Here is a 42833-nt window from a genome sequence, read left to right as displayed (position 1 = left end):
CCTTGTTGACATGGTAGAGGAAGTCTTTAAAGCCCCGCCTGCTCCCGGGAACGGTCTTTTTAAGTCTCTCGGAAAGCTGGACGCTGTAGTCCTCGTGGCGCATGAGGTAATCGTAGAAATTGAGGACCGTGGAAATGACGGTGTTCACAGTGGCCGGCCCGCGGGGAGACGTTACAGGTGTCACCGGGATTACTTTCAGGTTCCCGTAGGGGTTTTGGAGCCAGCGCATGAAGGCGGCCATGTCGTCTATGCTGATTTTACGGTAATCCAGGCCCTCCTGCGCAAGGAACTCGAAAAAGAGTTTCAGGTGCTGGCAGTAGGCGCGGAGGCTGCTCCGGGCGGCCCCGCTGTTGTCCTTGAACTTGATGAACCGCATGACGGGGAGGACGGGTTCACCGTCCGAATCAACCAGCAGGTACCGGGTTTTCCCGTTGGGAGTTGTAACTGTTTCTACCCTCACTGGAACGCACCACCATTGGAAGCAATGCTTTCTATACTATACTACAGATACTATCTTATTGTAATATATTTAACTAATTTTTTAAGAATAAAAACAGGGATAAACCCTTTCTTAGAATACTATAAGGTCTATCCCTTACCTTAGTGCATTTAAGTCACCACCGGGGACTTTTTGTTTGCAGCTCATCGCTTCGAGCAAGAAAAATTAGGATAACAATTTTTTGCGGTGTCATTATACAAGGGAATAACATACTTTACTTGTAAGATTTTCATCTAGTACCACTTAAAGGAGGATTGTTGGAATGACCACTCCCGAAAATATGCCAGAGCTGGAAGTAAAAGTAGCCGCTGCAGACGCTCCCCCGGTCGCCCATACTTCCGGCTTTTATCCCCCGCTCCGGTTGGCCCAGGCCTATGTACCCCCCCAGCGTTACGGCAGAACATACAGCCCGGCCGAGGCCCTTGAAAAAGGGACCCTTTTCCCGGAACTTTACAGCCCCTACCCCTATTAAATTGGTACTTCTCCGGAAAGGAGGAAAATAAGTGGACTCGAGGCGGTTACAACTGTTGCACGATATTATGGCCCTTGAATTCGTGGCCATAGAGCTGAACCTTTACCTGGACACCCATCCCACGGAGCAGGAGCCTTTAAATGATTACAACCTGGTTACCGAACGCTTGAACCAGCTGAAAGCCCAGTACGAGCGCATGTACGGTCCGCTGGTATCTTATGGCTTTTCGCCCAGCGAATATCCCTGGCGCTGGATTGAAGATCCCTGGCCCTGGGAAATTCAATTTTAAGAAAGGACTGGAGAGGATGTGGATTTACGAAAAAAAGCTGGAATATCCGGTCAGGGTCTATAAGACCGACCTGCGCATGGCCAAATATCTGATGGCCCAGTACGGCGGCCCCGACAGCGAGTTGTCGGCTGCCGTAAGGTATTTGACCCAGCGCTACACCATGCCTACGAATAAAGCTCGAGGCCTGCTCACGGACATTGGCACCGAAGAGCTGGCTCACTGGGAAATTGTGGGTGCCATGATCTACCGCCTGATGAAGGGCGCCACCCCGGAGCAGTTGCGCCGGGAAGATCTGGGTGGTTATTTTGCCGAACACGACCGGGCGGTCTACCCGGTGGATGCCAGCGGGGTCCCCTGGACGGCCGCTTACGTCCAGGCCACGGGAGACCCGGTCACCGACCTGCATGAAAACATGGCGGCGGAGCAGAAGGCCCGGACTACCTATGAGCATTTGATCCGCTTGACCGACGACCCCGGTGTAAAGGATACCCTGCGCTTCTTGCGGGAAAGGGAGGTGGTGCACTTCCAGCGTTTCGGCGAAGCGCTGGTTGATGTTCAGGAGGAGTTGACCAGGAAAAAGGTGTTTTAACCCGGGCAATCCTGGTCTGGAAGGATGCCACAGGCAACAGGCTTTAAGTTCAGCCGGGGGCTTCTCTTTATTTGCCCCCGGCCCCCGGTTCAGCCTGCTGGCCGCCATTGAAATGGCCGGCTTGAGATTTCTGGTAATCTTTGATAGCCTCATGCAGGGTGTTTGCCGCCAGAAAAGCGCAATGCACGCTTTCCTCGGGCAGTCCTCCTAGAGCATCAAGCACGTCACGAGGTGTAATTTGCAAAGCCTCAGGGAGAGCCTTGCCCCTGGCCAGTTCGGTAACCATACTACCGGCGGCAATGGTGGTACCGCAGCCGTCAGTCCAGAAGGTAATTTGACTTATTATGCCATCTTTTACCTTAAGCCAAATTTGAATCGTGTCGCCGCACAAGCCGGTAACACTGGCATACCCGTCTGCTTCTTCAATGCTCCCGATGTTCCTGGGATTGTTGGCATGATCGATAACTACGTCGCTGAATTGTGACCATACTTTTTTCTGGAGTTCCGCAGCTAATTTATCCAGATCGAAACTCATTCGATATTCCCCCTCAAAAATCATTGAACCTATAAAGATTTTGGGAGGGCACAAGCCCTCCTCTCGTTACTTTAATTGCCTTTGCTCCATAAAAAGTCTGCGCACTTCTAACGGCAGGTTGGCCCGTGGTGGCAGTGATTACCGTGACCGTGGCTGTGGTCACATATGACCCCCCGGTTGACCAACTCTCCCCGGGCAAAGGCCCGGGCCACCTCTTCCACGTTACCGCTGGCACCGGTGATCACCTGCAGGCCGTATTGCTGCAGCGCTTGTATGGCACGGGGTCCTACGCCGCCCAGAATTAATACATCAACCCCTTTGTTTTTAAACAGTTCGGCCAGACCTTCATGGTTATGTTGCAGGGTGGCGGTGGACACTGTTTCCCGGCTTTTAATTTCCTGGCCGGACATCTCGAAAATAACAAATTCTTCGCTCCTGCCAAAATGCTGGTTCACCTGACCGCGGTCGTTAGGGAGGGCAATTTTCATGCTCCTTCACGCTCCTTTATTATTTTTCCCCCTAGTGTTTTTTCCAGAACTTTCACTAAGGATTCCATGCCTTGCATTGATGTGCCGTTGTAGTTCTCAATGAGCCCGGCATCACCCAGCTCCGCTAATTCCGGGTCTACAGGAAGGACAGCCAGTAACGGCAGGTTGTTTTTCTGTGCCGCCTCTCCCACGTGGCTTGAACCAAAAAGATGAATTTTCTCGCCACAGTAGGGACAGGGCAGGTAACTCATATTCTCCACCAGACCCAGAATGGGTACGTTGATCATCCGGGCCATTTTTATTGCCTTTTTTACCACCATCATGGACAGGTCCTGGGGTGAAGAAACAACCAGCAATCCGTTAAGCGGCAGTGATTGCATGACCGTGAGCGGTACATCCCCGGTACCCGGAGGCATGTCCACAATCAGGTAATCCAGTTCACCCCAGGCCACGTCGGTCCAGAATTGTTTGACGGCGCTTGACAGGATGGGACCACGCCAGATCACCGGATCGTCCTCCTGGGGCAATAAAAGGTTCAGAGACATCATTCGAATGCCCGTTATTGTTCTCGCAGGTAGAATAAAGTTATTGAATTGTTCCGGCCGGTCGATTACCCCGAAAAGCTTGGGAATACTGGGGCCGGTAATATCCGCATCAAGAATGCCTACCTGATGACCCCTCCGGGCAAGGGCAACGGCCAAAAGAGCACTGACCGAGGATTTGCCCACGCCGCCCTTGCCGCTCATAACCGCAACCACTCGTTTTATATCGCTGGCCTCATTGAGGGGTAAAACAGGGGGTTCTGAACATTTTTCCGGGTTGCATTGTTCGGTGTTCCTATCTTTACAGGTACTGCACTTTGCCTGGTCTTGGGTCACAGTTACTTCACCTCAATTCCAATAGTGTTTTAAGTTTACCCCACAAAGCCAGTATTCCCTTTTTCATGGAACCGGAACATTCCTGAATAACCGGCCGGCCGCTTTTAACCGCCTCCATTACACTTTCGTCGTAGGGCAGGTACCCCACGACCGGAACGGAATGCCGGCTACAGAGCGACTCCAGCGCATGACTATTTTCAGGCTCCAGGTCCCATTTGTTGATGCACACTGCCGCCCGGCATCCGAAATGTTTTGCCAGTTCCAGAACCCGCTCCAGGTCGTGGCTTCCGGAAAAAGTCGGTTCAGCTACCACCAAAACCAGATCCGCTCCCGATAAGCAAGATATTGCCGGACAGCCTATACCGGGTGGACCATCGGTAATGATCAGTTCTTTTTTTTCTTCTTCTGCCAGGCGGCGGGCTTCTTTGCGTACCGCCGCCACCAGCTTCCCCGAATTATCTTCGGCTATGCCCAGCCGGGCGTGTACCAGGTAACCATAACGGGTATCGGACAGGAATAAATGCCCGGCTAAATGCTCTATCATTTCCACTGCCCCGCAGGGACAGGCGTGATAACAAATGGCACATCCCTCACAGAGAACCGGATCCACAACAAAACCGGGGCGAATGGCATCATACCGGCACAAATGCAGGCAGAGATTACAACCCATGCACTTTTCCCGGTTGATGGAGGCTTTTTTCAAGCCGTAAAAGGGGGAAGATGATTTCAACACAGGGTCCAGAAGTAAATACAGGTTCGCCGCGTCCACATCACAGTCCGCCATCACCTTATTAGAAGCCAGTACCGCCAGGTTCCCACAGACGGTGGTTTTACCCGTACCTCCTTTCCCGCTGAGCACCACTAATTCGCGCACCGGGCGTAACCTCCTCTTTCTAAAAAAGCCAGCAAAGCTAAAAAGTGTTCTTTCCATTCAGGGCGCACCTCAATAGCGGGAATGCCCCGGGCATACCCCCTGGCCACTTCCCGGTCCTGGGGCAACTGGAAAAGCAGAGGAATATTATTGTTGTGGCAGAACCGGCGTATGGAGCTGTCATCACCATCTGAACGGTTTACAGCCACTCCACAGGGCACCCCCAGTCCGGTGGCCATCTCATATGCCAGTTCCAGGTCATGAAGCCCGAAAGGCGTGGGTTCGGTAACCAGGAGGCAGAAGTCGGCACCTTTAACTGCCCGGACTACCGGGCAGGAGGTTCCCGGCGGTGCATCGATGATGTTCAATATACCTGGCCGGATTCGCTCCTTAACTGCCTGGATGAGAGGAGGACTGATGGCCTCACCCACATTTAACCGGCCGTGAACAAAACCAATTTTACCGCTTGAACCTTCTTCAACCTGTCCTATTTCCCGCCACCCGGGAGAAATGGCTCCGGCCGGGCAGAAATGCCAGCACCCCCCGCAGCCGTGGCACATGGTGGGTAAAAGCATAACCTCCTGGGGGAGGACAACCAGGGCATGGAAGGCACAAACTTCTGCACACGTGCCACAAAAAGTACATTTTTCCCGGTTGATTTCAGGTACCGGAACTCGCACCGTTTCTTTTTTGTGCCAGTGTGGTTTTAGCATGATGTGACCGTTGGGTTCTTCTACATCACAATCCAGAAACAATACTTCCCTTTTTTCCGCCGCCACCAGGGCCAGGCTGCTGGCCACAGTAGTTTTGCCCGTACCCCCCTTGCCGCTGGCTACTGCAATAATCATAGTTTTTAACCCCTTCCCATACCGCCGTGGCTTGGGGAATTTGCCCGGCTCAGGAGGGACAACCGCCCCTGGCGGTAGGCTTCAACGCTCTGTCTCACCGTACCGCTTATTCCCCCATACACCTGGATCCCTGCTCTACCGAGCACTTCTATGGCATGGGGTCCAATCCTGTCCACCAGTACAACATTGACGCCCCGGTTGACCAGCAATTGTGCCGTTTGAACGCCAGCTCCCCCACTGGACTGTGTTCCTGTGTTCTGCAGACCTTCCCAGTCTCCACTGTTCAGGTCTACCACGACAAAATACGGGCAACGACCGAAGCGCTGGTCTACCCGGGCATCAATGTGGTTATCCTGGGCGCAAACAGCCACCTTCATGGGATTCCCCCCCCTTTTTTAATGAGCTATAGCCCAAAACTATTTTATTCCTATTTTAGACTTATGTCAATAAAAAATAAAAAATCCCGGCCCCTACTATTGGTAGAGCCAGGGTTTTTGGTTACTCTAGGCAGCTCCATCTATGTTAAAGGTCTCTTTAACCGGCCTGTACCCGGAGAGTTGAATTAAGATCACACCGGTTAAAATCAAGCCGCAGCCCAGGATCTGCCAGGGAGTCAAGGTCTCGCCGAGCAAGAGGTAGGCCAGTATGCCAGCGATCACCGGCTCCAGAGTACTGGTCAGATTTGTTTTGACCGGGCTCAAATAATTTAGCCCCTTAAAGTAAAAGCCAAAGGGCAGGATGGAGGCAAACACGGCAATGTAAACAAAAAAAAGCCATTCCTGCCAGGAGTATTGCGCCAGAGTAACCCATGGTAAGCGGTAAAAGCAAAAAACCACGCTTCCCATGGCAAAACCGTATAACAGCAGTGTCCAGGGAGAATAGGTAGCCAGCCCTTTCTTGCCGTACAGGGTATAAAAGGCGAAGGCGGCAGCAGAAGAAAGACCTGACGCAAGACCCGTAATACTTACGGCCAGCCCGGCGCCGGGACTGCCCTTGACCATAAGAAAACCGCCCAGGACGGAAAAAAACAGGGCCAAACCGCTTGGCAGAGCCAATCTTTCCTGCCTGCGCAGGAGCCCGTAACCTAAAACCAGTACCGGGGCCAGATACTGCAAAAAAATGGCCGTGGCCACGTTGGTCAGGCTAATGGCCAGTAGATATGTAGATTGCACGGCGGTAACGCCAAAGGTGCCGAAAATAACCATGTAGCAAATGTGTTTTCGTTCAATAAGGATAAGGGAACGGCGGACAAAAGCCAGATAGAGCAAAAGAAACACAAAGGAAAGAAATAGCCGCATTTGTACCACATCCAGGGGGTTGATTTGCCGGTTAAACAAATATTTGGCCACATTACCGGAAAGCCCCCATAAAAAAGCGGCTAAAACCACGAAAAAAAAGCCCTTCCACTGCTCTTTCAAAAGAGGTCAACTCCTTCATCTTGCAGAACGAACCACACTTAAAAATGTCTCCAGGGAGGTCTATTAACTCAAACATTGATGCACGACTCCTTGTAGGCCAACCACCCCGTGGATCAGCTTTCTTACCCCGGGGGCGCTGGAACTGAAGGTAAAGGCCGAGGCGATTAGCTGCCGCGCTAAGGCCAGATTATCCCGATTGTTTACATGCAAAGTGGCCAGGACATCCCCCGCCTTCACCCGGTGCCCCACCTTCTTGTGCAAAACCACTCCCACCGCCGGGTCGATGGTGTCCTCCTTGGCCTTCCGGCCGGCTCCCAGGAGCATGGCCGCCCGGCCAATTCTTTCGGCATGGATGGCTGCCACATACCCATCTTCCTGCGCCTTCACCTGCTCTTTGTATGAGGCCTCCGGCAACAGATCCGGTTCATTCGCCACCCGCGGATCACCGCCCTGGGCCTTAACCATCTCCCGGAACTTGTCCAATGCCCGCCCCCCTTCAAGCAAGCCGGCCAGCCGGTTCATCCCCTCCTCCACATCCGTTGCCGCACCGGCCAGGACGAGCATGTGGCCACCCAGTACGAGACACAGCTCCCGCAAATCGGATGGACCCTGCCCGGACAGGGTTGCAATAGCCTCCCGCACCTCCAGGGCGTTGCCCACGGCAAAGCCCAGAGGCTGGTCCATATCACTTATCACGGCCACAGTCTTTTTGCCCGCCTGGCGGCCGATGGCTACCAAGGTCCGGGCAAGGGTACGGGCCTCATCAACGGAACGCATAAAAGCTCCGCTACCCGCCTTTACATCCAGAACGATGGCATCGGCTCCGGCGGCGATTTTTTTGCTCATCACGCTGGAAGCAATCAGGGGAATGCTGTCCACCGTGGCCGTCACGTCCCGCAGGGCGTAGAGCTTTTTATCCGCCGGCACCAGGTTACCCGTTTGGGCCACCACCGCCACGCCAACTTCCCTGACCTGGCGTATAAAATCATCCGGAGCAAGATTTACCTTAAAACCGGGGATGGACTCGAGCTTATCCACAGTTCCGCCGGTGTGGCCCAATCCCCGGCCAGACATCTTGGCCACGGGTACCCCGGCGGCAGCTATCAGGGGAGCCAGCACCAGAGTGGTTTTGTCCCCCACCCCGCCGGTGCTGTGCTTGTCCACCTTGCATCCGGGAATCCCGGAGAGATCGACACGGTCCCCTGAACTAGCCATGGCCAGGGTTAGGTCCGCCGTTTCCCGGGAATCAAGTCCTTGAAAGAAAATGGCCATTAATAACGCCGCCGCCTGGTAATCGGGTATTTCCCCAACCGTATATCCACGGACAAAAAAGTTGATTTCTTCCGTGGTGAGCTCGAATCCCTGGCGTTTTTTCAGGATAATATCGTACATGCGCACAATTCTTCACCTCAAAATTTCCGTGGTAAATGTTCAGCGTAAATGTTCAGTGACCCCGCCATGGTGCCGGTGGTAGCGGTTTTACCGGACAATTACTTCCCGGGCAAAACTGGTTCCCCGCGGATAGGAAAGTCCGAAAAGCTCGGCCACGGTAGCGGCCACGTCACTGAAAGTGCTGCGGGTCCCCAAATTTACCCCCGGTTTTACCTTCTGACCGTAAACCAGAAGAGGCACGTACTCCCGGCTGTGATCGGTGCTGCTGGTGGTGGGGTCACACCCGTGATCGGCGGTGATAATCAGCACATCATCGGGTCTGGTGGCATGCAGTATTTCCGGCAGGCGCCGGTCAAAGGCCTCCAGGGCAGCGGCATACCCCAGGGGGTTGTTGCGGTGGCCGTAGAGCATATCAAAATCTACCAGGTTGGTAAAAATCAACCCCCGCTCCAGGCGTCGCATGCAGGTAAGTGTCTGGTCCACTCCGTCCATATTACCTTCAGTATGTACGGCTTCGGTAATACCTTTCCCGGCAAAAATATCTTCAATTTTACCCACGGCCAGGACGGGAAATCCGTTTTCGGAAAGCAAATCTAAAATGGTGGGACCGGGCGGAGGAAGGGAGAAATCCCGCCGCCTGTCCGTACGTTTAAAAGCACCGGGCCGCCCCACAAAGGGCCGGGCTATAACCCGCCCTACGGCGTGGTCACCGGTTAGCAATTCCCTGGCAATACGGCACATCCGGTATAATTCCTCCACGGGGACAATCTCTTCGTGGGCGGCAATTTGAAACACGCTGTCGGCTGAGGTATAAACAATGGGATACCCGGTCCTCATGTGTTCCGGCCCCAATTCCTCAATGATGGCTGTACCGGAAGCCGCCTTGTTGCCCAGAACGGGCCGCCCGATGCGCTCCTCAAAGGGCTTGATTATTTCCGGGGGAAAGCCATGGGGGTAGACCGGGAAGGGCCGTTCCAGCAACAAACCGGCAATTTCCCAGTGGCCGGTGGTGGTATCCTTACCGGCGGAAGCTTCAGCCATCCGTCCGTAAGCGGCCAGGGGCCGGTCTACCGGGGGAACCCCTTCAATGGGAAGGATATTTCCCAGGCCCAGCCGGCCCAGGTGGGGTATATTGAGTCCTCCCACAGCCCGGGCAGTATTGGCCAGGGTGTTGCTGCCCGCATCGCCGTATTGGGCGGCGTCGGGAAGTTCCCCGATACCTACGCTGTCAAGAACAATAAGGGTAAGACGGTTGATGGTTGCGGCCAAGTAAGCTCAACTCCTTTTTATCCATCCAGTTACGCCCGGGGATGGGTGCGGTCGTAAATTTCCCGCAGCCTGGTACGGGTTACATGGGTGTAAATTTGCGTGGTGGCAATATCGGCGTGACCGAGCAATTCCTGAACAGAACGCAGATCGGCACCGTTTTCCAGCAAATGAGTGGCAAAGGAATGGCGCAGGGTATGAGGGGTGATGACCTTGGTAATGCACCCCTGGCGGGCATATTTTTTTATAATCTTCCAGAATCCCTGCCGGGTGAGGCGGCGGCCCTGCTGATTGACAAACAGAGCAGGGGTATTGATGCCCCTGGTTAGTTTTACCCTGGCCCGGGTGAGGTATTCGGAAACATAAAAAGCGGCCACGGAACCCAGGGGAATAATTCGTTCTTTGGATCCTTTTCCGAAACAACGCACAAAACCGTGCTCCAAATTAACATCGGCCAGATCCAGGGAAACCAGCTCACTCACCCGCAGGCCGGTGGCGTAAAGCAGTTCCAGCATGGCCTTATCCCGCAAGCCGGTGGCCGAGGATGTGCGGGGTTGAGCCAGGAGCCTGTCTACTTCTTCGGGGGTCAATACCCTCGGCAACCGCTGAGCCAGGCGGGGTGATTCTAAATTAGCGGTGGGATCGGTCGAAATTACTCCTTCTTGAACCAGGAAGCGGTAGAAAGATTTTAAAGCCGCCAGGTGCCGGGAAACGGTGGCTGGAGCCCGCCCGTCTTTTTTCAACTTTAGCAAATAAGCCATCACGGCACCGCGTCCCTCCCCCAGGGGATCCAACCGCCGGGACCGGCAAAAAAGCCGGTACTGGTTTAAATCGAGCTGGTAGGAAGTCGTGGTGTTCCGGGCCAGGCCCTTCTCCACCGCCAGGTAATGGATGAAGGTGCCAATTAAATCCTGCAAGGCACATCGCTCCCGTGCACATTATTACTCTTTCTATTTCCACGAAAGACTCATTAATCCTTCTGATTACCATTCTTTTCCTCATCGCGTTTAATTACATAAAAAGGGACTTTGGCCTGAAACCAAAAGTCCCTTAGCCCGACAACATACCAAATGACACTATAGCCTAATCACACGGCAGCGGTACCGAACAAGGGTCGTGTAACAAGGTGCTGCCATTGCTCTGCAGCAAGCCGGTATTCCACTGCCGCACCGGCTTTGTAATCGGTCGCAGAAGGGTATGGTGTGTGCATTAATGCCAGCAAAAAGAGCATAATCAAAACCGCCAAAGCCAGAAGGCCTAAAGAAGTCTTGTGATTCATCCCGATCCCTTCCCCGCTCCTTTTATATCTATAGACGTTACGAGAAGGGGAAAGGTTCCGGAACTCGTTAAACGGGTTAAATTTTTACCAGCTCATACTCCCGGGTACCCAGACCAATTTCTTCCCCGTAGCTCAGCTGGCGTTCCCACACGGCCTGGGGCCACAGGGCACGAAATACGTCCTGCACTTCCCGACCCTCCAGGCGGGAGCCGGGTAAAATCCCCTCCCCGTTGACCAGGTCGGCACAGGCCTGATCCAGGGCCACCGGGTCCAGGGAAGCCAGGATGCCGATGTCCCGCACCACGGGAGCGTCCGTCCAGCCGACACAGTCGCATTCCGGAGAAACATTGGTCACAAAGTTGATGAATCCGGCTTTGCCTTTTTTATTGTGGAGCACACCGGCGGCGTATTCCACAATCTTTTCCTGGATCGCTTCCGGCTCCGTTTTCCAGTTAATGCCTATTGCTTCCACCGGGCAGGTGACGGTACACTCACCGCAGCCAATACATTTTTCCTGATCGATCGCCGCTTTTTTTGTTTCCCTGGACACGGCAATGGCTCCCGCCGGGCACCAGCGGGCACAGCGGGCGCAGCCCTCGCATTTTTCCGGGTTGACCCGGGGCAGTACGTCGGAGTGCATCATTTGCTTGCCGCTGCGGGAACCAGATCCCATACCGATGTTCTTGAGGGCACCGCCAAAACCCGTAAGTTCATGGCCTTTAAAATGGCTCACCACCAGCAGGGCATCGGCATGAATAAGGGCGCTGCCAATCTTTACCTCCTTGAAGTGCTTAAGGTTGACCGGAACATTAATGTAGTCCTTACCCGTAAGTCCATCGGCAATAATCAGGGGAGCGCCAACCACGGCATAGGCAAAACCGTTTTCAATGGCTGTTTGCAGGTGATCCACCGCATTTGAGCGGCTGCCCACGTACAGGGTGTTGGCATCGGTAAGGAAGGGTTTCCCACCCAATTCTTTAACCTTGTCCACCAGGCGGCGAATAAACTGGGGCCGCACATAGCCCGTATTGCCCCGCTCCCCAAAGTGAACTTTAAAAGCCACCAGTTCTCTGGGAGCAAAGAGCTCTCTCATTCCCGCGCGTTCGAAAAGCTTTTCCACCTTGTCCAAAAGATTTTCTTTATGTTTTGCCCGCATGTCGGCAAAAAAAACTTTAGACGGCAAAATCTCATCCCTCCATAAGAGTTTAGCTACAGGTAATGCCCCGGAATAACCCCGAAGCGTTGCGGATTTTTATATTTTTTCTCCAAAAGAAAAACCATTTCCTTTTTTACGTTAGAAAGCAGACAAAAACAGTGAATAAAAAGAAAGCCCGGTTGCTAATCCGGCTTACCATGGCGCCCCCGGTAGTATTCCTGTAAAAACTCAAACAGGCGATCCATAAAAGTACCCTGACCCGCATCAAAAGGACCAATGGCGGGGTTGTAAACGGAACTGTCAGGAGAAGAGGACCGAGGCTGTTTCAAGGCACTACCCGGCCTGATCAGGCCGTAAATGTGTCCGCAAAGAACAGCAAGGATGGCCAGCACCACCAGCATGCGCAGGCAAAACATCAACCGGCGTTTTAGTTTCGTTAAAAAAATTACCATCATGATCCCGCCCGGTCGTGGTAATCCACCGGGGTTTTTCTCCCTCCCTTGCCTTGTTATTGGGGGCTAAAAACCATATTTCCATGCAAATGTTTAATAAACCCGCTTAAGGCACGGCATTGTCCTGCTCACTATAAATATTCAGTGAACCCGGTTGGATGCGGCCCCGCACTCACCCAAATATGACTCTGCTCCCGGTGTTTCAGGTTTAATTGACACATCAGGTTTTGGGAAGAGTTAGTATCCCGGTGAGTGCTGGGTCCCCGCTCACTCCAGTGCTCCGCGCCTGATTTTTTATTATCTCACTCCAGGATACCAGTTACCATTCTGGTCAGCCAGGGCGTCAATAAGGCCTCTACCAGCCCTGCCCCGACCGCCACGGTCAGTGCAGCCAGCATCACGCCCGTGTAGCGGGCAAAGGACCCCCCTATTTTGCTCCAGGTACTGGAGGGACGGGGAAGAAGCATGAGGGCAAAGGAAAGGGACGCCACCGCACCCACAAACAGTGCGGGCAAATAAAGCAAATGTTGCGGGATAATACAGGCCAAAGCCAAAAGCAATCCGCTCCAGGCCAGGTCGTAATTAAGAAAAGCTACGGTGAAGCCCAGAACAAAACCTTTCAGGAAAACCAAAGCAAGGATTACGGGGATACCAATAAATGTTAGCCCTAAAAGGTAAAGGACGATCATGATGAGCATTTTGCCGTACATGGCCTCCCAGGCCACCCGGCCTGCTTCCAGATCCAGATTCCGGACCTCCTTAATGAATGTATTTATATAATCGTGAAGCTCCTGGATTTGTACCGGGGAAAGGAAGGTAAGGTTCAGAGCACCACAAATCAAACCCAGGGTGAAAAAAATTAATACCAGTAAACAAAGGGGCCAGCTGCTTCGCAGGGAATGACGGAAAACATCGAGCAAAGCTCTCCCCCCTTCCAACCTGTCCATGCTCATATATATGGCTCAGGAAGGGGGTATATGAATGGATGGGGGAAATTAAAAAAGCTCGAGGATGAGGCGATATATGTAGTGGGCAGCAAGCAGGTCTTCCATAGAATTGCCGCTGGCGGCGACCACGGCAATGCCCCGGTGTAAATTTTTCGCAGTCGCCACCGCCCGGGTGGCAGCAGCTACAGCCGGATCCCTGCCTTTTTTATGGCGTGTACGGGCCACCGTTCCGGCCAGGACAGCCGGGGCACCGGCCGTCAGGGCGGCATCAAAGGCCACCCCCCCGGAGCCCGTGGCCGCCACCACCACCCTTCTTTTAAAGTCTGCCAGTTCGGCAACGGAGGCGCCCAAATTGGGAACTACGGCTTCAAGCCTTGCCCCGGCAGCCGCAATGCCCCCCAGGACCTTTTGAATGCCGGCCCGACGATGTTCCCCTGACCCGGTGCGGGGCTCGGCAATCACCACCACACCGGTATCCAGTACCCGGGCTCTTTCCCCGGCCATCCGGCCCACACCTGCCGGATCAACGGGAACGGGAGGATCGGCTGCATCGGGGCTGGCTCCAAAAACCGCCGCCGCTCCTTCATCCAGGGCCGCTTCCAAGCTGGTAGACATGTCAATCACATCCACCACCAAAATTACCAGGCCCTGCCGCGCGGCCCAAGCGGCTCCACTGGCATTGGCGGTAAGGATTACCACAGGTAACAAAATCTCACCCCATCGCGTAATACCATTAAATACCAGGGCACTTCCTCAGGGCTTCCCTTCACTGACGGCATTCGTTTTTAAAAACAGACCGGCCGCATATGCCCCGGCTGCTCCCGCGGCCAGGAAGAATTCGGGGTCCTCATCTATGCCCCGCCCCATGGTGGTAACGGCAAGACCGCACTCCTGCAGCGCCTCCCGGGTGGGGTTGTTCTCCACTACTATCACCCGGTGCCTGTCCAGGATACCACTCTCCTGGAGCTGCCGCCAAACCAAAGCATGCTTTTCCTGCGCCAGGACCGGAATGGGAACGGTACAGGGGACTAGGGCCACCCGCCCCAAGGCAGTCCTGGTATGATGGCTCAACCCCCGGTGGCGTTCCCGGGCATCGGCAAAGCTGATGCGCGGCACTGCCACCGGTTGCCCCTTCAGGATATGCACCGCATTCACCAACTCCCCCTGCTCTAAGCCGGTAAAGCCAAAGGTGGAGGCGGTACCGACAATACCCGGCCCCATGGCCGCAATGATGATGTCCGCCCCGGCTACACTCCGGGCGGCCAGCAAACCGCTGTAAACGGTAACGGCTTCGTAGTCGCCGCCAAAGGCATGGCCGCAGGTTACGGTGGCTGACAGGAGCCCTTTTTCTTTGAGTTGATACACCAGGCGGCTTAAAGGAAGGGGCAGGGCCGCCCCGTCGGTCATCAGGTAGACTACCCGGGCCTTCCCGCGGGTCAGCCTGCGGATTACCGCTGCCGCCGGAGCAATCATGCTGTGCAGGGAGGCTATGATCACCGGGATGCCGTCCAGGGAGTCCGCCGCCCGGAAGCAGTGATTTTGGGGATGCTCCTCTTCTTCCACGGCCAGCACTTTAACCTGGGAGGGGGTATAGCGGGCCTTCATAATGTGTCCCTGACGAGGGGCGTCAAGGGCCGGGTTAGCCAGGTTGGCCATAATAAAATGGGTACCTCCGGTACCCAGTTTTTTGTATACGGCGGTGGTGTTAAGCACCACCGCATCCCCCGGTTTAACCGGACCCGTAAGTTGATCGTAGTTTACGGCCCGCTCTTCTTTCCCCTCCACCCTGACCAGGACCTCGGTCAGCCCTGGATATCTGGACAGTACGTCCACAACTTCTCCAGTACGGATGCGAATCATTCCACGGCCTCCAGCTATCTGTTTACTATTCAATCGCCATCCGGATAATTTCCAGGAGATAGCGGGCGTTGGTTGCCAGATCCTCCACCCGAATAAATTCTTCGGTGGTATGAACCTTTTGCATGGCAATCCCCAGGTTGACGCAGGTAATGCCACGGGAGTTAAAAATGTTGGCATCACTGCCCCCGCCGGTTTTAACCAGCTGAGGAACCAGGCCCAGTTTTTCGGCCCCCCTCTTTGCCAGTACCACGGCAGGATGGGATTCGGACAGTTTGAATTCGTGGTAAAGGGTTTCGGTGGTTATCTCCACCCCGGCACCAAATCGGGCGGCCGTTGTTTCAAGGATCTCTACCATGGCCGCCGTTTGAGCACGGCATTTACTCCCGTCAAGGCTCCTGGTTTCCCCCTCGAGACGGCAGGAATCGGGCACAATGTTAGTGGCCTGGCCACCGGAGATAACCCCGATGTTGGTCGTGGTTTCTTCATCAATACGCCCCAGGGTCATGCGGGCTACGGCCTGGGCGGCTACGGCAATAGCATTAATCCCCTCCTCGGGATTTATCCCCGCATGGGCAGCCCGGCCCCGCACAACCGCCTCGATCTTATCCTGGCTGGGGGCCTGAACCACTATGGTTCCCGCGGGGCCGTTAGAATCCAGCACATAACCCATTGATGAACGCAACCGGGTGTGATCCAGATGTTTCGCCCCCAAAAGGCCAACTTCCTCCCCGATGGTGAAGACCACTTCCAGCCCCCCGTGGTCAAGCTGTTGTTCCGTAATGACCCGGAGCACTTCCAGAATGGCAGCTATGCCGGCCTTGTCGTCGCCCCCTAAAATGGTATCGCCGGCAGAACGGACTATGCCGTTCTCCACCACCGGCCGCACGCCACGTCCCGGCTCCACCGTATCCATGTGGGCCACCAGCAAAAGGGGACGCTCCGGACCCCGGGCCGGCAAGGTGGCAATCAGGTTGCCGGCCTCTCCCCCGGTTTCGGCACCGGCCCGGTCCTCCCATACATCCAGTCCCAGGCCCCTTAAACGGGCCGTCAACAGGTCTGCCAGTGCCCTTTCCCGTCCGCTGACGCTGTCTATCTGTACCAGTTCAAGAAATTCGGCCAGGATTCTATCCTGATTGATCATACATAATACCCCCAGCAGCTAATCTCGCCGGCCGCCATCACCCTGCTTGAGCAGTAGCCGGACGCCGAACCAGGGCGGCACCGGTTTCCAGGGCTTGGCGGTTGAGGGGAATCAGCTTGTGGCGATGGGCGGGCAAAACCTCCCGCAGGGATTTTTCCACCGCGTCCAGGGAAACTGCCCTTGTCAATTCCAGCAATGCCCCCAGAATGACGTTACCGGCTACCCTGGCGTTACCCAGCTCTTCGGCCAGCTCATTGGCCGGTATATAATATACCCGGACATCCTTACGGGTAGCCTTGATATCAACAAGGGAGCTGTTGATCAGGATCAATCCCCCGGGGACCACGTTTCCCTCAAACTTTTCCAGGGAGGGGCGGTTCATTACAATCAGGGAGGTAGGTTCGGTAACTACCGGGGAACTGATGGGGGAATCGGAAATGGTCACGCCGCAATTGGCCGTGCCGCCTCGCATTTCAGGACCATAGGAGGGAATCCAGGACACGTGCTTCCCTTCCAGCATGCCGGCGTAGGCCAGGAGTTGTCCGGTAGAAAGGACCCCCTGTCCGCCGAAGCCGGCGATCAAAATCGCCTCATACATTTTAACCAACCTCCGCAGGTTTTTTGTACTCCCCCAGGGGATAGTAGGGAATCATATTTTCGGCCAACCATTTTAAGGCTTCCGCCGGGGGCAGGCCCCAGTTGGTGGGACAAGCCGAAAGTACCTCGACAATGGAAAAGCCGAGATTGGCCAGCTGCACTTCGAAAGCCCGCTTAATGGCCTTTTTGGCCTTGACCACATGGGCCGGGTCGTGCACGGAAACCCGGGCCACGTAGGCCGTACCGTCCAGGACACTCAGCATTTCCGCCACTTTTACCGGGTAACCGTTAACTTCCTTATCCCGCCCGTAGGGAGTGGTGGTGGTCTTTTGGCCCAACAGGGTGGTGGGAGCCATCTGGCCACCGGTCATGGCATAAATGGCATTATTAATAAAAATTACCGTAAATTTCTCCCCCCGGGCCGCGGCATGGACAATTTCCCCCGTTCCGATAGCCGCCAGGTCACCATCTCCTTGATAGGTAAAGACCACCCGGTCGGGCAACACCCGCTTGATTCCGGTGGCCACAGCCGGGGCACGGCCGTGGGAAGCCTGGAACATATCGCAATCAAAGTAATTATAAGCAAAGACCGAACAACCTACCGGCGCCACGCCAATGGTCCGGTCAAAGATCTCCAGTTCATCGATTACCTCGGCCACCAGGCGGTGAACAATGCCGTGGGTACAACCGGGACAGTAATGAGTGGGAATATCCTTCAATGACCGGGGTCTGGTGAACACTTTTTTCATCACTGGCCTTCCCCCCCGTACAATTTTTTCACTTCCCGCACCACATCTGCCGCCACGGGAAGCATACCGCCGCAACGGCCGTAAAAATGCACGGGGCGGCGGCCATTCACGGTCAGGCGGACATCCTCCACCATCTGCCCCAGGTTCATTTCCACAACCAGGAATCGTTCCGCCTCCTCAATTACCGGCTCAAAAGCCTTTTGGGGGAAGGGCCAGAGGGTGATGGGTCGGATCAGGCCTACCGCCAGGCCTTCTTCCCGGCAGCGGTCCACCACTGCCTTGCAGATGCGGGCGGCAGTACCAAAGGCGACCAGCACCAGCTTTGCCCCGCCCAGCCGGTACTCCTCCCAGCGCTGTTCCCGCTCGGTAATCAGCGCGTATTTCCGGGCCAGTTTTAAATTATGCTGCTCCAGCTCTTCGGGAACAATGTACAGGGAGTTGATCAACTTTTTTTCGCCCCCCATGCGTCCCGTGGCCGCCCAGGGCCGGGGGGGGATCTGGATTTCCTCTTCTTCGCCCAGCTCCACCGGCTCCATCATTTGTCCCAGGATGCCATCACCCGCCACCATCACCGGGTTGCGGTAGCGGTCGGCCAGGTCAAAGGCCACCCGCATCAAATCGATGATCTCCTGCACCGAGGCGGGAGCCAGAACAATCACCCGGTAATCCCCGTGACCGCCCCCTTTGGTGGCCTGAAAGTAGTCGGACTGGGCCGGCGCAATATTGCCCAGACCAGGGCCGCCCCGGATCATGTTGACAATGACACAGGGCAACTCGGCCCCGGCCAGGTAGGAAATGCCTTCCTGCATCAAGCTGATTCCAGGACCGGAGGAGGAAGTCATTACCCGGGCACCCGCCCCGGCGGCACCGTAAACCATATTAATGGCGCCCGTTTCACTTTCCGACTGCAGGTAAACCCCCCCCACTTCCGGGAGCCGTTTGGCCAGGTAGTGGGGCAGTTCGCTCTGAGGCGTTATGGGGTAACCGAAAAAGTAACGGCAGCCGGCCCTGACCGCACCCTCCCCGATGGCTTCGTTTCCTTTCATTAGTATTTTAGCCAACCCGGGCCACCTCCCTTTCCACTTCGATAACCAGATCAGGACACATGCGGGCACAGGTGGCACAGCCGGTACATTTGCTCTGATCTTCAACGGTAGCCGGATGAAAACCCATGCTGTTGATATGTTTGGCTAAAGTAATGATTCCCTTCGGGCAAAAGGTAACACAAAGTTCGCAACCCTTACAGCGTTCCTCTCTAAATGTCACTCGTGCGGCAGCCAAAAATCTCCCTCCCAAACTTCAGCCTTAAAAATCCTGCCACGGGGTTTGCATAAAGAGGTTCAAGGGCAGCACAGGCAACCCGGGGGGAAGGTGGGCACGCAGCTCTTCTGCTAAATCCCCGCGCGCCGCCGCCATGACCACCGGCAGGTTGAGGACGCGGGCCGCATCCTGCACCACCCGGTGTCCGGCCACGATGGTTTGCCAGCCGGTTGCCGCCCCCAGATTGGTATTGCTCACCAGGCCCGTTACCTTCAGGCGACAGGCTTTCTCAATACTTTCCAGCATGTTGATAATGCCCTCTTTATCCCGCGTAAACGGGCGGCAGGCATTCACCACGAACCAGAGGTGGTAATCCTTCGCGGGCAGCAGGGGCTTGAACCGCCCCAGGACCGTCGCCCCCACTTCATCACCACCTACATCAAATACCCCATACCGGCCCGGATCCTCAAGCACCCCGCGGATGGCCGGGGGCAGGGCCGGTAAATCCGCCCTCATCCACTCACCCCGGGGACAAATCACCGTCAACCCCAGTTGTTCCAGTTTTTCCCTGACCAGGCGGGTGCGAAAATAGGGGTTAACCACATCCAGGTCGATTAAGGACGTGGGCAAACCCCGCTCCTTCAGGGAAAGGGCAAAATTAATGGCCAGTTCGGTCTTTCCACTACCCAGATGGCCGGTAAAAATGGTTATTCTCCTGATACCTGTGCCCACCCGGGATCACCCCACGGTCAAAACAATTCGACAAAGATACCCAATTTCCTATCCCCGCAGCGAAAAACGTTTATCGCCGATCGCTGCCCCAGCGGTCCAGGCGGTCCAGCAGCGGGCTGCGGGCAATAAGGTTTGTGAGGGAATACTTTTCGGCCACCACGTGCAGGACAATGAGCAGTCCCAGGTAAGCCAGTTTAATCCCGTCCGGCAGTACCCACACCGCTGTTAGCCCCAGGGCGGCACCCAGAGCGTTTGCTCCCGTGTCGCCCATCATGGCCCTGGCCTTCAAATCCACGGCCAGGTAGGCCACAACACTGCCCGTTAAAACGGCCAGGAAAACTAAGGGCCACTGCCCCCAACCGGCCGCAAATAAAAGAAAAGAGCACAGAAGAAAACCTTTGCCGGCCCGGCCGGGGCGCAAATCCAAAAGGTTGATGGCATTTACGGAAAGGGCCAGGGTGAGGGCGTTAACCGGCACCCAGACCATGGGACCGGCTGCTGCTGCCAGGAAAAGGCTCAATCCCCCACCAGCCAGGGCCTTCAGGGCGCCGGTGGTTAGCCTTCCCTGCAAAAGGCACTGCAGGTGCCCCTTCAAGCCGCTGGCATTACGGGAACCCCAGACGTCATCCACCAACCCCAGGCAGGTGAAGGCTGCCTGGGCCAGAGAAAAGGCCAGGGCGAAGAACTGGAGCTGACCCGGCAAAAATGGGTAAAGAAGGACTATGCACGCTACGGCAGCTAGGGAAAACACCAGGCCTACCCCCAGGGGAATAACCTCACCCCGGAAATTGGGGCGCACAAAGCCGGCTTCAACAATCATTCCCATCAGTCCGGGCAGGAACAGGCGGGTGAGCAGTGCCCCCAAAAGACCGGCAAAAACCAGGGTTGCCGGGAATGAAAAGGCGGTGATAAAAAAGGGCATGATGAACACCTCGCACCGAGTAAATATTATAGCGAATTTCTGGCCTGCCAGAGAACCCGGGCTACGTGCCAGAATTGCTTTCCCCGGTGTAAAAACCCCTTCAAATCCCGCCCGGTCTCCCTGTGGGTCATGACCACGGGAACTTCCTGCACCCGGAAGCCCAAGCGGGCCGCTTTAATCGTCATGCCCACCTCTACTCCAAAGCCGGAGGCAAAAGGCAGCAAATGCTGCAGCACTTCCCGGGTCATGGCCCGCTGCCCGGACAAGGGTGATTCCATTACCAGGCCGGTATACCACCGGATCCCGGTTCTGGCCAGCCCCTTCACCAGGCCAAATCCTCCTTTGTGTCTGGCTGCAGGAAAGCGGGCTACGGTCATATCGGCTTGATCTTTCAGAACCGGTAAAAGCAGGCGTCTGGCCTCCACGGCACTGGTACCCAGATCGGCATCAATGAGCAGAACAACATCACGGGTGCAAAGGGCCGCACCCCGGTTCAAAGCCTCTCCCTTGCCTCTGTTACGCGGAAGACGAATTACCCGGGCGCCACTGGCCCGGGCTACTTCAGCCGTAGCATCGGTGGAACCGTCATCAACAACCACTACCTCGGCCACCTCGGGGATAGATAGAACGGCCTGCACGGTATCCTTAATGCGGCTTGCCTCGTTATAGGCGGGAACCAGTACCGATACTGCTGGTTCTTTTACCATCTGCGGGTTTCCCCCCTTCGTCCAGCTCGGGGAGCAGCTTCTGGGCAGTAGGCTTGACCCCGTAGTGTCCCGGCTTACCGGTGAGAGCAATTACCAAGGCCACCTGACCGGGAATGGTGTCGATATTATCAACAGTAGTAATGCGCTTCTTCTGGTAATCAGGCATGTAGGAGTAAAGAACATTGGTTTCCTCCACGCCGAAGACGGATATTTTATACTGTAAAAGCGTGTCAATCAGGGGCAAATCCAGGGCCTGAACCCTGACCATATCCCGGTCCTGACTGCCGCCGATGATAATCACGCCGTCCAGGGGCATCCCGTAATTCCCCGTAATTTTAATCAGGTTTTCTTTCTCCAGGACATCCAAAACCTTGCTCTTGCCTTTAACCAGCCCCCGGGCAATTTCCCCGGCCAGACGAGCGGTTAATTGTTCGTTAGTCAGGTTGTTCCATCCCAGCTGCTTTTCCAGTATCTCCTTTTTACCGTTTATGTAAAAACCATTCATTACCGTGGTGATAGATTGTACTTCCGCCCCGGCCAACCGTAAGGCGGCAATAAGATCATCGGGGAACCCATAACTATTGGTTTCAATGATAGCCAACCGGTACCCGGCCAAACGATCACGGACCAAAACCGGCAGCACCTGTTTTTCAAACTGTTTTTGCCTCTGGTTATCCATTTCCAGAGCATTGGCCCGGGCCTCCACCGCTTCGTTCTTCTCCCGGAGTTGCTCCATCTGCAGCATGAGTTTGTCCGCCAGCTGTTTTTGCTGTTTGGTCAGGGCATCATTCCCGAGCATGGTGCTGCCCACCAGTATACCGAGTCCCAGGGCAAGAAAAACCGCCACCAGGGAAGCAATGTGATAACGCAAGTTAATAATCATCATACCACCAGCCTAAATCCCCAGCAGCAACCGGAAATGTATGTACAGCAGGCGTAACAATTCCCTGGTGGCAGGGGAAACAACTACCACCACACCGGCGGGCAAGAGGGCGGCAAGAACAATTTGGGCCAGGTACCTCGCTTTAATGCGATTGCGGTAGAGCTTGCTAACTCCTTTGGCATCAACTAAAACCGAGCCCACCTTCAACCGCACCAAAAAAGTGCTCCCCATGCCCTGCCGCCCCTTTTCTAAAAAGTCCTCCACACAAAAATGGGTACCCACGGCTACAATTAACTCCGCTCCGTCGTCATAAGCCAAAAGCATGGCTATATCTTCACTGGTGCCGGGGGCGGCAAAAACCGCTGCCTTTAACCCCAGTTGCTGAATCCGTTGCAACCCGGGAGCCCTGCCATCGGGATAAGCGTGGACCACCAGCTCCGCCCCCGACCGCAAGGTCTTATCCGAAACACTGTCCATATCTCCAACTATGATGTCGGGCTGGTAACCAAATTCAATCAGGGCATCGGCACCGCCATCCACGCCCACCAGTACCGGACGCATTTCGTCAATGTAGGATTTGATGGCACTTAGATCCTCCTTGTAGTTGTGTCCCCGTACCACAATGAGCACATGCCTGCCTTTAAAGGATGTGCGCAAAGGCGGTCGCTGGTACTCACCCTTGATTAGGCTCATTTCGTGCCGGGCATGCTCCAGGGTGTTTTCCACAAAACGGGAAATAACGGTTCCCATATTCTGCTGGGCCAGGGCCATTTTTTGTTTGATTTCTTCGGCAGTGAGAATATGACCGGTGGCCACCTGGCGGCCCTGACAGAAAATCTGGCCGTCTATTATATCCACTTCTTGTCCTTCAGCCACCAGATCCATAATTTCTTCCCCGGCATTATCCACCAGAACTATCCCCGCCTGAACCAGGGTCAGGGGGCCGTGGTTGGGATACCGGTCGCTCAAGGAGGAAGCGGCGTTGATTACCGCCCGTACCCGCGCCTCCACCAGGGACCGGGCGGCGACGTCATCTAGCTCGGGATGGTTGATAATGGCAATCTCGTGAGCCGCCAGACGTTTGACCAGGTGTTTGGTTCGCTTGTCCACCCGGGCAATACCCTTAACGTGCATGCCAATCTCACCGCCTTAATATTTCTCTAACATTTTACAGTTTTTGTAGCGGCCAGTCAAGAAACGGTCATGTTTCGTAAAAAAACCTGACCGCCGGTCAGGTTCTGGGATTTAGTTTTAACTCACCTTCGCCTCCAATCTTAGCTTGTCCGCCACCATGGCTATAAATTCGGAATTGGTTGGCTTGCCTCTTTGCAGATTTATAGTATAGCCAAAAAATTTCGTCATCATTTCCACATTACCCCTGTCCCACGCCAGCTCGATGGCATGACGGATGGCCCTTTCCACCCGGCTGGGCGTGGTTTGATATTTCTGGGCAATCATGGGGTAAAGTTCTTTGGTTACTGCCCCCAGCAAGTTGACTTCGTTAATTACCGCCAGAATAGCATCCCGCAAATAGTGATAGCCTTTGATATGGGCCGGGACACCCATTTCGTGAATGATGTTTGTCACCGCCACATCCAGGTTTTTGGTTTTGGCGGGGGAAATGTATTGTGATACATTTACTCCATCGGCAAGCTGCCGGATGCGCGTGGCCAGCACGCCAAAGTCAAAGGGTTTCAGTATATAGTAATCAGCTCCCAGTTCAACTGCCCGCTGGGTAACGCTTTCCTGGCCAAAGGCCGTAAGCATAATTACCTTGGGACGCGGCGAAACGCTTCCCAACTTCTCAAGTACGCCAATACCATCTAAGTGAGGCATGATGATATCGAGCACTACAACATCCGGTTTTTGCTGTTTAATCTGTTCCAGGGCCTCTAATCCATTATATGCAATACCTGTTAATGCAAAGTCCTCTTGTTGGTTGATAAATTCCCTGAGTAATTCGCAAAACTCTCGATTATCATCAGCAATTAGCACCTTAACGGTCTCTTTCACCATTAAATCCCGCCTCCTGAATATTTTATTATATTTTCTCTCTAATGGTATTTATAGCCAATTTCGACGCACAAAAAAAATCTCCTTCTGTACGGAGGAAATAATTTATTTACTATTTCTGTTAATATATGACATGAAATGCGCTACTTAGGGATAAAATTTAGGTCTTAGTCGAAAATCCTGTATTTATGCAGCTTTTTTCTCCTTCGGAACAGGCATTAAATTTGCCTCCCAGAGCATCCACTCGGCGAGTACGCCATAACCCCGGGTAGGATCGTTGACAAATACATGCGTCACGGCGCCGACAATCTTTCCGTCCTGTATAATCGGGCTGCCGCTCATTCCCTGGATGATACCACCGGTTTGTCGCAATAGTACGGGATCGTTCACTTTAATCACCATGCCCTTTCCCTCCCACCGGTTTTGGGGCATCACCTGCAATATTTCCACGGAAAAACGTCCAATACGATTGCCACGCAGAACCGTGAGCATCTCGGCCGGACCCTTTTTCACCTGGTAGACCAGAGCTACGGGGACAGGCTGGGGATATAAAGGATTGGCCAGGGGCTGCCGCAAGCAACCAAAAATTCCATAGGATGTATTTTTTTCAATATTACCGGTCAACCCGCTGCCGTTGAAAAGGCCTATCTTTTCCCCCGGTTGGCCCCGGCGGCCCGGGCGGATTCCCTGCACCATTGCCTCCACAATTTGACCGTCACCAAGCTCAATTTTGCGGTTCGTTTCAACATCAGTAATCACGTGCCCGAGGGCACCATATTTTTTACTTCGCGGTTCATAAAAAGTCAGGGTACCGACACCGCCGGCACTATCCCGTACGTAAAGACCAATACGGTAACGTCTTGTTTCGGCACAAAAGATTGGTTTAACCCGGGTGGTAAAGACACGTTGCCCCCGTTTGATTTCCAGGGTGACCGGGCGACCCGCTTCACCGCACCGGCTGATTTCGCTGCGTACCTGCTGTTCACTCTGTACCCGGCACCCGTTTACTTTCAGGATAACATCACCGTTTAAAATTCCTGCCTGCAGGGCGGGATTGTGCCGTTGTCCTTTCAGGTCCGTCACCACCGCGTGGCCGACCACCATTACTCCCTGAGCGTGGAGCAGAACGCCGATGGAATGCCCTCCCGGGATAACCCGCACGGTTGGAACCACATTGATCACCATACGGTTCAGAGGAATAAGACCCAGAAATTTTATTTGCATATCTATCCGTCCGGGGACGCCGGCTACGGGAACGACACCCTGCCCGGAGGTCCACCTGGTCTTTGGCTGTCCGGACAAAATTTTTACTTTAAAAAGTTTTACGGGTAATCCCCGGGGTATAAGGGGGTCACCCATGGCCACGTTTGGCCCCACAGACATAAATAAGTTTCTTAAGGTTATGTTTGCGCATAAAAGACCAAGTACCAGGGTGAATATTGCTGTGATGAAAAAAAATCTTTTTCTGCTCAGAATTTATCGCCTCCCCGTTAATTTTTTGTCTCACCTCCATCTACATACTGGTATCCAGATAAGGCACTAAAATTTAAAATAAGGGTGTGCATTTTTAAGATAGCCCGAGGTAATATCAATTATTCTGACTAAATGTGCCGCTATTGGCTTATTTGCGTTTAAAAAAGAAAAAGGCCCATTATTGGGCTTTTAGAAATTAAAAAATAAGTTTGGCATCTGCTCGGCTCAATGTCGCTCGCTTACGTGCAAAACGGCAGGAATTTACATCCTCTCTTGGTGACGTTGAAAGCGTCATAGGTGTCTTATTTTTCTATAATTTCCCTGGCCTGTTCCAGCAGGTGACGGGCATGATCCCTGGCCAGGCCGTCTGCCTCCCGTCCGCCGAGCATGCGGGCCAGCTCCGCCAGGCGGCCTTCCTCATCAAGCCTTCTCACCCGGGTGGTGGTTTGACCGGCCTGGACTTCTTTGGAAATGCTGAAGTGGGTGCGGGCTAAACTGGCTATCTGGGGCGCGTGGGTAACGCAGATCACCTGGCGATGGCCGGCAATATCGGCCAGCTTTTCGGCCACGGCCACCAGGGTCCTCCCACCAATGCCTGCATCTACTTCGTCAAAAACCAGGGTAGGCAACTCATCCACTGTAGCCAGGATGGCGCGCATGGCCAGCATCACCCGGGACAGCTCACCCCCGGAAGCAATTTTGGCCAGGGGGCGCAGGGGTTCCCCCGGGTTGGGAGAGATCAGAAACTCCACCCGCTCCCGCCCGGCGGCGGAAGCTCCGGCCAGGTCTTCAAAGAGAACCTGGAATTCCACCTTACCCATTTCCAGATCCGCCAGTTCCCGGGCCACCGCCTCTTCCAGCTTCCGGGCATGTTCCCGGCGGGCCCGGGACAGGTCCAGTGCCTTTTGCTGCCAGCGCTCTGCCCAGAGTTTGATCTCTTCCTCCAGCGCGGCCGCATTTTCCTCGCTAAAAGCCAGCTTTTCCAGCTCGGCCGCCGCCTCTTCACGGTAACGCAGGATTTCTTCCACACTATCACCATACTTGCGCTTGAGGTCGCGAATACGGGAAAGTCTCTCCTCCACTTCCTGCAGGCGGCCGGGGTTAAATTCCACTCCGTCCCGGTAACGGGCCAGCTCCCGCGCCACATCCTCGACCTGGTATAAAACGTTTTCCAGAGTTGAGGCCAGGGACAAAAGCTCCGGATCAAGCCGTGAAAGCTCTTCCAGGTCACGGCAGGCCTGGCCCAGGAGATCCATTACCGACGGGATACCTTCCTCTCCCCCATGCAGGGCTTGATAACACCGGCCGGCCAGGGCCGCAATCTTTTCGGCATTGGCCAGGCGGTTGCGCTCCTGGGTAAGTGCTTCCTCTTCTCCCGGCAAAAGGCGGGCACCATCAATCTCCTGAACCTGGTATGTAAGCATATCCAGGCGGTGTAGCCTGTCCCTGGTGCTGCGGCGGAGTTCCTCCAGTTGAGATGTAAGATCACGCCACCGGTGATAGATTTCGGCTATCTCCTGCCGCAAGGGCCACAACCCTCCAAAACGATCCAGGAGATCCCTGTGGAGATCGGGATTAAAGAGCGACTGGCTTTCGTGCTGGCCGTGAATATCCACCAGATGCTGGCCCGCTTCCCGGTAGACGCTTAGGGCAACCACCTGCCCGTTTAACCGGCAAATGTTGCGCCCGCTCCGGACCAGTTCCCGGGCCATGACCAGCACCCCGTCCTCTTCCAGGGGTATTCCCCACGCCTTTAGCTTTTCCTGAAGAATAGCTAACGGATGAATCTCAAAAACGGCCGTGACCCTGGCCCTTTCCTTGCCCGTGCGGATAAATTCCGCCCACGCCCTGCCGCCCAGGGCCACCTGCAGGGCCTCTACAACTATGGATTTTCCCGCACCCGTTTCGCCGGTGAGTACGTTTAATCCGGAAGTAAATTCAATGGTCTGCCGGTCAATAAGGCCGAAATCCTGAATATCCAGTGAAACCAGCAATTGCTCACCCCCTGGCCAGCTCATTTAAGCGTTGCAAAACTGTAGTAACCAGTTTTTTCGGTTTAACTATAACCAAAATGGTATCGTCCCCGGCCACGGTGCCGATAACTTCCGGCCAGGACGCCTGGTCAATGGCCGAAGCCACACCCTGGGCCTCGCCCGGCAGTGTCTTAACCACCACCAGGTTTTCGCTAAAATCCATGAACTGTACCGAACTGCGCAAAAGCCTTTTCAACCGCTCATCCCGTCTTAAGGGGGGCGTTTCACCGGGAGCGGCATAGCGAAAAATATTGCCCTCACCGGGAACCTTGACCAATCCCAGTTCCCGGATATCCCGGGACACGGTGGCCTGGGTAACGGGAAACCCGGCAGCCCGCAGAGCCTCCGCCAGTTCTTCCTGCGTCTCGATAACCTGCTGGCGGATAATCTCAAGGATTAGCCTTTGCCGCCGGGCCTTCACGCTTCAGCACCCGCCTTTTCCACTAGAATGACTACCGGCGCCCTGGAAGAGCGATTCCAGAAGGATAACCTTACCACCGTATATTGACGGGAAGAAAGGCCCCGGGTGAACTCCTCCACGACCCTCAGCTCCTCCGTGGCGCCCGGATGTCCCGTGTAAACCACCAGGGAAATGCGACCCCCGGAAGCTAAAAGGGACAGGGCAGCTTTAAGCGCTTCCAGGGTGGATTCGGGCCGGGTGATAATCCCGTGGTCACCGCCGGGCAAGTAGCCCAGGTTAAACATAACTGCCTTCACGGCACCCGGAACATGGGCGGCCATTTCCCGGTGGTCTGCGGCCAGCAGGATCACCCGGTCCAGCAAACCGGCGCCGGCCAGCTGCGCCCTGGTTTTTTCCAGGGCCTGGATCTGAATATCAAAGGCAAAAACCTTCCCCTGGGGCCCCACACCCCGGGCTAAGAACAGGGTATCCAGGCCGTTACCCGCGGTGGCGTCCACCGCCAGGCAGCCGGGCACCAGCACCGGGGCAATAAAGCTTTGCGCCCACTGGACTGCACTGGCACTTCTAGCAACCATTCAAACGCTCACCCTCACTTAGCTTCTGGCGCAGGAGATAGAAAAAGCTGCGGTTTTTCAGGCGGATCAACCGGGCACGGTGGCCCGCTTGCTGGATGAGCACCGTATCATTGAATTCTAATTTGCAGCCCTGCTGGCCATCAACCGTTAACATGACTTCCCCCTGTTTTGAGCGAACAACCACCCGCACCCGGCTGGCAGCGTTGATGACCAGTGGCCGTGCCCAGAGGGAATGGGGACAAATGGGTGTAACCACCATCAGGTCCAGCTCCGGGGTAACCAGGGGACCGCCGGCAGAAAGGGAATAGGCCGTGGAACCAGTAGGGGTGGCTACGATCAGGCCGTCAGCGGGATAGGTAGTAACAAAATCATCATTAACATATGTTTCCAGAAAAATAAGCCTTGCAAAGGCTCCTTTGGTAATAACCGCATCATTTAAACCAATAACCCGCTCAAGTGTAAGCCCTTCCCGGATAACCCTGGCTTCCAGCATCATCCGCTCCTCGACAGTGTACCGGCCGGCTAAAAGTTTTTCCAAACCGGACCAGAGTTCCGGAACATCAATTTCAGTTAAAAAACCGAGATGGCCAAAATTGATTCCCAGAAGCGGTGTACCCCGCGGAGCGGTTTCCCTTGCGCAGCGCAACAGGGTACCGTCTCCGCCCAGCACCAGCACGATTTCTGCTTCCTCAACAAGCTGTTCCCGGGGGAGACCCAGTTCGGGACGGCCCAGCGCGGTGGCCGTGTCAAGGGCCATTACCACCCGGCACCTCCGTACAGTCAGCCAGTCAATAATTTGTTCCACCAGGGGGGCTACCTTTTGTTTACCCAGGTTAACCACCAGACCGATGGTTTTCATCGGGTCACTCCTTTTAGCCAAAACCGCCGGTGGGCAAGCTAACCCCTGTTACCGGCGTCAAGTTCCGCGTGGGCCCGGGCCACTACCGCCGGGATAGTGGAAGAAAGATCTACCTGGTCGGGGACACTCCGGTCGAAACAAACCAGAAATTCGATATTGCCCTCCGGCCCTTTAATGGGCGAAAAATCCAGACCCCGTACACCCCACCCCAGATTTTTTATGACCCGGCAAACGGTGGTGATGACTTCCCGGTGTACCGTCGGGTCCCTTACCACTCCCTTTTTCCCCACCTTTTCTCGGCCGGCCTCAAATTGGGGTTTAATAAGCGCTACACCCAGGGCATCGCCGGTAGTCAGTTCCTGCAGTTTGGGTAGCACCCTCTCCAGGGAAATAAAAGAAACATCTACCACCGCTATATCAGCCAGGCATGGCAGGTCTTGCGGCCCAAGGTAGCGGATGTTGGTACGCTCCAGGAGTACTACCCTGGGGTCTTCCCGGAGCTTCCAGGCCATCTGGCCGTATCCCACATCCACGGCAATAACCAGGCGGGCACCATGCTGCAGGGCACAATCGGTAAACCCGCCGTGGGATGCCCCCACGTCCAGAACTACCCGGCCGGTAAAATCGAGCCGAAAGCTGTGAATGGCTTTTTCCAGTTTTAAACCGCCCCGGCTGACATAAGGCATCTGAGCGGTAACCTCAATCCGGCTCCGGGGATCCACCATCCGGCCGGGTTTATCCACCGGTTGGCCGTCAACCCGTACCTGTCCGGCCATTACGGCTGCCCTGGCTTTTTCCCTGCTGGCAAAAAGTCCCCGTTCCACCAGCAACAAATCCAGGCGCTGCCTGGCAATAGTCATGACCATTGCACTCCGATTTTCACCTTTGTTTTTGCCCTGTGTGTGCCCAGGGCCTTTAGTACGGTATTAACCAGCACTTCCACGGTCAGACCGCAGCGGGCCAGCAAAACAGCACGGCTGCCGTGCTGGATGAACTCGTCAGGAATTCCCAGGCGGATCACCTGGACGTTACGCAATCCCCTGTCGCCGAGCAGTTCCAGCACGGCACTGCCGAATCCTCCCTGCAGGACGTGCTCTTCAATGGTAACCACCCGCCGGGTGCGCAGGGCATAACGGGTAATACATTCCTCGTCCAGCGGCTTGACGAACCGGGCGTTGATCACCGTGGCATGGATACCCTGCTGTTCCAAAAGGGAAGCTGCCTCCCCGGCCAGGGAAACCATGGTGCCCACGGCTAACAGGGTTATGTCGTCTCCTTCCCGGAGCACCCGGGCCTTTCCAACCGACAGGGGGAGGATTTCCTCGTCCACGGGGCATCCCGTACCGGTGCTCCGGGGGTAGCGCAAAACCGCCGGTCCCGGGTATTCCAGCGCCGTTTTCAACATCCGGCGAAGCTCGTTTTCGTCCCCGGGAGCCATGAGCACCAGGTTGGGAATTGATCTCAAGTAAGCAAAATCAAACACGCCGTGATGGGTGGCTCCGTCTTCCCCAACCAGACCCGCCCGGTCAAGGGCAAAGGTTACGGGCAGGTTTTGCAGGCAGACATCGTGGAGCACCTGGTCGTAGGCCCTCTGCAAAAAGGTAGAATAAATGGCCACCACGGGCCTCAATCCGCCCGCCGCCAGGCCTGCGCCCAGGGTAACGGCGTGTTGTTCGGCAATACCAACATCATAGAACCGTTCGGGAAAGGCAGCGGCAAAATGATCCAAACCGGTACCGGAAGGCATGGCCGCGGTAATGGCCACAATGCGCTTGTCCCGGCGTCCCAGTTCCACCAGGGTACGCCCAAATACCTCGGTATAAGAGGGGGGCTGCCCCGGCTTTTTAATTACCTGGCCCGTTTTAACTTCAAACGGACCAACCCCGTGAAATTTATCGGCATTCTCCTCCGCCGGCGGGTAACCCCGCCCCTTGCGGGTGAGCACGTGTACCAGTACGGGTCCTCTGGTGGCTTTGGCCTGCTGGAAGACACTGATCATGGCCTGGATATTGTGTCCGTCAATTGGTCCCAGGTAGATGAAGCCGAGTTCCTCGAAAAACATGCCGGGTACTACCAGATATTTCAGGGAGTCCTTAAACCGCTCCACCGCTTTAACCACCCGGGGACCAATGGCTGGAATGCGCTTTAAAAGCTGTTCCAGCTCTTCCTTGCCTTTGGAATACATGGGATCGGTGCGGAGGCGGCTCAAGTATTGGGCAAGCCCTCCCACATTGGGGGCAATGGACATCTCGTTGTCATTTAAAACAACGATTAAACTGGTCTTATGGTGGCCGGCATGGTTTAAAGCCTCAAAGGCCATACCCCCGGTCATCGCCCCGTCCCCGATCACCGCTACCACGGAGTAATTGTCGCCCTTAAGGTCCCGGGCCAGGGCCAAACCTAAAGCTGCAGAAATGGAGGTGCTGCTGTGCCCGGTGCCGAAGGCATCATGTTCGCTCTCCTGGGGTCTGGGAAAACCGCTGATACCCCCAAACTGGCGCAGCGTATGAAAAACCAGGCGGCGGCCGGTAACCAGCTTATGCACATAGGACTGATGGCCTACGTCCCAGACAATTTTATCCCGGGGGGTTTGAAAAACCCGGTGTAAAGCCAGGGTAAGTTCCACCACCCCCAGATTGGGGGCCAGGTGGCCGCCGTTTTTGGCCACTGTTTCGATAATCTCCTGCCGGATTTCGGAAGCAAGCTGCTGTAAAGCGGTCATATCCAGAGAGCGTAGATCCGCCGGAGAATTAATTGTTGAAAGCAACTCTCCCATTTTTCCCCTTCCTGACGTACCTGGTGTTATTTGCCTGCCCGACGGTATTTTTTCCTGATCACACTTATCCCCGTCAGCTGTTCAAAGGCAGCCAGTAACTTTCCCACCAGAAAAATTACCTCGTTGGCCCGGGAAATGGCTATGCGCTTACCGGCCGCCTTGCCGCCCACGGTAAAAGCGGCAATGAGAGCGGTTACCGTCATATTCAACAAAGCCTGGTTGATACCCTTCCAGTAAAGTAAGATTTGTAAAACCAGGGCAATTCCCAGGGCACCACTTACTGTTCCGGCAATATCCCCGATAACATCGTTACAGATGTTGGCCACCCGGTCGGCGTTCCTGACCAGATATACCCCCTCCCTTGCCCCGCGCACCCGCTTGGCCGCTTTGGCATGGAAAGGGGACTCTTCAGCAGCCGCCACCGCCGTACCCACGATATCGGCCAGAATACCGATCAGTATAATTATAACTAAAAAAAGAAAAGATAAAAAAAGACTTTTCACCTTACCGGCCAGTAATTCTGAAAACCAAAAAAATATTATGGCCAGTAAAAAAGAGGCCGTACCCACCATAAGCACGTACCGGCCTGAAACTGTAGATTTATTGTTTCCCAAATACAGTCACCTCATACGGTAGGGGAAAAGAGAGTTATGTATCACGGGGATAAGTGACAGCAGCACGGGTAAATATTGTGGCTTAAGGTCCAGCAGGTTTTCCCAGGCAGCCACCGGCTGTCGCCAGGCCGGCGGTTTCCCCTTCGGGCTGCCTCCGGGACGTTGCCGGTCCCGGGGCTGGATTACCACTTAGTCCACACTGCAATCCCCGCACTGCCCCGGTGTTACCGGACAGCCTAGGAGTTTTCCTCGACAGGATGGCCTTTTTCTAGCCTCTTTTGCAGTAACGGTTTCAGTCCACCGCTACCTTCCCCTGGGCCCACCGGGATATAAGGTACCGGCTGCCAACGACATCCACCGCTACCACTCAAGGCAGGCTACACTGCACGCAGCTTTCACCACGTGCAGGTTCACACCCCAAGCCATAGTACGGCTTTTACGCTTTCCCACGCACTTGGGTCTCCGCGGAGTCAGGGTCCACGCCCGCATGCCTTTGCGGCTCGCCCTCACTCCTTAACTCCCAGTACCAGCCCCCGACTGGGCGTCAGCAGCCAGCACCAGGAACTTCATCGATGTGCCCGCGACGGATTTTTAGGCCCGTCTTCAAAAAAGGCATACCTGACTAGGATACTGCGTCACTTATCCCGCTTTCTGGTTCTAGAAGTGCATTATAACATAAGCTCAGAAATAAAAGCAAATGGTGCTGCTAACCTTGAAGATGACCCCCGGTTGGCAGTAGCTCGGCGTTGATATACAAACCCTTCAGGGTCAATGCCACGCGCTAAATCTCCTTAAAGCTCTAAAAATCCCGCGTAATTACAAACCGGACCAGTTCCCGCAAAAAATCGGCACGCTCATCAAAAGGCTCCAGGGCGGCCAGGGCTGCCGCGACCGCTTCCCCGGCCTTTGCCCTGGCCACATCCAATCCGAAAAGAGCCGGATAAGTAGCCTTTTTATTTCTTTCGTCGCTGCCCACGGGTTTGCCCAGCCTGGCCGGGTCACCTTCCACATCCAGGATGTCGTCCTGTATTTGAAAAGCCAGACCCAGGTTCTCGGCGTAAACAGTCAAAGCCTCAAGCTGATCTTCCCCTGCCCCGGCTAAAATGGCCCCTGCCCGCACGGCCACCCGGTACAGCGCCCCGGTTTTGTGGCGGTGGATATATTCCAGGGTAGCGGCATCTACTGCGGTGTCCGCAGCCAGGGTATCCACCACCTGCCCGCCAATGAGCCCCAGGGTGCCGGCAGCCTCCGCCACCTCCTCAATAACATGCACCACCCGTTCAGCCGGTGCCAGCTGGTTTTGGGCATTTTTGGCCAGAAGAGCAAAGGCATGAGTTAGCAGGGCGTCCCCCGCCAGGATGGCTACCGCTTCACCATAAACCCGGTGACAGGTCGGCTTTCCCCGCCGGAAATCATCGTTATCCATGGCAGGCAGATCGTCATGGATCAAAGAATAGGTATGGATCAATTCCAGGGCACAGGCCGCGGGCAACACCCTTGCAGGGTCGCCTCCTACCGTTTCGGCTGCTGCCAGGGCCAGGACGGGCCGCAGCCGTTTCCCCCCGGCAAAAAGGCTGTACCGTATGGCCTGGTGAATCACAGGCGGATAAGTATCTTCTGATGGTAAAAGCTCATCCAGTGCCCGGTCCACCAGAGCTGCCCTGGCTTTCAGTTCGGTCAAAAAGTCCAACTTGCTTACTCCTTCCTCTCCGGGTTGAACAGATCGACCAGACAGGGGTCGGAATCTTTTAATACCGGTTCTCCCTTTTCATTGGCGGTGAGTATGGAAATGCGTTCCTCGGCCTTTTCCAGTTCCTGATGGCAGAAACGGGTGAGGGTAATTCCCTCCCCGAAAAGGGCCAGGGATTTTTCTAAAGGCAATTGTCCTTCTTCCAGTTCCCGTACCACTGCTTCCAATCTGGCCAGCGCTTCTTCAAAGGTTAGTTTTTTCATGGTTATACCTCGCCTTTTAAAAATCTCTTCCGCAATGCCGGGCCGTTTAAATAGTCGCAGAGTCGCCCCTGGTAGGTGTTCAATTCTTCCAGCCTGGCTTCAATCCTTTGCTTTACCTGCCACCAGCTCACTCCCCAGTTGGAGAAAAGCACCCGGTCATAGGGGCCGCGGCCAACCAGGCGCTGGACGACGATGTCCGGGTGCAGGTATTCCAAAAAGGTGACCACCCGGTCCACGTATTCTTCCATGGGGATGATGGCAAACTCTCCCCGCTGGTACATTTCTCCCAGGACAGTATCCCGGACGACGTAGAGGGAGTGGAGCTTTACATACTGCACCTGCAGGACGGAGATAATCTTGGCGTTTTCGATTACATCAACCAGATCATCCCAGGGTAAATTCAGGATCAGGTGCACACATATGTCCAGCTCCCGCTTTTTGATGCGCTGCACCGCATCGATAAACTCGGCCAGGGTATGCCCGCGGTTTACCCGCAACAGGGAATGGTAATTGACCGTTTGCAGTCCTAATTCAATATCCATAACCAGATTTTTTTTCCGGCCCACTTCCGCCAGGAAATCCAGGTAACGATCGTTGATGCAGTCCGGGCGGGTAGAGATGGAAATGCCCACCATATCTTCACCGCCGGTAGCGGCCAGGACATATTCCCGGAAGCGCTCAAATGGCAGGTATGTATTGGTAAAAGCCTGAAAGTAGGCGATGAATTTATCCGCCTTGTAGCGTTTGCGGAAAAACCCCCGGTTCTTAGCCAGCTGTTCCTCCACCGAGAGGTTGCTGGGCAAGCACTCAAAACCCGCCCCCTCTTCATCGCAGAAAATGCAACCGCCGGTACTGATAGTACCGTCCCGGTTGGGACAGGTGCCGGGGAGGTTGATGGGCAGCTTGTATACTTTGCCCCCGAATTTTTCTTTCAGAAATTCCGAATAGACCCGGTAGCGGGGCTGGCTTGCGGACATGGCTTTTACCTCCTGGCCCTTATCTTACCATAAACGTCCGGCAGCGCAAAGACCTGTGCGTTTGTAGGTGATTTGACAAAGGAAACAAGCATTGCTTATCGTATGAATCAGGGGGTGAAAATATGTCCCGGATAGAGGAACTGGTACGGGCAATCGAAGAACTTTCCCTGGAAGAACAAAAGCAACTATTTGATCAACTGGCGGATCTGCTGGACCTGCTGGGTTGGATCAAGCTAAACGAGGTAACGTTTTTTTAGCTAAACAGCCGGCGGGCCCGCCTGTTGCCGGCGGACCCGCCCGTCAAAATGCAAATCGGAAGATTTTTTTACTTCATTCTTTCCTGAACCACGGCTACAGCTGCATCTTTCAACCGTTTGACCTCGGAAACGATCCTTTCCTTTTCCGCCAGAATGCCCTTGACATAGTCTTCGTCTTTGATCATGGGGATATTGATGTCGGCACTCAAAAGGACGGCTTTGATGGCCGCTTCACAGACATAAGCGGCCACGCCCGCATCGCTGATGGCCATTTTGTTGCCAATCTTAGCCAGCCGTTCCGTTATCTCTAGGGCCTCCAGGAGGGTGCGAGCCACTTCCATAGGTGTGTCAGTGGCCGTTTTCAGGGCCTTTTGCATCAGCTCGTCCCGCTTAGCCTTCTCTTCCTCGGTGTTTTTGGGCATCCGGTAAACTTCCATGAACTTACCGAAGGCTGCGATATCAGCTGCCACCAGTTTTTCCAATTTGTTTATAATAAAGTAAGCAGCGCCGGTAATCTCCTTGACCTGGGGTTCCACGTCCGCAAACTTGGGCTTGCCCACGGTGAGGTTGCCCACCATGGCCGTCATGGCCACCCCTAAAGCGCCCACCATGGCGGAAACGCTGCCCCCGCCGGGAGTCGGGGCATCGGAAGCAGCTACCGCCAGTATCTTGCGAAAGGGGAAATCGAAAATCTCACTCATCAAAGGCACCTCCTTAAATTTTCCCCTGCAGCTTGATGGCCTTCAGCACGTTCTTTTGAATCAGCACGGTAGTCAGGCTGCCCACACCGCCAGGTACAGGGGTAATGGCCCCGGCAACCTCCTTGGCGTTTTCAAAGTCCACGTCACCGCAAATGCCGTTTTCCACCTGGTTGATACCCGCATCCACCACCACGGCACCGGGTTTGATCATATCGGCTTTGATCATTTTCGGCTTGCCGACAGCGGCAATGAGAATATCGGCCTGGCGGGTATGGTAAGCCAGATCGGCGGTCTTGGTATGGCACACGGTAACGGTAGCATTCTGGTTGAGCATCATGAAGATGAGGGGTTTACCAACCGTCTCGCCCCGGCCAACAATGACGGCATTTTTACCCTTAATTTCAATACCGGTACGCAGCATAATTTCAATGCAGCTCTGGGGTGTAGCCGGGAACAGGCCGTCCCCGCCGCTTAAAATGTAACCCCGGTTGATGGGGTGGACGCCATCCACATCCTTTTTCGGCGACACAGCTTCCAGCACCCGCTGTTTGCTCATGTGTTTGGGCAGAGGCAACTCAATCATAATCCCGTGTACGCTGTCGTCCTTGTTTAAGCGGTCGATGAGCGCCAGCACTTCTTCCTCGGGCGCGTTGCCGGGCAAGGTGAAAAGCTCAAACTCGATGCCCACATTGGCACAGGACTTTTCCTTGGACCGGGCATAGACCACGGAGGCCGGATCGTCACCGGCCAGGACCACGGCCAGCTTGGGGATAATGCCCCGTTCCCTTAACTGGGCCACTTCAGCCTTAACCTCTTCCCGGATTTCCGCCGCCACCTTTTTCCCATCAATAAGTGTCGCTGCCATGTTTATCCTCCCCCTTTACATTTGCTCTGGTAAATGTTTAGTCAACCCGCCTAAGGCAGGATGTCCCGCTTACTCATATGCTCCGGATAACGCCGTGCCCTTGTAGTTAACAATGCGGTTTTACTGAACATTTACTTACTCGGTAATTGATTCCTCCACCTGGCAGGAAAGACGGCCGTGATATAACTTCACCTGTACTCTCTCTCCAGGCGCGACCTCCCCGGCCCGCCGCACCACCTCACCTGTATCCGCCCGGGTACAAATGCTGTACCCCCGGGCAAGGGTGGCCAGGGGACTCAGGGCCTGCAGCTGTCCGGACAGCAAGGCCAGGCGGCTTTGCTGGTGCAGACGGTATTGCTCCATGGCCCGGTTTAACCGGCGGAACAGATCGTCCACCATTTGCCCCCGGAAGCCACAGAGAACATCCACCGGGTAACGGAATACCCTGCTCTGACGGCAGGCATCCAGCCTTGAGCGATAGGTTTGCAGTTTTTCCCGCATGGCCCGTAACAGGCGCCCTTCCAAAAGCCCCAGGTAGCGGGCCATTTCCTCCCGAACCGGGACCACCATTTCCGCCGCTGCTGAAGGGGTGGGAGCTCGCACATCCGCAACCCAGTCGGCAATGGTAAAATCCGTCTCATGGCCAACTGCAGATATCACCGGGATACCGGAAGCAAAAATGCTCCGGGCCACCAGCTCGGTGTTGAAAGCCCACAATTCTTCCAGTGACCCTCCCCCGCGGCCTACAATAATCACGTCGCAGGCCCTCAGGCGGTTCAGCCAGTGCAGAGCGCGGGCCACCTCCCGGGGAGCACTTTCCCCCTGCACCGGCACGGGCACAAAAATGATTTGCAGGCCCGGCCAGCGCCGTCTGATAATTTTGACCATATCCCGCAGTACCGCTCCTGTAGGCGAAGTAACGATGCCAATGCGGCGCGGTAAAAGGGGTAGCTTTTTTTTATGCTCTCGAGCAAACAGGCCCTCTTTTTCCAGTTTTTGCTTCAGCTGTTCAAAGGCCAGATAAAGAGCACCCGTGCCCTCGGGCTCCATCTCTTCCACATACAGCTGGTATGTACCGTCCCGGGGGTAAACCGATACATAGCCCCGCACACGCACGGCCATCCCGTCTTCCGGCTGAAAAAGGAGGCGGCGCCCCCGGGAACGAAACATTACCGCCTTAATGGAACAAAACTCATCCTTCAGGGTAAAGTAAAGGTGGCCGCTGGCCGCCTGTTTACAGTTGGAAATCTCACCTTTTACCCAGAGGTTCAGCAAAAGCGGGTCGTTATCAAGGAGGTTCTTGATATGGCCGGTAAGTTCACTTACGGTAAGCAACTTGAGCATTAAATCCAGGCTCCACAATGATTTTCATTTAAGGTGCCGAAAAAACCGGGGGATGCGGCGCTCACCCCGCTTACTCTGAGTTATCCCCACTTTCCAACTCCCTGTTTTGGCTCCCGCTCGCTCCGGTGACCCAACACTCACCCAGCACTCACCGGAACCAGGTACCCTGCGCAGGGACTAAAGCCGCATATGGTTGGCAGTTACTATTAGAAAACCCGGTTGCTGTGAGTGCTGGGCGGACCAAACTAGCGCTGTGTCCAAGTCGCTCGCTACCGAGCCAAAACAGGGGCTTAAAAAAATGGGGATACTTTCAGCCGCTTACTCCGCACTAAACGCGCGCCGCATCCTGGTCCAGACTGTTTTCCCGAGCGTTAAAGTTAAGCTCTCTTATGGAGCAAATAATCATGGATGGAACGGGCTGCAATGCGCCCGGCACCCATGGCCAGGATAACCGTAGCCGCTCCGGTTACCACGTCGCCGCCGGCAAAAACACCGGGCTTGGAAGTGGCCCCGGTTTGCGGATCAGCCACAATATTGCCTTTCCGGCCCAGCTCCAGGCCCCTGGTGGTCCTGGGTACCAGCGGGTTGGGAGCCTGGCCGATTGCCACTACCACCGTGTCCACATCCATGACAAACTCGGAACCGGGAATGGGCACCGGCCGCCGCCGGCCGGATTCATCGGGCTCACCCAGCTCATATCGCAGGCACTCCATGCCCTTCACCCATCCGTTTTCATCTGCCAGAATGCGCACGGGATTGGTTAAAAAGGCGAACTTGATTCCTTCTTCTTTGGCGTGTTCCACTTCCTCGTGGCGGGCAGGCAGTTCCTTTTCGGAGCGCCGGTAAACAATCCAGGACTCCTCCGCCCCCAACCGTAAGGCAGTCCGGGCCGCGTCCATGGCCACATTGCCGCCGCCAATTACGGCCACTTTCCTGCCCACCTTGATGGGGGTATCCCACTCGGGGAAGAGGTAGGCCTTCATCAGATTGGTCCTGGTGAGAAATTCGTTGGCGGAATAAACGCCGCAGGAATTCTCCCCGGGAATATTCATAAAATACGGCAGACCGGCTCCGGTACCGATAAATACGGCGTCAAAACCCTCTTCTTCCATCAACTCATCCACGGTGGCAAACTTGCCTACCACCGCATTGGTGACAATTTCTACCCCCAGCTTTTTCAGGTTTTCTATCTCTGCCTGCACCACCCGCTTGGGCAGGCGGAATTCGGGAATGCCGTACATGAGCACACCGCCGGCTACATGCAGGGCTTCGAAAACGGTGACCTTGTGACCCAATTTGGCCAGGTCGGCAGCACAGGTAAGACCCGCCGGGCCGGAACCCACCACCGCCACTTTGAAACCGGTGGGCGGGGCCACTTCCTGGGGCAGCACACCCCGGGCCAGCTCCCAGTCGGCACAGAAACGTTCCAGGCGCCCGATACCCACGGGCTCGTGTTTCTTGCCCAGGGTGCAGTATTTCTCACACTGGTTTTCCTGCGGGCAAACCCGGCCGCAAACAGCAGGAAGGGCGTTTTTCTCCTTGATCTTTTTAATGGCGCCCGCAAAATCCCGCTCGGCTACCAGCTTGATAAACGCGGGGATATCTACCTCCACCGGACAACCCTGCCGGCAGGGCTCCTTTTTACACTGCAGGCAGCGCTTGGCTTCCGCCACCGCAGTTTCTTCGTCATAACCCAGGGCTACTTCGTTGAAATTCCGGATCCGCTCAACGGGTTCCTGGGCAGGCATCGGATGTTTTTTGGGAATTATTTCCTTCTTCTCGGCCATTATTTGCCACCTCCACATCCGCACTGGCATGTATGACGCTCTAGTGCCCGCTGTTCTTCTGCCCGGAAGGTGGCCGAACGACGGGCCAGTTCAGCAAAATCCACCTGGTGACCGTCGAATTCAGGACCATCCACACAAACAAACCTGGTCTGGCCGCCCACGGTCACCCGGCAACAACCACACATCCCCGTACCGTCCACCATCAGCGCGTTCAGGCTGACAATGGTTTTGATGCCGTAATCTTTGGTGACATTGCAACAGGCCCGCATCATGGGCTGGGGACCGATGGCCAGCACCAGGTTGATGTTGTCCTTGCCCCGTGCGTCAATAATTTCTTTCAAGACATCGGTAACAAAGCCCTTGCGCACATAGGAACCGTCATCGGTAGTCACAAAAAGCTCGCTGGAAACTTCCCGCATACGGTCCTCCCAGAAGAGGAGATCCCTAGTCCGGGCACCGATGATGCTGATCACGTGATTGCCGGCCTCTTTCAAAGCCCGGGCAATGGGGAACACCGGAGCTATCCCTACACCGCCACCGACGCATATGACTGTGCCGAAGTTTTCAATGTGGGAAGGGGTTCCCAGCGGTCCGACAAAGTCCTTGATGTAATCTCCCGCTTCCAGTGTTCCCAGTTGTTTGGTGGTTTTGCCGACCTCCTGAAAGACGATGGTAATGGTACCCTTTTCCCGGTCAAAGTCCGCAATGGTCAGTGGAATACGCTCACCTTCTTCGTGAATGCGCAAAATAACAAACTGACCAGGCTGACATTTCCTGGCTACCCTGGGTGCTTCAATAACCATTTGCTTGATGATGGGCGAAAAAACCTGCTTCTCCAAAATTTTGAACATTAATAAGCCTCCCCCTCCCTTAGCATATTCTATAAATATAAAACGTTATGAAACAATTATCTTATTATTCTCGCTATGGCGGCAAATTCCTGCTGCCCCCACATAACTTATGAACGGAACTTACAAAAAGAAAGGGAGACTTACCCGCTCTCCCCTTCCGGTAGATAATAGGATGCCGGTTCCTTTACCACCCGGCCGAGAATACCATTAATAAAACGACTGGAATCCGGTCCTCCAAAGGTTTTGGCCAGTTCCACCGCCTCATTTACCGCCACGCTGTTGGGGATGTCCTCCCGGTGGAAAATTTCATAAAGCGCCATACGCATAATATTCCGGTCCACTGCAGCCATACGGTATAGCGGCCAGTCCCGGCTTAAACGGGCAATGACCTGATCAAAGGCTTTTAGATGGGTCAGGGTGCCAGCAACAAGTTCACGGGCAAAAAGCATGTCCTTAGGGCTTAGGTAAGCTATTTTCACATCTTTTTCGTTTACTCGATCACTTTCATCAAAGTCCCCGGGGTTTTGGGAAGCCATTTCCCGTAAGTGATTCAAGGCTTCTTCGGGATCAACCCGTGCTACATCTACCTGGTAGAGAACTTGCAGTGCTGCTTCCCTGGCCTGCCTTCTGCCCATAAACTGACCTCCTGATTTAGGAAATATTCATCTTTCCTGGAACAGCCGGGAAAATAGCTCTTTGAAGTCCACCCGCTCATCCAAACGTTTGCCGACGTAATACCCGGCGAAAACACATGCAGTCACAAACAGCGCCTTAATAATGCCATAGATAATGGCAAACCAGCCAAAGGCCAGACCCAAAATGACTCCGGTAATCTTACCCCGGTGCCGCTTCCATAATTCCGCAAGGGTATATGCATCCATCGGTTGAAGACACCCCATTTGTAAATATTCAGTGAACCCGGTTGGATGCGGCGCTGTCCCCGCTCACTCCAGTGCTCCGCGCCGACAGCACCGCGGCTCGCTTCGGGCCGACTCTGGCTCTCTGCGGATTGCCCGTGACTAATTGTGCTTCGTTGTAAGCTCTTAACTAATGTGTTTCAAACATTTCTTTTGGTTAGCTAATCTTGCGTCCTCGAGAGCCGAG

50 protein-coding genes are annotated in these 42833 nt (G+C 54.9%); 4 read left to right on the top strand and 46 right to left on the bottom strand.

Annotated elements, in window-relative coordinates; all coding sequences use genetic code 11:
• On the bottom strand, nt 1-460 hold a 460-nt coding region (locus BUA65_RS11065; protein WP_242656312.1), incomplete at its 3' end, for a site-specific integrase.
• 301 nt (nt 461-761) lie between these two features.
• Between BUA65_RS11065 and BUA65_RS18850 the strand changes: the two genes are divergently transcribed.
• From BUA65_RS18850 to BUA65_RS11050, 3 genes are read left to right on the top strand one after another with little or no spacing between them, the layout of a single operon-like run.
• Nucleotides 762-971, top strand: coding sequence for a spore coat associated protein CotJA (locus tag BUA65_RS18850; RefSeq protein ID WP_242656311.1), 210 nt, complete (start codon nt 762-764; stop codon nt 969-971).
• Nucleotides 972-1002: 31 nt separating this feature from the next.
• Complete coding sequence (locus BUA65_RS11055) at nt 1003-1260, top strand: spore coat protein CotJB (protein ID WP_013822968.1); 258 nt, start codon at nt 1003-1005, stop codon at nt 1258-1260.
• A 16-nt stretch (nt 1261-1276) separates the two neighbouring features.
• Nucleotides 1277-1849, top strand: a complete 573-nt coding sequence (locus tag BUA65_RS11050) for a manganese catalase family protein (protein ID WP_072869687.1) — start codon at nt 1277-1279, stop codon at nt 1847-1849.
• Nucleotides 1850-1916: 67 nt separating this feature from the next.
• Here BUA65_RS11050 and BUA65_RS11045 read toward each other — a convergent pair whose 3' ends face one another.
• The 38 genes from BUA65_RS11045 to mnmL form a co-directional block, all read right to left on the bottom strand.
• Nucleotides 1917-2384: an iron-sulfur cluster assembly scaffold protein gene (locus BUA65_RS11045; RefSeq protein WP_072869686.1), complete on the bottom strand. Its 468-nt coding sequence runs from the start codon at nt 2382-2384 to the stop codon at nt 1917-1919.
• A 107-nt stretch (nt 2385-2491) separates the two neighbouring features.
• Nucleotides 2492-2872, bottom strand: a complete 381-nt coding sequence (locus BUA65_RS11040) for a NifB/NifX family molybdenum-iron cluster-binding protein (RefSeq protein ID WP_072869685.1) — start codon at nt 2870-2872, stop codon at nt 2492-2494.
• Nucleotides 2869-3750, bottom strand: coding sequence for an Mrp/NBP35 family ATP-binding protein (locus BUA65_RS11035; protein WP_072869683.1), 882 nt, complete (start codon nt 3748-3750; stop codon nt 2869-2871). The genes BUA65_RS11040 and BUA65_RS11035 overlap by 4 nt, the downstream gene beginning before the upstream one ends.
• Nucleotides 3751-3757: 7 nt before the next feature.
• The gene (locus tag BUA65_RS11030) at nt 3758-4624 is read right to left on the bottom strand and encodes an ATP-binding protein (RefSeq protein WP_072869682.1); all 867 of its coding nucleotides are present in this window, start codon (nt 4622-4624) and stop codon (nt 3758-3760) included.
• Nucleotides 4612-5469 carry an ATP-binding protein gene (locus tag BUA65_RS11025; RefSeq protein ID WP_072869679.1) on the bottom strand — a complete coding sequence of 286 codons (858 nt, stop codon included), beginning with the start codon at nt 5467-5469 and terminating at the stop codon, nt 4612-4614. The genes BUA65_RS11030 and BUA65_RS11025 overlap by 13 nt, the downstream gene beginning before the upstream one ends.
• Nucleotides 5470-5474: 5 nt before the next feature.
• The gene (locus tag BUA65_RS11020; RefSeq protein ID WP_072869678.1) at nt 5475-5846 is read right to left on the bottom strand and encodes a NifB/NifX family molybdenum-iron cluster-binding protein; all 372 of its coding nucleotides are present in this window, start codon (nt 5844-5846) and stop codon (nt 5475-5477) included.
• Nucleotides 5847-5972: 126 nt separating this feature from the next.
• Nucleotides 5973-6887, bottom strand: a complete 915-nt coding sequence (locus BUA65_RS11015) for a DMT family transporter (protein WP_072869676.1) — start codon at nt 6885-6887, stop codon at nt 5973-5975.
• 63 nt (nt 6888-6950) lie between these two features.
• Nucleotides 6951-8285, bottom strand: coding sequence for a pyrimidine-nucleoside phosphorylase (locus BUA65_RS11010; protein WP_072869674.1), 1335 nt, complete (start codon nt 8283-8285; stop codon nt 6951-6953).
• Nucleotides 8286-8366: 81 nt separating this feature from the next.
• Complete coding sequence (locus BUA65_RS11005) at nt 8367-9548, bottom strand: phosphopentomutase (protein ID WP_072869673.1); 1182 nt, start codon at nt 9546-9548, stop codon at nt 8367-8369.
• A gap of 29 nt (nt 9549-9577) precedes the next feature.
• Nucleotides 9578-10462 carry a site-specific tyrosine recombinase XerD gene (gene xerD / locus BUA65_RS11000; RefSeq protein WP_072869671.1) on the bottom strand — a complete coding sequence of 295 codons (885 nt, stop codon included), beginning with the start codon at nt 10460-10462 and terminating at the stop codon, nt 9578-9580.
• 170 nt (nt 10463-10632) lie between these two features.
• Nucleotides 10633-10824, bottom strand: coding sequence for a hypothetical protein (locus BUA65_RS10995; protein ID WP_072869670.1), 192 nt, complete (start codon nt 10822-10824; stop codon nt 10633-10635).
• A gap of 76 nt (nt 10825-10900) precedes the next feature.
• Nucleotides 10901-12007, bottom strand: coding sequence for a DUF362 domain-containing protein (locus tag BUA65_RS10990; RefSeq protein WP_072869668.1), 1107 nt, complete (start codon nt 12005-12007; stop codon nt 10901-10903).
• 155 nt (nt 12008-12162) lie between these two features.
• Nucleotides 12163-12435 (bottom strand): hypothetical protein, encoded by a 273-nt coding sequence (locus BUA65_RS10985; protein WP_131821490.1) that lies wholly within the window; start codon nt 12433-12435, stop codon nt 12163-12165.
• A gap of 299 nt (nt 12436-12734) precedes the next feature.
• A complete protein-coding gene (spoIIM, locus tag BUA65_RS10980; RefSeq protein ID WP_072869665.1) occupies nt 12735-13352 on the bottom strand; it encodes a stage II sporulation protein M in 618 nt (205 codons plus the stop codon).
• A gap of 75 nt (nt 13353-13427) precedes the next feature.
• Nucleotides 13428-14087 (bottom strand): hypothetical protein, encoded by a 660-nt coding sequence (locus BUA65_RS10975; RefSeq protein WP_072869663.1) that lies wholly within the window; start codon nt 14085-14087, stop codon nt 13428-13430.
• A gap of 45 nt (nt 14088-14132) precedes the next feature.
• On the bottom strand, nt 14133-15239 hold the full coding sequence (locus BUA65_RS10970) for a DUF3866 family protein (RefSeq protein ID WP_072869662.1): 1107 nt from the start codon (nt 15237-15239) through the stop codon (nt 14133-14135).
• Between the two features lie 25 nt (nt 15240-15264).
• Entirely contained in the window at nt 15265-16380 is a 1116-nt protein-coding gene (locus tag BUA65_RS10965; RefSeq protein ID WP_072869660.1) for a M20/M25/M40 family metallo-hydrolase, read from the bottom strand.
• Between the two features lie 37 nt (nt 16381-16417).
• Nucleotides 16418-16978 carry a 2-oxoacid:ferredoxin oxidoreductase subunit gamma family protein gene (locus tag BUA65_RS10960; RefSeq protein WP_072869659.1) on the bottom strand — a complete coding sequence of 187 codons (561 nt, stop codon included), beginning with the start codon at nt 16976-16978 and terminating at the stop codon, nt 16418-16420.
• A gap of 1 nt (nt 16979) precedes the next feature.
• A complete protein-coding gene (locus BUA65_RS10955) occupies nt 16980-17726 on the bottom strand; it encodes a thiamine pyrophosphate-dependent enzyme (RefSeq protein WP_207543888.1) in 747 nt (248 codons plus the stop codon).
• Complete coding sequence (locus BUA65_RS10950) at nt 17726-18787, bottom strand: 3-methyl-2-oxobutanoate dehydrogenase subunit VorB (RefSeq protein ID WP_072869656.1); 1062 nt, start codon at nt 18785-18787, stop codon at nt 17726-17728. The genes BUA65_RS10955 and BUA65_RS10950 overlap by 1 nt, the downstream gene beginning before the upstream one ends.
• Nucleotides 18780-19007 (bottom strand): 4Fe-4S binding protein, encoded by a 228-nt coding sequence (locus BUA65_RS10945; protein WP_072869654.1) that lies wholly within the window; start codon nt 19005-19007, stop codon nt 18780-18782. Before BUA65_RS10945 ends, BUA65_RS10950 begins: the two co-directional genes overlap by 8 nt.
• Before the next feature lie 24 nt (nt 19008-19031).
• On the bottom strand, nt 19032-19718 hold the full coding sequence (locus tag BUA65_RS10940; RefSeq protein WP_072869652.1) for a nucleotide-binding protein: 687 nt from the start codon (nt 19716-19718) through the stop codon (nt 19032-19034).
• A gap of 70 nt (nt 19719-19788) precedes the next feature.
• Nucleotides 19789-20640, bottom strand: coding sequence for an MraY family glycosyltransferase (locus tag BUA65_RS10935; RefSeq protein ID WP_072869651.1), 852 nt, complete (start codon nt 20638-20640; stop codon nt 19789-19791).
• Between the two features lie 26 nt (nt 20641-20666).
• Nucleotides 20667-21347 (bottom strand): glycosyltransferase family 2 protein, encoded by a 681-nt coding sequence (locus BUA65_RS10930; RefSeq protein ID WP_072869649.1) that lies wholly within the window; start codon nt 21345-21347, stop codon nt 20667-20669.
• Nucleotides 21304-22233 carry a copper transporter gene (locus BUA65_RS10925; RefSeq protein WP_114281490.1) on the bottom strand — a complete coding sequence of 310 codons (930 nt, stop codon included), beginning with the start codon at nt 22231-22233 and terminating at the stop codon, nt 21304-21306. Before BUA65_RS10925 ends, BUA65_RS10930 begins: the two co-directional genes overlap by 44 nt.
• Before the next feature lie 9 nt (nt 22234-22242).
• The gene (steA, locus tag BUA65_RS10920; protein WP_072869646.1) at nt 22243-23364 is read right to left on the bottom strand and encodes a putative cytokinetic ring protein SteA; all 1122 of its coding nucleotides are present in this window, start codon (nt 23362-23364) and stop codon (nt 22243-22245) included.
• Between the two features lie 117 nt (nt 23365-23481).
• Nucleotides 23482-24246 carry a sporulation transcription factor Spo0A gene (gene spo0A / locus BUA65_RS10915; protein ID WP_072869645.1) on the bottom strand — a complete coding sequence of 255 codons (765 nt, stop codon included), beginning with the start codon at nt 24244-24246 and terminating at the stop codon, nt 23482-23484.
• Between the two features lie 183 nt (nt 24247-24429).
• Entirely contained in the window at nt 24430-25626 is a 1197-nt protein-coding gene (gene spoIVB, locus BUA65_RS10910; RefSeq protein WP_242656310.1) for a SpoIVB peptidase, read from the bottom strand.
• Nucleotides 25627-26018: 392 nt separating this feature from the next.
• Nucleotides 26019-27710, bottom strand: a complete 1692-nt coding sequence (gene recN, locus BUA65_RS10905; RefSeq protein WP_072869641.1) for a DNA repair protein RecN — start codon at nt 27708-27710, stop codon at nt 26019-26021.
• Between the two features lie 4 nt (nt 27711-27714).
• On the bottom strand, nt 27715-28170 hold the full coding sequence (argR, locus tag BUA65_RS10900; RefSeq protein WP_072869640.1) for an arginine repressor: 456 nt from the start codon (nt 28168-28170) through the stop codon (nt 27715-27717).
• Nucleotides 28167-28745, bottom strand: coding sequence for a tRNA 5-(aminomethyl)-2-thiouridylate-methyltransferase MnmM (gene mnmM, locus BUA65_RS10895; protein WP_072869638.1), 579 nt, complete (start codon nt 28743-28745; stop codon nt 28167-28169). Before mnmM ends, argR begins: the two co-directional genes overlap by 4 nt.
• Complete coding sequence (locus tag BUA65_RS10890) at nt 28735-29604, bottom strand: NAD(+)/NADH kinase (RefSeq protein WP_072869636.1); 870 nt, start codon at nt 29602-29604, stop codon at nt 28735-28737. Before BUA65_RS10890 ends, mnmM begins: the two co-directional genes overlap by 11 nt.
• A gap of 38 nt (nt 29605-29642) precedes the next feature.
• A complete protein-coding gene (locus tag BUA65_RS10885; protein WP_072869635.1) occupies nt 29643-30464 on the bottom strand; it encodes a TlyA family RNA methyltransferase in 822 nt (273 codons plus the stop codon).
• The gene (gene dxs / locus BUA65_RS10880; RefSeq protein ID WP_072869633.1) at nt 30461-32380 is read right to left on the bottom strand and encodes a 1-deoxy-D-xylulose-5-phosphate synthase; all 1920 of its coding nucleotides are present in this window, start codon (nt 32378-32380) and stop codon (nt 30461-30463) included. The genes BUA65_RS10885 and dxs overlap by 4 nt, the downstream gene beginning before the upstream one ends.
• A 26-nt stretch (nt 32381-32406) precedes the next feature.
• Nucleotides 32407-32994, bottom strand: a complete 588-nt coding sequence (locus tag BUA65_RS10875) for a hypothetical protein (protein WP_072869632.1) — start codon at nt 32992-32994, stop codon at nt 32407-32409.
• 799 nt (nt 32995-33793) lie between these two features.
• Nucleotides 33794-34684, bottom strand: coding sequence for a polyprenyl synthetase family protein (locus tag BUA65_RS10870; RefSeq protein WP_072869630.1), 891 nt, complete (start codon nt 34682-34684; stop codon nt 33794-33796).
• 5 nt (nt 34685-34689) lie between these two features.
• Nucleotides 34690-34947 (bottom strand): exodeoxyribonuclease VII small subunit, encoded by a 258-nt coding sequence (gene xseB, locus BUA65_RS10865; protein ID WP_072869629.1) that lies wholly within the window; start codon nt 34945-34947, stop codon nt 34690-34692.
• A gap of 2 nt (nt 34948-34949) precedes the next feature.
• A complete protein-coding gene (gene mnmL / locus BUA65_RS10860) occupies nt 34950-35924 on the bottom strand; it encodes a tRNA modification radical SAM protein MnmL/YtqA (protein WP_072869627.1) in 975 nt (324 codons plus the stop codon).
• Between the two features lie 122 nt (nt 35925-36046).
• On the opposite strand from mnmL, the gene BUA65_RS19010 reads away from it, so the two are divergent.
• A complete protein-coding gene (locus BUA65_RS19010) occupies nt 36047-36181 on the top strand; it encodes a hypothetical protein (protein ID WP_278246277.1) in 135 nt (44 codons plus the stop codon).
• A 68-nt stretch (nt 36182-36249) separates the two neighbouring features.
• Here the strand turns inward: BUA65_RS19010 and BUA65_RS10855 are convergent, their stop codons facing one another.
• From BUA65_RS10855 to BUA65_RS10825, 7 genes are all read right to left on the bottom strand, one after another.
• The gene (locus BUA65_RS10855; RefSeq protein WP_072869625.1) at nt 36250-36882 is read right to left on the bottom strand and encodes a cyclodeaminase/cyclohydrolase family protein; all 633 of its coding nucleotides are present in this window, start codon (nt 36880-36882) and stop codon (nt 36250-36252) included.
• 13 nt (nt 36883-36895) lie between these two features.
• Nucleotides 36896-37747, bottom strand: a complete 852-nt coding sequence (locus BUA65_RS10850) for a bifunctional 5,10-methylenetetrahydrofolate dehydrogenase/5,10-methenyltetrahydrofolate cyclohydrolase (protein ID WP_072869624.1) — start codon at nt 37745-37747, stop codon at nt 36896-36898.
• Between the two features lie 135 nt (nt 37748-37882).
• The gene (gene xseA / locus BUA65_RS10845; protein WP_072869623.1) at nt 37883-39091 is read right to left on the bottom strand and encodes an exodeoxyribonuclease VII large subunit; all 1209 of its coding nucleotides are present in this window, start codon (nt 39089-39091) and stop codon (nt 37883-37885) included.
• Nucleotides 39092-39468: 377 nt separating this feature from the next.
• Nucleotides 39469-40878, bottom strand: coding sequence for an NADPH-dependent glutamate synthase (gene gltA, locus BUA65_RS10840; RefSeq protein WP_072869622.1), 1410 nt, complete (start codon nt 40876-40878; stop codon nt 39469-39471).
• Nucleotides 40878-41729: a sulfide/dihydroorotate dehydrogenase-like FAD/NAD-binding protein gene (locus BUA65_RS10835; protein ID WP_072869621.1), complete on the bottom strand. Its 852-nt coding sequence runs from the start codon at nt 41727-41729 to the stop codon at nt 40878-40880. The genes gltA and BUA65_RS10835 overlap by 1 nt, the downstream gene beginning before the upstream one ends.
• A gap of 140 nt (nt 41730-41869) precedes the next feature.
• Nucleotides 41870-42364, bottom strand: a complete 495-nt coding sequence (gene nusB / locus BUA65_RS10830; protein WP_072869620.1) for a transcription antitermination factor NusB — start codon at nt 42362-42364, stop codon at nt 41870-41872.
• A 27-nt stretch (nt 42365-42391) separates the two neighbouring features.
• Nucleotides 42392-42610, bottom strand: coding sequence for a DUF2273 domain-containing protein (locus tag BUA65_RS10825; RefSeq protein ID WP_013823015.1), 219 nt, complete (start codon nt 42608-42610; stop codon nt 42392-42394).
• Between the last annotated feature and the right edge of the window lie 223 nt (nt 42611-42833).

It is taken from the genome of Desulfofundulus thermosubterraneus DSM 16057 (assembly GCF_900142025.1).
Lineage (GTDB): Bacteria > Bacillota > Desulfotomaculia > Desulfotomaculales > Desulfovirgulaceae > Desulfofundulus > Desulfofundulus thermosubterraneus.
The sequence above is the reverse complement of the archived record's forward strand: the minus strand, read 5'-3'. Positions and strand labels throughout refer to the sequence as shown.

Bases quoted from the DNA above. Each gene is read 5' to 3' on its own strand.
- BUA65_RS18850 (WP_242656311.1), top strand. From the start codon at position 762: ATGACCACTCCCGAAAATATGCCAGAGCTGGAAGTAAAAGTAGCCGCT.
- BUA65_RS11050 (WP_072869687.1), top strand. From the start codon at position 1,277: ATGTGGATTTACGAAAAAAAGCTGGAATATCCGGTCAGGGTCTATAAG.
- BUA65_RS11045 (WP_072869686.1), bottom strand. From the start codon at position 2,384: ATGAGTTTCGATCTGGATAAATTAGCTGCGGAACTCCAGAAAAAAGTA.
- BUA65_RS11040 (WP_072869685.1), bottom strand. From the start codon at position 2,872: ATGAAAATTGCCCTCCCTAACGACCGCGGTCAGGTGAACCAGCATTTT.
- BUA65_RS11025 (WP_072869679.1), bottom strand. From the start codon at position 5,469: ATGATTATTGCAGTAGCCAGCGGCAAGGGGGGTACGGGCAAAACTACT.
- BUA65_RS11020 (WP_072869678.1), bottom strand. From the start codon at position 5,846: ATGAAGGTGGCTGTTTGCGCCCAGGATAACCACATTGATGCCCGGGTA.
- BUA65_RS10995 (WP_072869670.1), bottom strand. From the start codon at position 10,824: ATGAATCACAAGACTTCTTTAGGCCTTCTGGCTTTGGCGGTTTTGATT.
- BUA65_RS10985 (WP_131821490.1), bottom strand. From the start codon at position 12,435: ATGATGGTAATTTTTTTAACGAAACTAAAACGCCGGTTGATGTTTTGC.
- BUA65_RS10970 (WP_072869662.1), bottom strand. From the start codon at position 15,239: ATGATTCGCATCCGTACTGGAGAAGTTGTGGACGTACTGTCCAGATAT.
- BUA65_RS10965 (WP_072869660.1), bottom strand. From the start codon at position 16,380: ATGATCAATCAGGATAGAATCCTGGCCGAATTTCTTGAACTGGTACAG.
- BUA65_RS10960 (WP_072869659.1), bottom strand. From the start codon at position 16,978: ATGTATGAGGCGATTTTGATCGCCGGCTTCGGCGGACAGGGGGTCCTT.
- BUA65_RS10955 (WP_207543888.1), bottom strand. From the start codon at position 17,726: ATGAAAAAAGTGTTCACCAGACCCCGGTCATTGAAGGATATTCCCACT.
- BUA65_RS10935 (WP_072869651.1), bottom strand. From the start codon at position 20,640: ATGCCCTTTTTTATCACCGCCTTTTCATTCCCGGCAACCCTGGTTTTT.
- BUA65_RS10930 (WP_072869649.1), bottom strand. From the start codon at position 21,347: ATGGTAAAAGAACCAGCAGTATCGGTACTGGTTCCCGCCTATAACGAG.
- BUA65_RS10925 (WP_114281490.1), bottom strand. From the start codon at position 22,233: ATGATGATTATTAACTTGCGTTATCACATTGCTTCCCTGGTGGCGGTT.
- steA (WP_072869646.1), bottom strand. From the start codon at position 23,364: ATGCACGTTAAGGGTATTGCCCGGGTGGACAAGCGAACCAAACACCTG.
- spo0A (WP_072869645.1), bottom strand. From the start codon at position 24,246: ATGGTGAAAGAGACCGTTAAGGTGCTAATTGCTGATGATAATCGAGAG.
- spoIVB (WP_242656310.1), bottom strand. From the start codon at position 25,626: ATGTCTGTGGGGCCAAACGTGGCCATGGGTGACCCCCTTATACCCCGG.
- mnmM (WP_072869638.1), bottom strand. From the start codon at position 28,745: ATGGTTGCTAGAAGTGCCAGTGCAGTCCAGTGGGCGCAAAGCTTTATT.
- BUA65_RS10890 (WP_072869636.1), bottom strand. From the start codon at position 29,604: ATGAAAACCATCGGTCTGGTGGTTAACCTGGGTAAACAAAAGGTAGCC.
- BUA65_RS10885 (WP_072869635.1), bottom strand. From the start codon at position 30,464: ATGACTATTGCCAGGCAGCGCCTGGATTTGTTGCTGGTGGAACGGGGA.
- dxs (WP_072869633.1), bottom strand. From the start codon at position 32,380: ATGGGAGAGTTGCTTTCAACAATTAATTCTCCGGCGGATCTACGCTCT.
- xseB (WP_072869629.1), bottom strand. From the start codon at position 34,947: ATGAAAAAACTAACCTTTGAAGAAGCGCTGGCCAGATTGGAAGCAGTG.
- mnmL (WP_072869627.1), bottom strand. From the start codon at position 35,924: ATGTCCGCAAGCCAGCCCCGCTACCGGGTCTATTCGGAATTTCTGAAA.
- BUA65_RS19010 (WP_278246277.1), top strand. From the start codon at position 36,047: ATGTCCCGGATAGAGGAACTGGTACGGGCAATCGAAGAACTTTCCCTG.
- BUA65_RS10855 (WP_072869625.1), bottom strand. From the start codon at position 36,882: ATGAGTGAGATTTTCGATTTCCCCTTTCGCAAGATACTGGCGGTAGCT.
- BUA65_RS10850 (WP_072869624.1), bottom strand. From the start codon at position 37,747: ATGGCAGCGACACTTATTGATGGGAAAAAGGTGGCGGCGGAAATCCGG.
- xseA (WP_072869623.1), bottom strand. From the start codon at position 39,091: ATGCTCAAGTTGCTTACCGTAAGTGAACTTACCGGCCATATCAAGAAC.
- gltA (WP_072869622.1), bottom strand. From the start codon at position 40,878: ATGGCCGAGAAGAAGGAAATAATTCCCAAAAAACATCCGATGCCTGCC.
- BUA65_RS10835 (WP_072869621.1), bottom strand. From the start codon at position 41,729: ATGTTCAAAATTTTGGAGAAGCAGGTTTTTTCGCCCATCATCAAGCAA.
- nusB (WP_072869620.1), bottom strand. From the start codon at position 42,364: ATGGGCAGAAGGCAGGCCAGGGAAGCAGCACTGCAAGTTCTCTACCAG.
- BUA65_RS10825 (WP_013823015.1), bottom strand. From the start codon at position 42,610: ATGGATGCATATACCCTTGCGGAATTATGGAAGCGGCACCGGGGTAAG.